The organism is Streptomyces sp. NPDC058401, from assembly GCF_042722885.1.
Taxonomy (GTDB): Bacteria; Actinomycetota; Actinomycetes; order Streptomycetales; family Streptomycetaceae; genus Streptomyces.
Window position 1 is genome coordinate 23,290 of sequence record NZ_JBHXKA010000038.1, and the last position, 40,949, is coordinate 64,238.

32 protein-coding genes, 1 tRNA gene and 1 rRNA gene are annotated in these 40,949 nt (G+C 72.8%); 12 read left to right on the forward strand and 22 right to left on the reverse strand.

Annotated features, from left to right (window positions below; all coding sequences use genetic code 11):
* Positions 1 to 194 precede the first annotated feature (194 nt).
* The 4 genes from ACFWNV_RS16590 to ACFWNV_RS16605 all read left to right on the forward strand — a co-directional run bounded on the left by ACFWNV_RS16590 (position 195) and on the right by ACFWNV_RS16605 (position 2,893).
* On the forward strand, positions 195 to 1,778 hold the full coding sequence (locus tag ACFWNV_RS16590) for an FAD-dependent oxidoreductase (RefSeq protein WP_383946818.1): 1,584 nt from the start codon (positions 195 to 197) through the stop codon (positions 1,776 to 1,778).
* Positions 1,779 to 1,810: 32 nt separating this feature from the next.
* A complete protein-coding gene (locus ACFWNV_RS16595) occupies positions 1,811 to 1,897 on the forward strand; it encodes a putative leader peptide (protein WP_311318651.1) in 87 nt (28 codons plus the stop codon).
* A gap of 73 nt (positions 1,898 to 1,970) precedes the next feature.
* The gene (locus ACFWNV_RS16600) at positions 1,971 to 2,522 is read left to right on the forward strand and encodes a cysteine dioxygenase (protein ID WP_383946821.1); all 552 of its coding nucleotides are present in this window, start codon (positions 1,971 to 1,973) and stop codon (positions 2,520 to 2,522) included.
* Positions 2,513 to 2,893, forward strand: a complete 381-nt coding sequence (locus ACFWNV_RS16605; protein WP_383946904.1) for a rhodanese-like domain-containing protein — start codon at positions 2,513 to 2,515, stop codon at positions 2,891 to 2,893. Before ACFWNV_RS16600 ends, ACFWNV_RS16605 begins: the two co-directional genes overlap by 10 nt.
* A 25-nt stretch (positions 2,894 to 2,918) precedes the next feature.
* Here the strand turns inward: ACFWNV_RS16605 and ACFWNV_RS16610 are convergent, their stop codons facing one another.
* The 5 genes from ACFWNV_RS16610 to recA all read right to left on the reverse strand — a co-directional run bounded on the left by ACFWNV_RS16610 (position 2,919) and on the right by recA (position 7,280).
* The gene (locus tag ACFWNV_RS16610) at positions 2,919 to 4,394 is read right to left on the reverse strand and encodes a sialidase family protein (RefSeq protein ID WP_383946825.1); all 1,476 of its coding nucleotides are present in this window, start codon (positions 4,392 to 4,394) and stop codon (positions 2,919 to 2,921) included.
* Between the two features lie 297 nt (positions 4,395 to 4,691).
* Positions 4,692 to 4,898 (reverse strand): hypothetical protein, encoded by a 207-nt coding sequence (locus ACFWNV_RS16615; protein ID WP_383946828.1) that lies wholly within the window; start codon positions 4,896 to 4,898, stop codon positions 4,692 to 4,694.
* A gap of 127 nt (positions 4,899 to 5,025) precedes the next feature.
* Positions 5,026 to 5,301: a hypothetical protein gene (locus ACFWNV_RS16620; RefSeq protein WP_383946831.1), complete on the reverse strand. Its 276-nt coding sequence runs from the start codon at positions 5,299 to 5,301 to the stop codon at positions 5,026 to 5,028.
* Positions 5,302 to 5,513: 212 nt separating this feature from the next.
* Positions 5,514 to 6,158, reverse strand: a complete 645-nt coding sequence (gene recX, locus ACFWNV_RS16625) for a recombination regulator RecX (protein ID WP_383946834.1) — start codon at positions 6,156 to 6,158, stop codon at positions 5,514 to 5,516.
* A 3-nt stretch (positions 6,159 to 6,161) separates the two neighbouring features.
* Positions 6,162 to 7,280 (reverse strand): recombinase RecA, encoded by a 1,119-nt coding sequence (gene recA, locus ACFWNV_RS16630; protein WP_383946836.1) that lies wholly within the window; start codon positions 7,278 to 7,280, stop codon positions 6,162 to 6,164.
* A 184-nt stretch (positions 7,281 to 7,464) separates the two neighbouring features.
* Between recA and ACFWNV_RS16635 the strand changes: the two genes are divergently transcribed.
* On the forward strand, positions 7,465 to 8,079 hold the full coding sequence (locus ACFWNV_RS16635; protein WP_383946839.1) for a 2'-5' RNA ligase family protein: 615 nt from the start codon (positions 7,465 to 7,467) through the stop codon (positions 8,077 to 8,079).
* Between the two features lie 47 nt (positions 8,080 to 8,126).
* A complete protein-coding gene (locus tag ACFWNV_RS16640) occupies positions 8,127 to 8,885 on the forward strand; it encodes a Clp protease N-terminal domain-containing protein (protein WP_383946842.1) in 759 nt (252 codons plus the stop codon).
* Here the strand turns inward: ACFWNV_RS16640 and ACFWNV_RS16645 are convergent.
* Both ACFWNV_RS16645 and ACFWNV_RS16650 read right to left on the reverse strand, forming a co-directional pair.
* Positions 8,839 to 9,936 carry an AI-2E family transporter gene (locus tag ACFWNV_RS16645; RefSeq protein WP_383946845.1) on the reverse strand — a complete coding sequence of 366 codons (1,098 nt, stop codon included), beginning with the start codon at positions 9,934 to 9,936 and terminating at the stop codon, positions 8,839 to 8,841. The two genes, ACFWNV_RS16640 and ACFWNV_RS16645, sit on opposite strands and share 47 nt — an antisense overlap.
* A gap of 251 nt (positions 9,937 to 10,187) precedes the next feature.
* Positions 10,188 to 10,382 carry a DUF3046 domain-containing protein gene (locus ACFWNV_RS16650; protein ID WP_214955542.1) on the reverse strand — a complete coding sequence of 65 codons (195 nt, stop codon included), beginning with the start codon at positions 10,380 to 10,382 and terminating at the stop codon, positions 10,188 to 10,190.
* Positions 10,383 to 10,463: 81 nt separating this feature from the next.
* Here ACFWNV_RS16650 and ACFWNV_RS16655 point away from each other — a divergent pair, with 81 nt between their 5' ends.
* The gene (locus ACFWNV_RS16655; protein WP_383946849.1) at positions 10,464 to 11,486 is read left to right on the forward strand and encodes a hypothetical protein; all 1,023 of its coding nucleotides are present in this window, start codon (positions 10,464 to 10,466) and stop codon (positions 11,484 to 11,486) included.
* On the opposite strand, the gene ACFWNV_RS16660 is transcribed toward ACFWNV_RS16655, so the two are convergent.
* Positions 11,455 to 11,763, reverse strand: coding sequence for an AzlD domain-containing protein (locus tag ACFWNV_RS16660; RefSeq protein ID WP_383946852.1), 309 nt, complete (start codon positions 11,761 to 11,763; stop codon positions 11,455 to 11,457). The two genes, ACFWNV_RS16655 and ACFWNV_RS16660, sit on opposite strands and share 32 nt — an antisense overlap.
* Positions 11,760 to 12,491 carry an AzlC family ABC transporter permease gene (locus tag ACFWNV_RS16665; protein WP_383946854.1) on the reverse strand — a complete coding sequence of 244 codons (732 nt, stop codon included), beginning with the start codon at positions 12,489 to 12,491 and terminating at the stop codon, positions 11,760 to 11,762. The genes ACFWNV_RS16660 and ACFWNV_RS16665 overlap by 4 nt, the downstream gene beginning before the upstream one ends.
* A gap of 66 nt (positions 12,492 to 12,557) precedes the next feature.
* Here ACFWNV_RS16665 and ACFWNV_RS16670 point away from each other — a divergent pair, with 66 nt between their 5' ends.
* Entirely contained in the window at positions 12,558 to 13,361 is an 804-nt protein-coding gene (locus ACFWNV_RS16670; protein WP_383946856.1) for a nucleotidyltransferase domain-containing protein, read from the forward strand.
* 67 nt (positions 13,362 to 13,428) lie between these two features.
* On the opposite strand, the gene ACFWNV_RS16675 is transcribed toward ACFWNV_RS16670, so the two are convergent.
* Positions 13,429 to 14,277: an AraC family transcriptional regulator gene (locus ACFWNV_RS16675; RefSeq protein ID WP_383946859.1), complete on the reverse strand. Its 849-nt coding sequence runs from the start codon at positions 14,275 to 14,277 to the stop codon at positions 13,429 to 13,431.
* A gap of 103 nt (positions 14,278 to 14,380) precedes the next feature.
* Between ACFWNV_RS16675 and ACFWNV_RS16680 the strand changes: the two genes are divergently transcribed.
* On the forward strand, positions 14,381 to 18,994 hold the full coding sequence (locus ACFWNV_RS16680) for an ATP-dependent helicase (RefSeq protein ID WP_383946863.1): 4,614 nt from the start codon (positions 14,381 to 14,383) through the stop codon (positions 18,992 to 18,994).
* Between the two features lie 15 nt (positions 18,995 to 19,009).
* Here the strand turns inward: ACFWNV_RS16680 and ACFWNV_RS16685 are convergent, their stop codons facing one another.
* Complete coding sequence (locus tag ACFWNV_RS16685; RefSeq protein ID WP_383946865.1) at positions 19,010 to 19,654, reverse strand: dihydrofolate reductase family protein; 645 nt, start codon at positions 19,652 to 19,654, stop codon at positions 19,010 to 19,012.
* 1,409 nt (positions 19,655 to 21,063) lie between these two features.
* Here ACFWNV_RS16685 and ACFWNV_RS16690 point away from each other — a divergent pair.
* On the forward strand, positions 21,064 to 21,951 hold the full coding sequence (locus ACFWNV_RS16690) for a DNA-formamidopyrimidine glycosylase family protein (protein WP_383946868.1): 888 nt from the start codon (positions 21,064 to 21,066) through the stop codon (positions 21,949 to 21,951).
* A gap of 36 nt (positions 21,952 to 21,987) precedes the next feature.
* Positions 21,988 to 22,755 (forward strand): SDR family NAD(P)-dependent oxidoreductase, encoded by a 768-nt coding sequence (locus tag ACFWNV_RS16695; protein ID WP_383946871.1) that lies wholly within the window; start codon positions 21,988 to 21,990, stop codon positions 22,753 to 22,755.
* A 667-nt stretch (positions 22,756 to 23,422) separates the two neighbouring features.
* Here the strand turns inward: ACFWNV_RS16695 and ACFWNV_RS16700 are convergent.
* The 8 genes from ACFWNV_RS16700 to ACFWNV_RS16735 form a co-directional block, all read right to left on the reverse strand.
* Positions 23,423 to 23,803 (reverse strand): helix-turn-helix domain-containing protein, encoded by a 381-nt coding sequence (locus ACFWNV_RS16700; protein ID WP_112451800.1) that lies wholly within the window; start codon positions 23,801 to 23,803, stop codon positions 23,423 to 23,425.
* Between the two features lie 109 nt (positions 23,804 to 23,912).
* Positions 23,913 to 24,452 (reverse strand): CinA family protein, encoded by a 540-nt coding sequence (locus ACFWNV_RS16705; RefSeq protein WP_383946907.1) that lies wholly within the window; start codon positions 24,450 to 24,452, stop codon positions 23,913 to 23,915.
* 62 nt (positions 24,453 to 24,514) lie between these two features.
* A complete protein-coding gene (pgsA, locus tag ACFWNV_RS16710) occupies positions 24,515 to 25,171 on the reverse strand; it encodes a CDP-diacylglycerol--glycerol-3-phosphate 3-phosphatidyltransferase (RefSeq protein WP_383946874.1) in 657 nt (218 codons plus the stop codon).
* Complete coding sequence (gene rimO / locus ACFWNV_RS16715) at positions 25,168 to 26,661, reverse strand: 30S ribosomal protein S12 methylthiotransferase RimO (protein WP_383946877.1); 1,494 nt, start codon at positions 26,659 to 26,661, stop codon at positions 25,168 to 25,170. Before rimO ends, pgsA begins: the two co-directional genes overlap by 4 nt.
* Before the next feature lie 126 nt (positions 26,662 to 26,787).
* Entirely contained in the window at positions 26,788 to 27,690 is a 903-nt protein-coding gene (locus ACFWNV_RS16720) for a helix-turn-helix domain-containing protein (protein WP_383946880.1), read from the reverse strand.
* Positions 27,691 to 27,941: 251 nt separating this feature from the next.
* Positions 27,942 to 30,743, reverse strand: a complete 2,802-nt coding sequence (locus ACFWNV_RS16725; protein ID WP_383946883.1) for a DNA translocase FtsK — start codon at positions 30,741 to 30,743, stop codon at positions 27,942 to 27,944.
* Positions 30,744 to 30,916: 173 nt separating this feature from the next.
* Positions 30,917 to 31,603 (reverse strand): two-component system response regulator, encoded by a 687-nt coding sequence (locus ACFWNV_RS16730; RefSeq protein WP_383946886.1) that lies wholly within the window; start codon positions 31,601 to 31,603, stop codon positions 30,917 to 30,919.
* A 240-nt stretch (positions 31,604 to 31,843) separates the two neighbouring features.
* Positions 31,844 to 37,354 (reverse strand): HAMP domain-containing protein, encoded by a 5,511-nt coding sequence (locus ACFWNV_RS16735; RefSeq protein WP_383946889.1) that lies wholly within the window; start codon positions 37,352 to 37,354, stop codon positions 31,844 to 31,846.
* A 288-nt stretch (positions 37,355 to 37,642) separates the two neighbouring features.
* On the opposite strand from ACFWNV_RS16735, the gene ACFWNV_RS16740 reads away from it, so the two are divergent.
* Positions 37,643 to 40,165 carry a SpoIIE family protein phosphatase gene (locus ACFWNV_RS16740; protein WP_383946893.1) on the forward strand — a complete coding sequence of 841 codons (2,523 nt, stop codon included), beginning with the start codon at positions 37,643 to 37,645 and terminating at the stop codon, positions 40,163 to 40,165.
* Positions 40,166 to 40,185: 20 nt separating this feature from the next.
* Here ACFWNV_RS16740 and ACFWNV_RS16745 read toward each other — a convergent pair whose 3' ends face one another.
* From ACFWNV_RS16745 to rrf, 3 genes are all read right to left on the reverse strand, one after another.
* Positions 40,186 to 40,392, reverse strand: coding sequence for a hypothetical protein (locus ACFWNV_RS16745; RefSeq protein WP_383946896.1), 207 nt, complete (start codon positions 40,390 to 40,392; stop codon positions 40,186 to 40,188).
* Between the two features lie 221 nt (positions 40,393 to 40,613).
* Positions 40,614 to 40,689 (reverse strand) — tRNA-Thr (locus tag ACFWNV_RS16750).
* 5 nt (positions 40,690 to 40,694) lie between these two features.
* Positions 40,695 to 40,812, reverse strand: a 5S ribosomal RNA gene (rrf, locus tag ACFWNV_RS16755).
* Between the last annotated feature and the right edge of the window lie 137 nt (positions 40,813 to 40,949).

Sequence of the window (40,949 nt, forward strand, 5' to 3'; positions counted from 1 at the left end):
AGCGAACTGGCGCGCGCCCGGGGGCCCGCCAGGGGCTCCGATAGTGTGTTCGCCCGGGGGGGGTACGGGGGGGGGGCGGCGCACCCCCCCCCCCCCACCACTCGGCATTGTCCGGCCCGGCGTCACTTGACGCAGGCACCTCCAGTGGGTTGCATACGTTCTGTGATCACATACCGGACACCGGGAGCCACATCATGGACCCGGTGATCGTCGTCGGCGCGGGGCCCGTCGGGCTGTCCCTGTCCCTCGCCCTGGCCGGCCAGGGCGTGCCCTGCGTCGTGCTCGACGAGGGATCCGGCAAGGACGAGCTCCGCCCCGCCCGCACCGTCGCCCTGCACGCCGACACCGCCGCCATGGTGCACCGGCTGGGCTGTACGACCCTGCGCGACGAGGGCGCCTACTTCACCGCCTGGCGCACCATGCGGCGCGGGCGCGAGTCCCAGCGGATCACCTTCGAGGACGGCCCGGCCCCGATCCACCTCCCCCAGCACGCCCTGACCCGCGGACTGCGCGACGCCGCCGCCGCGCATCCCCTGGTCCAGCTGATCACCGAGAGCAAACTCGACGCCCTGGAGCAGGACGGCCGCGGGGTCACCGCCCACACCCGGGGCGCGGAGACCACGTGGTGGCGCGGCAGCCACCTGGTCGGCTGCGACGGGGCCCGCTCCACCGTGCGCAAGCTGCTCGGCATCCGCTTCCCCGGCCGCACCGCCGTCGAACGGCACGCCGTGGCCGCCCTGCGCACCGAACTGCCCTGGCCGGGCGAGGCCTTGCTGCACCGCAGCCCGCCCGAGGAGATCACCGCCCGGCCGCTCGCCGACGGGGCGTACCGGCTGGACTGGCTGCTGCCCTCCGGCGGGGACCTCGTCACCCCCGATGCGCTGGTGACCCTCATCCGCGACAGCCTCGCCCTGTGGTGCGGGGGCACGACCCCCCCGTACGAGCTCCTCGACACCGGGGTCCACACGCTGCACCACCGGCTCGCCCGGCGCTGGCGCGACGGCCGCTGCTTCCTCGCCGGGGACGCGGCGCACCTGCTCGGCGCGCTCGGCACCCAGGGCGTGGAGGAAGGGCTCCGGGACGCCGAGAACCTCGCCTGGAAGCTCTCCCTGGCCTGGCACCAGGGGGCCTCGGAAGCCCTCCTCGACAGTTACGAGGCCGAGCGCCGCAGGGCGGTGGCCGCCCGGCTGCGCGCCGCCGACCAGGCCATGCCCGCGCTACGGGCCGGGGGCGGCCTGCGCACCTACCTCCCCGGGGCCTCGCGCACCGCCGAACTGCTGCTGACCGACGGCCACCTGGGCCGCGGCCCGCTCGGCGCGGAGCCGGTGTACGCCCCGCCCGTGGCCGTCCACGACGTGCCCACCGCCACCGAGCCGGGCGGGTCCGTGGAGAACGTCCCGGTGACCGCCCCCGACGGCTCCACGGTGCCGCTGCGCGACCAGCTGGGGCAGGGCCGGCTGCTCGTCGTCCTCGTCGCCCCGGGCACCGGGGTCTGGGACCGGCGGCACTGGGTGGGCGCCGGCCTGATGCCCCGCCTCGCGGCGGCGGTCGCCGCGCTGCCGGTCCGGGCGGAGCTGCTCGTCGCGGACGGCTACCCCGGGGCGGCGGCGCACACCGTGCTCCTCGTACGGCCGGACGGGCATCTCGCGGCCACCTTCGCCGGGGTCGACCCGCCCGGGCTGTACGAGGCCGCGGACGCCCTCCGGCACGGCGCTCCGGCCGCCGCACCGGCCCCGGCCCCCAAGGCCCTGCCCGCCCCCGCACCCGTGATCGATTGACCCTCCGGCCGAGTCGTGCTTCACTCGCGGACATGACCGGCAACGACGTACGCCTGTGGCGGAGGGTCCATATGGACCTGCTCCGCTACGCGGGCTGCGTATGTCGCCCTTCCTGCTGATTCGCCTTCCTCTCGCGCGCCCCCTTGCGGATGTGCCGCGCACTCTCGCGAACCCCCAGGACGGTCACCCTCCATGTCTGCACCCACGCACGCCCCTGCCCCGGCGTCGGCCGATGCTCCGGCTTCCGCCCCGGCCCTCTCGGCGGCGGACCTCCTCGCCTTCACCCGGCGCATCGCCTCCGACCCCGAGCTGATCGCCTCCCTCCCCCTCGATCCCGAGGGCCGGACGTGGATCCGGCTCAACGGCCCGGGCGGCAGCGAGGCCTGGCTGATCGGCTGGCCGCCCGGCACCGGCACCGGCTGGCACGACCACGCCGAGTCGCGGGGCGCGTTCACCACCGCGCGCGGGCAGCTCACCGAGCACTCCCTGGCGGTCCGCCTCCCCTCGGAGGGCTGGCAGTCCCTCTCCCTGGCCCCCGACGTGGACCGCACCCGTGCGCTGGGCGCGGGCACCGGGCGGGCCTTCGGCGAACACCACGTGCACGAGGTGCTCAACGAGTCCGCGACCGAGCACGCGATCTCCGTCCACGCGTACTACCCGCCGCTGCCCCTGATCCGCCGCTACAGCCGCACCGGCCCGGTGCTCACGCTGGAGCAGGTCGAGCGTCCGGCGGACTGGCAGTGAGCGGCATCGACGCCCTCATCGACCGGGTGCGGACCACGTACACCCGCGTGGACGCGGCCCGGGCGCACGCGGAGTCCCTGACCGGGGCCCTGCTGGTCGACATCAGGTACCAGGCCCTGCGCGAGCGGGACGGACTGATCCCGGGCGCCCTGGTGGTCGAGCGCAACGAACTGGAATGGCGCCTCGACCCCGAGGGCTCCCACCGCCTCCCGGAGGCGGTGGACCACGACATCCGCGTGATCGTCATCTGCAACGAGGGCTACGCCTCCACCCTCGCCGCGGCCTCCCTCCACGCCCTGGCCCTGCCCAACGCCACGGACCTCACGGGCGGCTTCCAGGCCTGGAAGTCCGCCGGCCTGCCCGTCGTCTGACGCCTCCCGGCGGTTTCCGCACCGGTCAGCGGGTGCGGAAACTGCCGGAGTACACGTCCGTACGGTTCTGGGGTGCGTCGGAGTTGGTCTCGGTGAGCACCGCCCGCACTCCCTTGCCGTCCGCGACCAGTCCTTGGTAGTCGCCGAGGAAGTACCCCCCGGCGAACGGCGCCTGGAGCCAGTCGAAGACCCGCGAGATCCGCCGTTCGGTCCGGAGCTGCGGGTTTCCGTGCGGCAGTGTGGCCAGCTGGTAGGCGGTGGGCAGGGTGGTGGTGTCGCCCGGCTTGAGGAAGCGCAGGTCGTAGTAGGTGAGCGCGACCGTGCCCCGCTCGTCGACCGCGATCGACGGGGAGAACGCCGGGACGTCCTCGGGGCTGATCAGCTCGGGGGTCCCCCAGGTGCGTCCGCCGTCGGTGGAGCGCACGAGCTGGACCGAGTCGAACGCGCCGCCGGAGAAGTCCGAGCCCTCGTACGCCATGTACAGCGCGCCCGACGTGGGGTCGACGGCCGGGCTGGGCAGGGTGGCCGCGGCGCGGAGCAGTGTGGAGGGGTCGTTCGGGTCGACTTCCGGTACGGAGGTGTCGCGGGCCACGACGGTCGGGGCGCTCCAGGTTTCCCCGGCGTCGGTGGAGGTGACCACCTCGTAGCGGGCTTCGATGACGGTGCTCAGGTCGTCGGAGGCGGTGATCCGGTCGTAGAAGTCGTACAGGGTGCCGGTGCGCCGGTCGACGACGATCACATGGCCGATGGTCTGGGTGTTGGGCACGGCCCCGGTGTCGACGAACCGCCGGGCCCCGCTCCAGGTGCGGCCGCCGTCGCGGGTGACGGAGATGTAGCCGGGACCGTCGAGGGAGCTGGGGCCGGGAGGGTCGTTGTCGAGGCGGTCCCAGACCTGGTAGGCGGTGCCTGCGCGGACCGGGTCGGCGGTGATGGAGGGCTTGTCGTTGAAGAACGGCTGCTCGTCGACGTGGGTGGTGGTGAGGTTCCGCCAGGTGCGGCCGCCGTCGTGGGACGTGGCCGCCAGGAGGGCGCTGCGCGTGCTCCTGGTGAAGTCGACGCCTTCCCCGCTCGCGTAGACGGTGCCGTCCGGGCCGGTGCTCACCCAGGGGTCGGAGGCCCGCTCGTAGTCCGCGCCGCCGGGGGCGCACAGGCTGAACGGCAGCGTGCTCCGGTGGAAGGTGTGGCCGTCGGTTGTCCAGGAGGCCGCCAGGCCGCGGGCGGCGCCGTCGTTCCAGCGGTCCTGCTGGAACACGGTGACCACGCGTTTCGGGTCGCGCGGATCGACGGACAGGTACGGCTCGACCTCGGTGCCGGGGTAGACGGTGCTCTCGGGGGAGATCGCGCCGATGCTGCAGTTCGCGTACGGGTCGCCGTGGGACACCTTGACCAGGGGCGTGCCGTCGGGGTTCCGGTCCGCCGCGGCGGCGGGGGCCGCACCGGCGACCGTGCCGAGCAGGAGCGCGGCGGTGGTGACGGCGGCCAGGGGCAGGAAGACGCGCATGCGGGATCTCCTCCGGGCCTGTCGGCCGGGGTACGGGACCGCCCTCGTCGGAGGCGGCCTGGGACGCGGAGGTGTACCGGAACGCGGGGGTGGGGGGCGACTCCGCTTGGTCCTCTTCGGCGTTGCGGCCGCTGCCCTTGATGGGCCGAACGACGGAGCGATCCCCGGGGCCGGGTCGTCGGAGCGCACGGAGGAGCCGACCGGCGGTGTGGCCTGCCGATCGGCTGTTTGGGCGTGCTGTTACGGACTAGTACGGGCTGCTACGGAATCGCGTGCCGCTGGCGGCGCCCCGGGCGGTCAATCGATCGCCGGCGAGGTCCCGTCGGGCAGCGCGCAGTGGTAGCCGGCGTAGGGGCGGGCAACGATCTGCCCGCCGGCGGCCGTGCAGTCGTCTCTGGAAATGTTCGGAGACGAGGCGGCCCCGGCACTGACAGCGCCGACGGCGCTCGCGCCGACAAGGGTGGCCGCGGCCAGGGCGAGGCCCAGAATTCTTCGTATGCGCATGAGTTCCTCCTCCTCCCAGGCGCCCTGTGTCGGGCCTTCGGGAAGGACAGGTCTCAAGACGACGGCGCCCTTCTTCTCAGCATGGGCGCTCCGCCCGAGGCCCGCGAGCCGGGGCTCGCGCGGTCCTCTATCGCGGTTCGTGGGCCGCCGCGCGGCAGGCACCGGTCGCGGCGCCGCCCGCCACTCCGGCTCCGGTCAGCCCGCTCACACAACTCTGCAGGTCTCCGACCACACCACGGCCGCAGGCCGCTGCGACGGAGTCGGAAGCGGTGGCACCGGCCAGTTCGGCCATCTGCGTGCAGGCGGGGATGTCCGCCCGGACCGCGGGAGCGGCGAGGACCGTGCCGCCGAGGGTGAGGCTCAGGCCGGCGAGCGCACCGGCAATACGGGTCGACGTGCGCATGGGACGCACCTGCCTTCCGGGGTGGGCTCACTTCCAGCGTCGCACCGTCCCGCCCGCCCGTCCTGCTCGCACCCGAGTGGCCCAACATGACGGGCCACGCCCTGGGCGAGAAGCTGGCTAGTGCCCCCAATAGAGGCGACTGACCCCCACAAGGCGCCCCGCAGCCACACGCCGCGGGGCGCTTCCGCGCGAACACGCCCAGCCCCCCGGTGTCACCCCGTCAGATCGTCGGCGTCTTCGCCCTCCGCCTCCAGCGCGCGGCGGACCACCCGCAGGGCCATGCCCTCGGGGTACCCCTTGCGGGCGAGCATTCCGGCGAGGCGCCGGATCCGCTTGTCCCGCTCCAGGCCCCGGGTCGCGCGGAGCTTGCGCTCCACCAGCTCCCGGGCGGTCTCCTCCTCCTGGTCGGAGTCCAGCTGTTCCAGGGCCTCCTGGACGAGGGTGGGGGCCACCCCCTTGGTACGGAGCTCCTGCGCGAGCGCCCGGCGGGCCAGTCCCCTGCCCCGGTGCCGGGACTCGACCCAGGCCCCGGCGAAGGCGGCGTCGTCGATCAGGCCCACCTCCTCGAACCGGGAGAGGACCTGCTCCGACACCTCCTCGGGGATGTCCCGCTTCGCCAGGGCGTCGGCGAGCTGCCGCCGGGTGCGCGGCATCCCGGTGAGCAGGCGCAGACAGATCGCCCGCGCCTGCTCCTCGGGACTCTGGGGCGGCAGCTCCGGACGGTCTTCACGCCCCTCGCGGCCCTCACGGCCCTCCGTGCGACGGCCTCCCCGGCCGCCGCCCTCGCGGCGGCCCCGGCGACTGCCCTCGCGGCGGTCCTCACCGCCGTCCGCGCCACCCCTTGCCTGCTCCCACACGGGTCAGCTCTTGGCGACCGCGGCCTTGACCGCGGTCTTGGCCTTCGACGCGGGGGCGGGCACGGCCGCGGTCTCGGCGGACGCGTCCGCGCCGGCCTCGGCCGTGGCGGGAGCCGCAGCGTCCTTGCGGATACCGACGCCCAGCTTCTCCTTGATCTTCCGCTCGATCTCGTCGGACAGGGCGGGGTTGTCGCAGAGGAACTTCCGCGCGTTCTCCTTGCCCTGGCCGAGCTGGTCGCCCTCGTACGTGTACCAGGCGCCGGCCTTGCGGACGAAGCCGTGCTCCACGCCCATGTCGATCAGGCCGCCCTCGCGGCTGATGCCGTGGCCGTAGAGGATGTCGAACTCGGCCTGCTTGAAGGGCGGGGCGACCTTGTTCTTGACGACCTTGACGCGGGTGCGGTTGCCGACCGCGTCCGTGCCGTCCTTGAGGGTCTCGATGCGCCGGATGTCGAGGCGCACGGAGGCGTAGAACTTCAGCGCGCGGCCACCGGTGGTGGTCTCCGGCGAGCCGAACATCACACCGATCTTCTCGCGGAGCTGGTTGATGAAGATCGCGGTGGTCTTCGACTGGCTGAGCGCACCGGTGATCTTCCGGAGGGCCTGGCTCATCAGACGGGCCTGGAGACCCACGTGCGAGTCGCCCATCTCGCCCTCGATCTCCGCGCGCGGCACGAGGGCCGCGACGGAGTCGATGACGATGAGGTCCAGCGCACCGGAGCGGACCAGCATGTCCACGATCTCCAGCGCCTGCTCACCGGTGTCCGGCTGGGACAGGATGAGGTTGTCGGTGTCGACGCCGAGGGCCTTGGCGTACTCGGGGTCGAGGGCGTGCTCGGCGTCGATGAAGGCGACGGTGCCGCCGGCCTTCTGCGCGTTGGCCACGGCGTGCAGCGTCAGGGTCGTCTTACCGGAGGACTCCGGCCCGTACACCTCGATCACGCGGCCGCGCGGCAGCCCGCCGACGCCGAGCGCGATGTCCAGCGCGGTCGATCCGGTGGGGATGACCTCGATGGGATCGTTCGGCTTGTCGCCGAGCCGCATCACGGCACCCTTGCCGAACTGCCGTTCAATCTGTGCGAGCGCGGCGTCTAGAGCCTTCTCGCGGTCGTTGCCTGCCATGGGTTCCACCCGATTTGCTTGAGTCGATCGCTTCACGCCATTGACGCTAACGCCTGCCACTGACAACGCGGTCCCACGTCCGGTTTGGCTGTGGATAACCAATAAGAATGCGTGTTCGATTTCCCTGTCAAGCGCGCCACGCCGGACCCCTCCGCCCCACCGGCGGCTGGCATGATCCACTCCCATGACGGACACCACGGACGACAGCGCGGACGGCACCACGGACGAAGCCGCGGACGACGCCGCGGGCGGCGCCCCCTCCAGCATGTTCCCCGCCGGCCGCACCGCGCTCATCGTGCGGATCCCCGAAGCGGAACCCGTCGTCGGGGACTGGCAGGCCCGGATCGACCCCGCGACCCGGGCCGGAGCCGGGGTGCCGGCGCACGTGAGCGTGCTCTACCCGTTCCTCCCGGAGAGCCTGATCGACGCCTCGGTCCACGCCGGGATCGCCGCGGCCCTGAGCCCCCACCACGCCTTCGACCTGCGCTTCGAGCGGACCGGCCGGTTCCCGGGGATGCTCTACCTCGCCCCGGAGCCGGACGCCCCGCTGCGCGGGCTGACCCGTGCGGTCACCGGGCGCTGGCCCGGGATCCACCCCTACGGCGGCCGCTATCCGGACCCGGTCCCGCACCTCACGGTCGCGCAGCGCGCACCCGAGGCGGACCTGGACGCCGCCGAGGCGGACCTGGCCGGACGGCTCCCCCTCACCGCCCGCGTCCGCGCCGTCGACCTGGTGGCGTACGACGGGACGGCCTGGCGGGAGCGTGCGCGGTTCCTGCTGCGGGAGCCCGGAAAGTGACAACCCAAGGTTGACACCTGCTCGACTGTCAACCTAGGGTTGCACCCATGACGAACCCTTCGGTGGAACCCGTTCGCATGACCAATCCGGTACGCCTCGACGACCTCATCGAGGCCATCAAGAAGGTCCACACCGACACCCTGGAGCAGCTCAGCGGCGCGGTCGTCGCCGCCGAGGCCCTCGGGGACGTCGCGGACCACCTCATCGGCCACTTCGTCGACCAGGCCCGCCGTTCCGGTGCCTCCTGGACCGACATCGGCCGCAGCATGGGCGTCACCCGCCAGGCCGCCCAGAAGCGCTTCGTCCCCAAGGCCGACAAGGCCGGGGAGGGCGCCGACGTCGACGCCGCACAGGGCTTCGGCCGGTTCACGCCCCGCGCCCGCAACGTCGTCGTCACCGCCCAGAACGAGGCCCGCGCGGCCGGCAACGCCGAGATCGTCGTCGCCCACCTGATCCTGGGGCTGCTCGCCGACACCGAATCCCTCGCCGCGCTCGTCCTGCGGGCGCAGGGCGCCTCCCCGGAGGAGCTGCGCGCCGCCGCGACCGCGACCCTGCCCGCGCCCGTCGCCGAGCTCCCCGCCCTGGTGCCCTTCGACGCCGCCGCGAAGAAGGCGCTCGAACTCACCTTCCGCGAGTCCCTGCGCCTGGGCCACAGCTACGTGGGCACGGAGCACATCCTGCTCGCGCTCCTCGAACTCGAGGACGGCGAAGGCGTGCTCTCCTCCCTCGGCATCGACAAGGCCGCCACCGAGGCGGCCGTCAGCGAAGCCCTGGAATCCGTACTCGGCGGCGCCGGCGCGGAGTAGCGCTCCCCCCGGAGGCGTCCTCCCCCGTCACCGCGTACCGCTTCACGTACGCCCCGAGGAAGGCCTGCATCGTGGCGACGGCCGGGATCGCGATGAGCGCCCCGACCGCGCCCAGCAGGGCGGTGCCCGCGATGACCGAGCCGAAGGCCACCGCCGGGTGGATGTCCACCGTCTTCGAGGTCAGCTTCGGCTGGAGCACGTAGTTCTCGAACTGCTGGTACACCACCACGAATCCGAGGACGTAGAGCGCGTACCAGGGGTTGACCGTGAAGGCGAGCAGCATCGGCAGCGCGCCCGCCAGGTAGGTGCCGATGGTGGGGATGAACTGCGACACCAGCCCCACCCACACCGCGAGCGCGGGCGCGTACGGCACGCCCAGCACCGCGAGGACGATGTAGTGCGCGATCCCGGAGATCAGCGCCATCAGGCTGCGCGAGTAGAGGTATCCGCCCGTCTTGGTGACGGCGATCTCCCACGCCCGCAGCACCTCGGCCTGCTTCGCGGGCGGCAGTACGGAGCACAGGGCGCGGCGCAGCCGTGGCCCGTCGGCGGCGAAATAGAAGGAGAACAGACCGATCGTCAGCAGCTTGAACAGTCCGCCGAGCACGGTGGCGGACACGTCGAGCACGCCGCTCGCGCTGTTCTGCACGTACTTCTGCAGCCAGTCCGAGTGCAGCAGGCTGTCCTGGATGTCCAGCCGGGACAGGTCCGTGTGGAAGGTGTCGTTGATCGAGCCGATCAGCGAGTCGAGATAGCCGGGGAAGCCTTCCACCAGGTCGACGATCTGTGCGGCGAGGACCGAGCCGAGCAGGACGAGGAACCCGGCGGCCGCGACGAACACCCCGAGGAACACCAGGAAGGTGGCGAGCCCGCGGCGCATGCCGCGGGCCGCCATCCGGGCCACGGCCGGTTCGATCGCGAGCGCGAGGAAGAACGCGATCAGGATGTTGACGAGCAGCCCGATGAGCTGGTGGAAGGCCCAGCTGCCGAGCTGGAAACAGGCCACCAGGGCCAGTACGAGCACCACGGCGCGCGGCAGCCAGCGCGGCATCCGGGCATCGGCCGCTGCCGCTGCCGCTGGCGGTTCCCCGGCGGAGCCGGTCGTCGGGGGACCGTCCGCGGCGGCACCCGGCCCCCCGGCGTCTCCCGTTACGGGGCCTGCGGCCGAAGCGCCCGCAGGGGCCCCGGGGCCCGCCGGCGGCGTGCTCCGGGGGTCTTCGGGCCGGTCGGTCGTCTCATCACTGGCTGCCACGCCGACCAGTCTGTCCCACCGGCGCCGCGAACCGCGAAGCGATCGCCGTGCTAGCGCAAGGAGGCCGGCACGTCGACGGCCGAACACACCGCGCGCCACACGTCCTTGGCCTCCCAGCCGGCGTCCAGCGCCTCGTGGACCGTCCGGCCGCCGAGCTCCGTCATGACGTGGTCCCGCGCGAAGGAGTCCGCGTAGCCCGCACCGAAGTGCTCTGCCATCCGCTCCCAGAAAATCGTCAACCGCATGCCTCCATTATCCCGCCCCGGAGAGTGCACCCTCCCCGTTCGTGCCACTTCGGCGCCGCCCCGGCCCCTACGGTTCCTGGCATGCCTGGAGACGAAGCGTCCGCCCCGGCGGCGACGACCGCGACGAGCCTGACGGCGGTGACGAGCGTGACGGCGGCCACGAGCGCGCTGGCCGGCGCCGAGCAGTTCATCTGGCTCACGGCCCGCGTGCTGGAGCAGCGGCGGTTCGCGTTCCACTTCCTCGGCGGGGAGGCCGACCCGGTCGATACCGCCCTCGGCGCCTACCTCGGCGGCGACGGCGGATACGGCCACGCCCTCGACCCGGACCTGCGCGGTCCGCTGAGCCACCCGCTGCACACCGCCCACGCCCTGCGCGTCCTGGACGGCCTGGGCCGCTGCGCCGGACAGCGCATCGAGCGGCTCTGCGCGCACCTGACCCGGGTCTCGACCGCGGACGGGGCGCTCCCGGCGACCGCTCCGGCCTCCGGCGGCTACCCGGCCGCCCCGTACCACCCGCTGCACGACGATCCGCCGGGCGACCTGCTGGCCACCGGCCCCGTCGTCGGGATCCTGCACCGCAACCGGGTCTGGCACGCGTGGCTGTTCCGGGCGACGGACTTCTGCTGGGACCGGGTGGAGAACCTGCGGCACTGGCACCCGTACGAGGTCCGCAGCGCGGTGGCCTTCCTGGACGGGGTGCCCGACCGGTCCCGGGCCGCGGCGGCCGCCGACCGGCTGGGGCGCCTGGTCCGCGAGCAGCGGCTCGTCGTACTGGACCCGGCGCGGCAGGACGGGAACCCGCCGGTGCCCGCCCGCGCGCCGGACGAGCACCTGTACCCGTACGACTTCGCCCACCGCCCGGAGTCCCTCGCCCGGAGCTGGTTCACGGACGCGGAGCTCTACGGCTCGCTGCGCTTCCTGGCCGGCCGGCAGCAGCCGGACGGCGGCTGGCCCGTGCAGCGCGGCGCGTGGGCGCCGGGCAGCTCCCTGGAGCGGCGCCCGATCGCCACGCTGGAGGCCCTGCTGACCCTGCGCGCGTACGGCCGCCTCTCCGGGGCCGCCGGGGGCATGTCTAGCCTCCCAGCGCCCGCAGCCCCGCGGTGACGGCGACGGCCGCCGCGACCACGACGAGGAACGGGGCCCGCAGCAGCAGCGCGACCCCGGCGGCCGCGAGCCCGGCGGCGCGGGCGTCGAGCACGAGCTGCTGCCCGGTGGCGAAGGTCTGCTGCGCGGTGAGCGCGGCGAGCAGTGCGACCGGCAGCAGCGCGGCGAGCTTGCGCACCGCGGGCCGCTCCAGGGCTCCGGCGGGGACGAGCAGCCCGGCGAGCTTCACGCCGTAGCAGCCGACGACGGTGAGACCGATGGCGATCCAGACGTTCACGAGCGGCGTCCCTTCATCCACAGCACGATCGGCGCGGCCAGCGCCGCGATCAGCACGGGCACCCCGGCGGGCAGGACGGGCAGCAGGCCCAGCCCGAGGACGAGGGCGAGCCCGGCGACGGCCCGCTCGGTGCCGGTCTTCAGCATCGGCGCGAGCAGCGCGAGGAACACGGCGGGCCCGGCGGCGTCCAGCCCCCACGCCCGGGTGTCCCCGATGGCCTCGGCGCCGAGCGCGCCGAGCAGGGTGGTGAGGTTCCACAGGACGTAGAGGGACAGTCCGGTGACGGTGAAGCCGAGCCGGGCCGATTTCCGGTCGGGCTGGGCCAGGGCCACGGCGGTGGTCTCGTCGATCACCCAGTGCGCGGCGAGCGGGCGCACGCCCTTGGGCAGCGCGAGCAGCTGGGACAGCCGCAGCCCGTAGAAGGCGTTGCGGGTCCCGAGGAAGAAGGCCCCGGCGGCGGCCGTGAACGGGTTCCCGCCGGCCGCCAGGGCTCCGACCAGCGCGAACTGCGAGGCCCCGGTGAACACCAGCAGGCTCAGCACGCACGCCTGGAGGGTGCTGACCCCGGACCCGGCGGCGGTCACCCCGAAGGCGAACCCGGACAGCCCGACCGCGACGCCGACGCCGAGCGCGTCCCGGACCACGGCGGCGCGCGGCTTGTCCCCCGCGGGCACCCCGCCGGGGGCCCCGCCGGGCGCCTCCCGGTCGGGTTCTTCTCGTATGACCATCTGCTGTTCTCCCACGCCCCGAAATTACGCGGGCCGCGCCCTGCGGGTCTTGTACGTTCTTGCACCATGCACGAAGTGATCAAGGACATGGCGGACCGGCTGGCCGAGGTCCCCGGGGTGCGCGCAGTCATGCTCGGCGGCAGCCGGGCCCGCGGCGAGCACCGCCCCGAATCGGACTGGGACCTCGGCGTCTACTATCGCGGCCCCCTCGACCTCGCCGCGCTGGGCGCGCTGGCCGGACCGGACGTGGAGGTGGCCGGCCCGGGAGGCTGGGGCCCCTGGGTCAACGGCGGGGCCTGGCTGCGCGTCGACGGCGTGGCGGTGGACTGGATCCTGCGCGACCTGGACCGGGTGGAGCGGGTGTGGCAGGAGTGCCGCGAGGGCCGCTACGAGGTGGGCGTGCAGCCGGGCCACCCGCTCGGCTTCTGGTCGCCCTGCTACCCGGGCGAGGTGGCCCTGGGCCAGGTCCTGGCGGACCCGACGGGCGAGCTGACCGCCCTGCGCACCACGGTCTCCTCCTACCCGGAGCCGCTCCGGGACGCCCTGCTGGCCGCGGCCTGGGAGGCCGAGTTCCTCGCCGCGGGCGCCGCGAAGGGCGCGGCCCGCGCGGACGCCCTGTACGTCTCCCTGTGCCTGTCGAAGGCCTTCGGCATCCTCGTCCAGGCCCTGTACGCGGCGGACCGCCGCTGGTGCCTCAACGAGAAGGGCGCCCTGGCCACGGCCGAACTCCTGCCCTCGGCCCCCACCGGTTTCGGCGAACGCGTCCGCACCCTCCTGGGCGCACCGGGCACGACGCCCGAATCCCTGACGGCCACGGTCACCGAGGCCCGAACCCTGATCGAGGAGACCCGCGCGGGCCTGGCCGCCTAGGCCGTCCCTTCCGGATCTTGTCGGCCGAGCCCGCAGGCCGGCTCCGGCCCGTCCGCGAGCCGGCCCCTCACCCGGCCCCCCGCCCCCGCCGGTACGCCCCCGGCGGGACCCCCACGATGCGGGTGAAGTGCCGGTTCAGGTGGGGCTGGTCGGTGAAGCCGACGGTGACGGCCGCTTCCGCAGGTGGGATTCCGGCGTCCAGGAGCCGGCGCGCACGCCGGACCCGGGCGTCGGTCAGCCAGGTGTGCGGGGGCATGCCGTACCGGTCCCGGAAGGCGCGCAGCAGGGCGAAGGGGCTCGTGCCCAGTTCCGCCGCGAGCTGCTCCAGGGACGGCGGCTCCTCCATCCGCTCCTCCAGCACGGCCCGGGCCCGCTCCGCGTCGGCGGCGCCCGCGCGGCCCGCCGTGCGGGCGGGCAGCGGCCCGGCGTGCCGGGTCAGCATCCGGGCCACCACCCCGCGCAGCAGGGTGTCGGCGGCCAGTGCGTTGCCGGCCTCGGCGGCCCGGTGGACCTCGGTGATGGCCCGCGAGGCCTGCGGGTCGGCGACCATGTCCGCGGTGAAGCCGGGGGTTCCGCGCAGGGTTCCGATCTCGGTGGCGACCTCGGCGATCAGCGCCCGGGAGGGGTAGAGGGTGGCGTAGGCCCAGCCCTCGGGGACCCCGGCGCGGGCGGTGTGCGGTACCTCGGGGTTGATCAGGACCACGCTGCCGGGCCCGGCGCGCAGGGTGTCCCCGGGCAGGCCGATCTCCTCGACTCCGCCGGTGACGGCCGCGATGACGTACCCGTCGTGGGCGTGGCGCGGGAAGGTGTGGCGCACGTAGTGGGCGCGCAGCAGGTCCAGCCCGGGCAGTTCCGCGTACTGCCAGTGCCGCGCCCACTCCCGGCGGCCCTCGTCCGCTCCGGTCCCCGTCCCCATCCCCCCATTCTGCGCCCGGTCCGGCCGGGGTGTTTCCACAGGTCGGGACGGGGTGTTTCCACAGGTCCGGCCCGTTGTCGGTGGGCGGGTGCACGATGGGGGCATGTCCGGTAATGCGCTCGACTCGTTCTCCCCCGCGACCCGTTCCTGGTTCACGGGGGCCTTCGTCTCGCCCACCTCCGCCCAGGAGGGCGCCTGGCGGGCCATCGGGGCGGGCTCGGACGTGCTGGTGGTGGCCCCCACCGGCTCCGGCAAGACCCTGGCCGCCTTCCTCGCCGCCCTCGACCAGCTCGCCTCGACCCCGCCCCCGGCGGAGCCGAAGAAGCGCTGCCGGGTCCTCTACATCTCGCCCCTGAAGGCCTTGGCGGTGGACGTGGAGCGCAATCTCCGCAGCCCGCTGACCGGCATCCGGCAGGAATCGGTGCGCCTGGGCCTGCCCGAGCCCGAGATCCGGGTGGGGATCCGCTCCGGCGACACCCCGCCGGCCGAGCGGCGCGCACTGGTGACCCGGCCGCCGGACATCCTGATCACCACGCCCGAATCGCTGTTCCTGATGCTGACCTCGGCGGCCCGCGAGGCGCTGGCCGGGATCGAGACGGTGATCCTGGACGAGGTGCACGCGGTCGCCGGGACCAAGCGCGGCGCCCATCTCGCGCTGTCGCTGGAGCGGTTGGACGAGCTGCTGCCCCGCCCCGCGCGCCGGATCGGCCTGTCCGCGACGGTCCGCCCGGTGGAAGAGGTGGCCCGCTACCTCGCCCCGCGCGGCAAGGTGGAGATCGTCCAGCCGCCCTCCACCAAGGAGTTCGACCTGTCGGTGGTCGTCCCGGTCGAGGACATGGGCGAGTTGGGGGGCTCCCCCGCCACCGAGGGCAAGGAGGGCGGCGACAAGCCCTCCATCTGGCCGCACGTGGAGGAGCGGATCGCCGATCTGGTCCAGGCCCACCGGTCCACCATCGTGTTCGCCAACTCCCGCCGCCTCGCCGAGCGCCTGTGCAACCGGCTCAACGAGATCGCGTACGAGCGGGCCACCGGCGGCCCGCTGCCCGAGGGCCCGCCCCCGGCCGAGATCATGGCCCAGTCGGGCGCCGCCCAGGGCGCTCCGCCGCTGCTGGCCCGGGCCCACCACGGCTCGGTCTCCAAGGAGCAGCGGGCGCTGGTGGAGGAGGACCTGAAGGCGGGCCGGCTGCCCGCCGTGGTCGCCACCTCCAGTCTGGAGCTCGGCATCGACATGGGCGCGGTCGATCTGGTCATCCAGGTGGAGTCCCCGCCGTCGGTGGCCTCCGGGCTCCAGCGGGTGGGCCGGGCCGGACACCAGGTGGGCGCGGTCTCCACCGGGGTGGTCTTCCCCAAGTACCGGGGCGACCTCGTCCAGGCGGCCGTGGTCACCGAGCGGATGCGGACGGGCTCGATCGAGTCCCTGCGGATCCCCTCCAACCCGCTCGACGTCCTCGCCCAGCAGCTCGTCGCGATGACCGCGATGGACACCTGGCAGCTGGACGACCTGCTCGCCCTGGTCCGCCGGGCGGCCCCCTTCGCGGCGCTGCCCGACTCGGCCTTCACGGCGGTGCTGGACATGCTGGCCGGCCGCTACCCCTCGGACGCGTTCGCCGAGCTCCGGCCCCGGGTGGTGTGGGACCGCGTCGCCGGTACGATCACCGGCCGGCCCGGCGCCCAGCGGCTCGCCGTCACCTCCGGCGGGACCATCCCGGACCGCGGGCTCTTCGGCGTCTTCCTGGCCGGCTCCGACCCGAAGAAGGGCGGCGGCCGGGTCGGCGAGCTCGACGAGGAGATGGTCTACGAGTCCCGCGTCGGCGACGTCTTCACCCTCGGCACCACCTCCTGGCGGATCGTGGACATCACCCGCGACCGCGTCCTGGTCACCCCCGCCCCCGGCGTCCCGGGCCGCCTCCCGTTCTGGAAGGGCGACCAGCTGGGCCGCCCGCTGGAGCTGGGCCGCGCGGTCGGCGCGTTCCTCCGCGAGCTCGGCGCCCTCACCGCCGAGGACGCCCGCCTGCGCCTGCTCGCGGCGGGCCTGGACGCCTGGGCCGCCGAGAACGTCCTGTCCTACCTCGCCGAACAGCGCGAGGCCTGCGGCCACGTACCGGACGACCGGACCATCGTCGTCGAGCGGTTCCGCGACGAGCTCGGCGACTGGCGGGTCGTCGTCCACTCCCCCTTCGGCGCCCAGGTGCACGCCCCCTGGGCGCTGGCGCTCGGCGCCCGCCTCTCCGAGCGGTACGGGATGGACGCGCAGGTCATGCACGCCGACGACGGCATCGTGCTGCGCCTCCCGGACGCGGACCTGCTGAGCATGGACCTGGACCTGCTGGACCACGACCCGGCGGGCAAGGGCGCGGCAGCCTCTTCAGCCGCCTTCGACTTCGACGACGAGAAGCCCCCGCTGGGCGCGGCGGACGTGACCTTCGACCACGGGGACGTCCAGCAGATCGTCACCGACCAGGTGGGCGGCTCCGCCCTGTTCGCCTCCCGTTTCCGCGAGTGCGCGGCCCGCGCCCTGCTGCTCCCGCGCCGCAATCCCGGCAAGCGCACCCCCCTGTGGCAGCAGCGCCAGCGCGCCTCGCAGCTGCTCCAGGTGGCCTCCGAGTTCGGTTCGTTCCCGATCGTGCTGGAAGCCGTACGGGAATGCCTGCAGGACGTGTTCGACGTGCCGGGCCTGACCGAGCTGATGGGGGACATCGAGGCCCGCCGGGTCCGGCTCGTCGAGGTCACGACGCCCGAGCCCTCGCCCTTCGCCCGCTCCCTCCTCTTCGGCTACGTCGCCCAGTTCCTCTACGAGGGCGACTCACCGCTCGCCGAGCGCAGGGCGGCCGCGCTGTCGCTGGACTCCCGGCTGCTGGCCGAGCTGCTCGGCCAGGCCGAGCTCCGCGAACTGCTCGACGCGGAGGTGCTGACGGAGCTGGAGCGGGAGCTCCAGTGGCTGACCGAGGACCGGCGGGCCAAGGACGCCGAGTCGGTGGCCGACCTGCTGCGCCTGCTGGGCCCGCTCACCCCGGCGGAGCTGGCCGAGCGGGGCGCGCAGGCCGAGTGGGCCCCGTCCCTCGCCGCCTCCCGCCGGGCGATCCGGGTCCGGATCGGCGGCGAGGACCACTGGTCGGCCATCGAGGACGCAGGCCGGCTGCGCGACGCGCTGGGCACGGCGCTCCCGGTGGGCGTCCCGGAGGCGTTCACCGAGCCGGTGAAGGACCCCCTCGGCGATCTCCTGGCCCGGTACGCCCGCACCCACGGCCCGTTCACCACGGTCACCGCGGCCGCCCGCTTCGGGCTGGGCACGGCCGTGACGGACGGCGCGCTGCACCGGCTCGCGGCGGCCGGGCGGGTGGTCCAGGGCGAGTTCCACCCGGCCGGCATCGGCCAGGAGTGGTGCGACGCCACCGTCCTGCGAAGGCTGCGGCGCCGCTCCCTCGCGGCCCTGCGCCAGGAACTGGAGCCCGTCCCGCCCGCTTCGCTGGCCACCTTCCTCCCCCAGTGGCAGCACCTGGGCGGAGCCCTGCGCGGCATCGACGGCCTGGCCCGCGCGATCGAACAGCTCCAGGGCGCCGCGGTCCCCGCCTCCGCCCTCGAACGCCTGATCCTCCCGTCCCGCGTGGCGGACTACTCCCCCACCCTCCTGGACGAGCTCACCACCACCGGCGAGGTCGTCTGGGCCGGGGCGGGCGCCCTCCCCGGCAAGGACGGCTGGGTCTCCCTCTACCTCGCCGAGGCGGCCCCCCTCCTCCTCCCTCCGCCCCACCCCCTGGAGCTCAGCCCGCTCCACGAAGCGGTCCTCTCCGCCCTCTCCGGCGGCTACGGCCTGTTCTTCCGCCAGCTCACGGACCGGGCCCGCGCCCTGCACCCGGACGCCTCGGACGCGGACCTGTCCGCCGCCGTCTGGGACCTGGCGTGGTCGGGCCGCCTGACCAACGACACCCTGGCCCCCCTGCGCTCCCTCCTCGGCTCGGGCCGCACGGCGGGCGCCACCGCCCACCGCGCCCGCCGCACGATCCCCCGCGGCCGCTACGGCACCCTCAGCGCCCCTTCCTCCCGTACGGGCCCGCCCACGGTGTCGGGCCGCTGGTCCCTGCTCCCGGTCCACGCCCCGGACCCGACCCACCGCGCACACGCCCTGGCCCGCACCCTGCTGGACCGGCACGGGGTGGTGACCCGGGGCGCGGTGGCCGCCGAAGGCGTGGAAGGCGGCTTCAGCGCCGTCTACCGCATCCTGTCCGCCTTCGAGGACAGCGGCCAGGCCCGCAGGGGGTACGTGGTCGAAGGCCTGGGCGCGGCCCAGTTCGCCATGGACGGCGCCGTCGACCGGCTCCGCGCCGCCGAGCGGACCCCGCCCCCGCTGGCGGCGGTGGTCCTGGCGGCCGCCGACCCGGCGAACGCCTACGGCGCCGCCCTGCCCTGGCCGGAGCCCCCGTCCGGCGCCACCCACAAGCCGGGCCGCAAGGCGGGCTCCCTGGTGGTCCTGGTCGACGGGGAACTCACCCTCTACCTGGAGCGCGGCGGCAAGACCCTCCTCGCCTGGCCCGACCCGGACGACCCCCGCCTCACGGCCGCCCTGACGGCCCTCACCACGGCCTCCCGCCAGGGCACCCTGCCCGCCCTCACCGTGGTACGCATCAACGCCGCCCCCTCCCTCACCTCCCCCTACGCCCCGCCCGTGGAAGCCACCGGCTTCCACGCCACCCCCCAGGGCCTGCGCCTGCGCCACTGACCGAGGGGGGCCGGCTCACTTCCGCCAGAACAGGTGGTGCGTCACCCCGCTCGGGCTGGGCACGACCTCCAGGTGGAAGCGGTCGCGCAGCTCGTCGGGGGACTCCCAGAGCCGCAGTCCGGACCCGAGCTTCACCGGCGAGACCGCCACGTGCAGGGTGTCGACGAGGTCGGCGTCGAGGAACTGCCTGATGGTGGTGACCCCGCCGCCCAGCCGCACGTCCTTCCCCCGCGCCGCCTCCCGCGCCCGGGCGAGGACGTCGGCCGGCTCACCGCCGACGAAGTGAAACGTGGTGTCGGACAACGTGATCGAAGGCCGCTCGTGGTGGGTCATGACGAACACCGGGGTGTGGAACGGAGGCTCGTCACCCCACCACCCCTGCCACGTGTGGTCCTGCCAGGGCCCCCGCTGGGGCCCGAACTTGTTACGCCCCATGATCTCGGCACCAATGTTGTGGGAAAAGTCCCTGGCGAAGTAGTCGTCGAGCCCCCGGCTCCCACCGGGCTCGGTCCGATTGGGCCAACTCGCCGTGGCCCCCGCCCAGGCGAACAGCCGCGCAGGATCCGCATCCCCGAACGGCCTCTCGAGCGTCTGCTCCTCCCCGGCACCGATGCCATCACTCGAGACGCTGAAGTTCTGCACCCTCACCAACTGAGCCACGTCTTCCTCCTCAAACGCCGACAACGATGAAGAGACTCCCCACCCCGCCCAAACTCATCGCCCGAACAACAAACACTCCCCCCGATCAGCCCCCAGCCACCCCTCCGGCTCCCACCCCGCGAACAGCACCCAAGCCCCACCCCCGAGCACAGAACCGGTGCCACACCCCAAGAACGAAACCGGCTCCACGTCCCAAGAACGGGACCCGAGGCCCAACCCAGCGCCGGGCCCCAGCCCCGGGGCACAGCCCGGGCACACAACCCAGCCACGGTGCCCGGGGCACAGCCCGGAGACAGGGCCCGAGGCCCGGCCGGGACACGGTGCCCAGGGCGCCGACCCGGGAACCGGGAATCCGAGGCACACCCCGAAACCGGACCCGAGGCACACCCCGAGAACAGAACCCGGCCCCCACCCCAGCCACGGTGTCTTCGGCGCAGCCCCGCGGCCGGGAAACCGGTCCCGGGCCACAGCCCCACGAACAGGACCCGACACACAGCCCAGCCGCGGTGATCAATGCACCGCCCCGGGAAACCCGTGTCCGGGGACAGCCCCGAGAACAGGACCCGGAGCGCAGCCCCACGAACAGGCCCGGCACACAACCCAGCCACGGTGCCCGAGGCACAGCCCGGAGAACAGGGGCCCGAGGCCCGGCCGGGACACGGTGCCCAGGGCGCCGACCCGGGAACCGGGAATCCGAGGCGCAGCCCGGAAACCGGGCCCGAGGCACACCCCGAGAACAGGGCCCGGCACACAACCCAGCCACGGCGATCGGGGCGCCGACCCGGAGAACGGGGATCCGCGGCGCAGCCCGAAACCGGACCCGGGGTGCAGCGCCGAGAACACGGCCCGGAGCTCAGCCCGGAAACCGTCCCCAAGGCACAACCCCGGAACAGACCCCGGCACACACCCCAGCCACGGTGTCCCGGGCGCAGCCCTGGGGACGGGACCCGAGGCACGACCAGGAAACCGGACCCGGGGCGCAGCCCGGGAGCACAGCCGAGCCACGGTGCCCGAGACACAGCCCCCTGGGAACAGGGCCCCCCGGGCACAACCCAAACCGGGGCCGAGGGGCGCAGCCCCACGAACAGGGCCCGAGGCGTACCCCGAGCAACGAGGCCCGGGGCGCAGCCCCACGAACGAGGCCCGGGGCGCAGCCCCGCGAGTGGGGTCCGGGGCCGCGCCCCGGGGAACGGAGGAAGGGCGGGGCGGGGAGCACGCCCCGCGCAGCGGCGCCCCCGGCCGCACCCGCCAACCCCGACCCCGACCCCGGCTCCGCCCCGGACCCCGACCCCGGGTCCGACCCAACCCCGACCCCGGGCCCGACCCCGCCCCCACCCCCGGCTCCGGCTCCGACTCCGGCTCCGACTCCGACTCCGACTCCGACTCCGACTCCGCAGGAGAATGAACGTATGCCCGAAGGCGACAGCGTCTACCGCACAGCGGCCCGGCTCCGCGCAGCCCTCGCGGGCAAGGAGCTCACCCGCTCAGACCTCCGCGTCCCCCGCTTCGCCACCGCCGACCTCACCGGCCTCACCACCCTCGAAGTCGTCCCCCGGGGCAAGCACCTCCTCATGCGCTTCGGCCACCCGGAACCCGACACCGCGGCAGAACCCGGCCCCCACCCGGGAGCCACCCCCCACACCCCCCAGACCCGCCTCACCCTGCACACCCACCTCCGCATGGACGGCACCTGGCGCATCCTCCCCACCGCGACCCCGGCGACCACCACACCGGGCGCCCCAAGCGCCCCCCGCGGCCCCCGCGGCCCCGCCCACGAGATCCGCGTCATCCTCGCCACCGCCGACCACACCGCCGTCGGCTACCGCCTCCCCGTCGTCGAACTGCTCCGCACCGCCGACGAGCACCGCGCCGTCGGCCATCTCGGTCCCGATCTCCTCGGTCCCGACTGGGACGAGGAGACCGCCGCCGCGAACCTCCTCGCCGCCCCCGCACGCGCCCTCGGCGAAGCCCTCCTCGACCAGCGCAACCTGGCCGGCATCGGCAACATCTACAAGGCCGAGCTCTGCTTCCTCGCCCAGGTCACCCCTTGGACCCCGGTGGGCGACCTCCCGCCGCGCATCCTCCCCCGCCTCGCCGCCGCCGCACACCGGCTCCTCGACGCGAACAAGGCCCGCCGCCGCAACACCACGGGCAGCCGCCGCCCCGGCCAGGACCTGTTCGTGTACGGCCGAGTCCACCGCCCCTGCCTGCGCTGCGGCACCCCCGTCCGCGAGGCGCCCCAGGACGGCCGCCCCACCTACTGGTGCCCCCGTTGCCAATCCGGCCCGACGCCTTAGTTGACGCCCCGTCAGATCCGGTCGTACCGTCCCCGCATGCCTACACCCAGCGCGTACGAACTCACCGGCCGCACCGCTCTGATCACCGGCGCCGCCAGCGGCATCGGCCGGGCCACCGCCGTGCTCCTCGCCGAGGCCGGAGCCGCCGTGCACTGCGCGGACCGCGATGCCCAGGGCCTGGAGGAGACCGTCGCCCTCGTCACGAAGGCCGGCGGCCGGGCCACCGCCCACCCCCTCGACGTGACCGACCGCGCCGCGATCAGGGCGGCGATCGCGCAGGCCGGCCCGCTCGACATCACCGCCGCGATCGCCGGGATCATGCACACCAGCAGCGTCCTGGAGACGTCCGACGAGGACCTGGACCGGGTCCTGGACATCAACTTCAAGGGGGTGCTGCGCACCTGCCAGGAGGCGGCCCGCGCCATGATCGCGGCCGGCCGGCCCGGTTCGATCATCACCATGGCCTCCGGCGCCGTGGACGCCGCCCAGCCCGGTCTGCTCTGCTACAGCGCCGCCAAGGCCGCCGTCGTCCAGCTGACCAAGACCCTCGCCACCGAGGCCGGCCCGCACGGCATCCGCGTGAACGCCGTAGCGCCCGGCTGGATCCGCACGCCCATGACCGGCCGGCACAGCCCCGAGGTCCAGGAGCAGACCGAGGCGGTGATGACGCGGATGTCCCCGCTGCGCCGTGTGGGCGAGCCCGAGGACATAGCCCAGGCCGTGCTCTACCTCGCCTCGGACGCCTCGTCCTTCATGACGGGCCAGATCCTTCGCCCGAACGGTGGAGTCGCGATGCCCTGGTGACCGCTCACCCGCCACCCGCTCACCCGCCGGCCCCCGACCCGCCATCCGGCGGCCAGCCACCCGACGGCCCGTCCCCCGGCGCCCCACCCATCACAGACCCGCCCATCACCGACCCGGCAGCAGCCCGCTCCCCACCGTCGCCCGGAACGCCATCGCCCGAAACACCGCCACCCGGAACGCCGCCACCCCCGTCACCCCGGCCACCCGCCGCCCCGCGGCGCCGACGGCCGCCCACGGGCCCCGGTATGCAGTGCACCGGCAGCAGCCCCAGCCCCCACCCCCCGACGGCGACCGCACCCTCCACCGGCCCGGCATCGGCCGGTGCCAGCACGAGCCGCAGCACGGCCCACCACCACAGGACGCCCACCGACAGCGCGAGGGCCAGACCCACGGGTATACCCAGCAACCGCCGCACGGCCACCTCCAGGGGCCGGAGACCCGAACGGGCCCATCCTCCCGCACCCCGCCCGCACCCGCACCCCCTCGCGCCGGGAGCCGGAACGGCACCCGCACCGGAGCCACCCCGCGCCCAGACCGGAGCCACCCACCCCCGGAACGGCAAGGAGCCCCGGCCGGCACCCAAGGGCACCGGCCGGGGCTCCGGCCACACTCATACGCTCAGCACGCACGCACGTCCCACGTGCACGCGCAGACGCTCACGCACGCATCACGCGGCTACGACATTCACCGCTTCCACGGGCGCCTTGATGGTCACCCGTTCCGGGCCACCCGTGACCGAGGCCACGGATACCGAATTGAGCATCGGGCGGACCGGTGCGGACACCGGTTCGCTCGCCGCGGCGGACTGGGCCAGCTCGGCGAGCGAAAGCTCGTCGCTGACTTCCCGCATCAGCTCTGACATCCGTACGTCAAGCGCGTCGCAGATCGCGGAGAGCAGCTCGGAAGATGCCTCCTTCTGCCCCCGCTCCACCTCGGAGAGATAGCCGAGCGAAACTCGGGCGGACGAGGAGACTTCGCGCAGAGTACGGCCCTGGCGCTGGCGCTGCCGACGCAGCACGTCACCCAGCAGGCGACGGAGCAGAATCATCGGTGGCTCCCTCCTCTGACCGTGTAGCCGTAACCTTCACGCCCCACCGTACCGCCTCGCGCGGCGGCCGTGCGGGGAGCGATGTCGTGTTCACTCAGGGCTGCAAACATCAAATCCCCCCGTCCTGTTCCGTATCCTGCCCCCGCAGATTCTCGCGGAGTTCGCTCGCGAGCAGCTCGAGCACTGTCCGTGCACTCTCCCTACGGATTTCCTCACGGGAGCCTTTCAACCGCAGCCGGGCCGTTTTCCTGCCCGCGGGACCCGCCACGGCGATGAAAACGGTGCCCACCGGCTGCCCGTCCTGCGGGTCGGGACCGGCCACCCCGGTGGTCGCGATGCCCCAGGAGGCGCCGAGCACGCGCCGCACTCCGACCGCCATCTCCTCCGCGACCTGCGGGTTCACCGCGCCTTCGGCCTCGAGCAACCCGGCGTCCACGCCCAGCACCCGGTGCTTCAGCTCGGTCGCGTACGCCGTGACGGACCCGCGGAAGGACCGGGAGGCTCCCGGGACGGCCGTGAGTTCCGCGGCGACCATGCCGCCGGTCAGCGACTCCGCAACCGCAACCGTACCGTTACTCTCCGCGAGGAGTCGCAGCACATCGGCCGCAACCGCCCCGGTGTCACCAGCGGCCGCCGCGGCATTCCGCACCGCTTCACCGACCACGGAAGAACCGCCCGTCTCTTGCAGCACCGCGCCATCCCCGGGCAGGTTCACCGCGCGGCACGCTCCGCGGCGAGCCCCTTGCGCCGGAGCACGACGGCCTGCCGGATGTAGTCCAGGCCGGTGACGACGGTCAGGACGACGGCGACCGCCATCACCCAGAACCGCAGGGTGGCCAGCGGCCCGGTCAGCGCGAGCACGTACATGCCCACGGCCGTGCCCTGGGCCAGGGTCTTCAGCTTCCCGCCCCGGCTCGCGGGAATCACTCCGTACCGGATGACCCAGAAACGCAGGAGCGTGATCCCGAGTTCCCGGCCGAGGATCACCCCGGTGACCCACCAGGGCAGGTCGCCGAGCCACGACAGACACACCAATGCCGACCCCATGATCGCCTTGTCGGCGATGGGGTCGGCGATCTTCCCGAAATCCGTGACCAGGTTGTACGTACGGGCCAGATGCCCGTCGAAGATGTCGGTGATCATGGCGACGGCGAACGCCGCCCACGCCAGCGCCCGCCACTGGGGGTCGTAACCCCCGTCGGCGAGCAGCAGCATCACGAAACCCGGCACCAGGACCAGCCGGATCATCGTCAGGATGTTGGCGATGTTCCACAGGCTGGCCTGATTGACCGCCGCGGCGCCCAGCTTCGCGCCGGGCGCGGGCCGGCGGCCGGTCCCGCCCGCCGCAGATGCCGGGGCTCCGGTCATCCGGCCGCCTCCTCAAGATCCAGGCCCAGGGGCTCCGCCACGAGGTCCACACCCAGGGTGCCGACCACCTTCGCGGTGACGATACGCCCCGGGACCAGGCCCGCGCCGTCCGTGAAGACGACCTGGCCGTCGGTCTCGGGCGCCTGGTGGGCGGCGCGCCCGTAGGCTCCCTCGCCGTCCTCCGCCTCGTCGATCGGGACGACCGTCTCGACGAGCACCTCCAGCGTCTCCCCGATCCGCTCCTCCGCGCGCTGCGAGGTGAGCTCCTCGGCGAGGCGCTGCATGTGGGCGAGGCGCTCGGCGATGGTGTCGGCGTCCAGCTTGTTCTCGTACGTGACGGCCTCGGTGCCGTCCTCGTCGGAGTAGCCGAAGACGCCGATGGCGTCGAGGCGCGCGCTGGTCAGGAAGCGCTCCAGCTCGGCGAAGTCGGATTCCTTCTCGCCGGGGAAGCCGACGATGAAGTTGGAGCGGACGCCGGCCGTCGGGGCCTTGCTGCGGATGGTGTCCAGCAGCTCCAGGAAGCGGTCGGTGTCACCGAAGCGGCGCATGGCGCGCAGCACGTCGGGGGCCGAGTGCTGGAAGGAGAGGTCGAAGTACGGGACGACCTTGGGGGTCGAGGTGAGTACGTCGATCAGGCCGGGCCGCATCTCGGCGGGCTGGAGGTAGCTGACGCGGACGCGCTCGATGCCGTCCACCTCGGCCAGCTCGGGCAGCAGGGTCTCCAGCAGGCGGATGTCGCCCAGGTCCTTGCCGTACGAGGTGTTGTTCTCGGAGACCAGCATGATCTCCTTGACGCCCTGCTCCGCGAGCCAGCGCGTCTCGCCCAGCACGTCGCTGGGGCGGCGGGAGATGAAGGAGCCGCGGAAGGACGGGATGGCGCAGAAGGAGCAGCGGCGGTCGCAGCCGGAGGCGAGCTTGACCGAGGCGACCGGGCTCTTGTCCAGGCGGCGGCGCAGCGGTGCACGCGGACCGGAGGCGGGCGCGACGCCCTCCGGAAGGTCCGCGGGGGCCGCTTCGGGCTCCTGGGCGTGGCCGGGCAGGGCCACGTCGGCGTCCTGGCGCTGGGCCGGGCTGATCGGCAGCAGCTTGCGCCGGTCGCGCGGGGTGTGGGAGGCGTGGACGCCGCCGTTGAGGATGGTCTGGAGACGGTCGGAGATGTCGGCGTAGTCGTCGAAGCCGAGTACTCCGTCGGCCTCGGGGAGCGCTTCGGCAAGTTCCTTGCCGTAGCGCTCGGCCATACAGCCGACGGCTACGACGGCCTGCGTGCGGCCGTGATCCTTGAGATCGTTGGCCTCCAGCAGGGCGTCTACGGAGTCCTTCTTGGCGGCTTCGACGAAGCCGCAGGTGTTGACGACGGCTACGTCCGCATCGGCGGCGTCCTCGACGAGCTCCCAGCCATCCGCCGCCAAGCGGCCTGCGAGCTCCTCCGAGTCCACCTCGTTACGGGCGCAGCCAAGAGTGACAAGGGCGACGGTACGGCGTTCGGGCATGGACTCAAGACTACTTCGTCCCGGCACCGGCCCCCGCCTCCCGTCCCGGACGGCAAGATCCCCGGGATGCGGCGCGGCACCCCGGGGATCCGGAACGTTCTATTCCCTGCTGGTCAGCCCTATGGGTCAGCCCGCCTGGGCCTGGCCCTGACGCGGGTCGTCCTTGGTGTATGTGAGACGTTCCACCTGTCCGGGCTGGAACTCGTCCTTGATCTCCTTGCCGTTCACGAAGAGCTTCACGACCCCGGCGTCGCCGAGCACCAGATCGATGGACTCCTTGTCCGTGAACGTCTTCGACTGACCCTGTTGGAGGGTGCCGTCGAACAGGAGCCGGCCACTGTGGTCCTTGGCCGAGATCCAGCTCTCCCCGTCGTTGGCCGTCAGGACGACCGTGACGAGGTCCTTGGGCGCGGCGGCGAGGGCACTGTCGGAGGGCTCCGGCTTGGGGGCCGTGGGCGCCGGCGGCGCCTGGACCGAGGGCTTGGCGGCGTTCGGGGAGGCGGTGGGTGCGGGCTTGGGCGCGGCGGAACCTTCCGCCACCGGCCGCTTGGTCTTGTCGTCGGCGCCGCCGAAGGCCGTGAAGCCGACGAAGCCGATCACGGCGACGATGGCGGCGACCATGGCGGCGGTCCAGTTGGGCCGCTGCCGTTCGGGGCGGATCCGCTCGGCTTCGAACATCGGCGCGGCGGGGGTGGGTGCCGGCCGGCCGCCGTGGGCCGCGTCGTACGACTCGATCAGGGGTTCCGGATCGAGGCCTACGGCACGGGCGAGCGTACGGATGTGGCCGCGGGCGTACACATCGCCGCCGCAGCGCGAGAAATCGTCGGATTCGATGGCGTGCACGATCGGAATGCGCACGCGGGTGGTGGAACTGACCTCGTCGACAGTCAGCCCGGCGGCGATCCGGGCCTTCTTGAGGGCCGTCCCGATCGACGGCTCTTCGACGGAACGTTCGACGAGGCGGTCCTCGGACCGGTCGTCGGTCGAAGGCCGCTCATCTTCGGGGGAGTTGGCGTTGCCGATGGACACGAGGGCGCCTTTCGAGCGTGTAGCCACCTGCTGGAAGTCCAGTCTAGGGGGGTGACGAAAGGGTGGAGCAACCGGAGGGGCGCCTCCCTACGCCATACGAATGGCCAGGGGGCTCCCGCCCGGTGCGGCGCCCCGGAACGGACCGCCACCTCCCTCAACTAGACACGCGACCGGGGGAAACGGTTGCCCCCGATCCTGTGCCCGTTGCTCGGGGGTCTCCCTGCCCGTTACCCGGGAGTCTCCCCCGCCCGTCACTCCGGAGTCTCCCCGCGGATCACCGCGAGCACTCCGTCCAGCTCGTCGGCCTTCAGCAGCACGTCGCGGGCCTTCGATCCCTCGCTCGGTCCGACGATCCCCCGGGACTCCATCAGGTCCATGAGCCGCCCGGCCTTCGCGAAGCCGACGCGCAGCTTGCGCTGGAGCATCGAGGTGGACCCGAACTGGGTGGAGACGACCAGCTCGGCCGCCTGGCACAGCAGGTCGAGGTCGTCGCCGATCTCCTCGTCGATCTCCTTCCTCTGCTTCTGCCCGACGGTGACGTCGTTGCGGAAGACGGGCGCCATCTGGTCCTTGCAGTGCTGCACGATCCCGGCGATCTCGTCCTCGGTGACGAAGGCGCCCTGGAGCCGCACCGGCTTGTTCGCGCCCATCGGCAGGAACAGCCCGTCGCCCTTGCCGATGAGCTTCTCGGCACCCGGCTGGTCGAGGATGACCCGGCTGTCGGCGAGCGAGGAGGTGGCGAAGGCGAGGCGCGAGGGCACGTTCGCCTTGATCAGACCGGTGACCACGTCCACCGAGGGCCGCTGGGTGGCGAGCACCAGGTGGATGCCGGCCGCGCGGGCCAGCTGGGTGATGCGGACGATGGAGTCCTCCACGTCGCGCGGGGCCACCATCATCAGGTCGGCGAGCTCGTCGACGATCACCAGCAGGTACGGGTACGGGCTGAGCTCCCGCTCGCTGCCCGGCGGCAGTTTGATCTTGCCGTCGCGGATCGCCTTGTTGAAGTCGTCGATGTGCCGGTACCCGAAGGCCGCCAGGTCGTCGTAGCGCAGGTCCATCTCGCGCACGACCCACTGGAGCGCCTCGGCGGCCCGCTTGGGGTTGGTGATGATCGGCGTGATGAGGTGCGGGATCCCCTCGTACGCCGTCAGCTCCACCCGCTTGGGGTCCACGAGCACCATCCGGACGTCCTCCGGGGTGGCCCGCACCATCACCGAGGTGATCAGGCAGTTGATGCAGGAGGACTTTCCGGAACCGGTGGCTCCGGCGACCAGGACGTGCGGCATCTTCGCCAGGTTGGCCATGACGTAGCCGCCCTCGACGTCCTTGCCGAGCGCCACCAGCATCGGGTGGTCGTCCTCGGCGGCGTCCGCCAGCCGCAGGACGTCGCCCAGGTTGACCATCTCGCGGTCGGTGTTCGGGATCTCGATGCCGACCGCCGACTTGCCCGGGATCGGGCTGATGATGCGCACGTCGGGCGAGGCCACGGCGTAGGCGATGTTCTTCGCCAGCGCCGTGATCCGCTCGACCTTCACGGCCGGGCCGAGCTCCACCTCGTAGCGGGTCACCGTCGGGCCCCGGGTGAAACCGGTGACCTTCGCGTCGACCTTGAACTCCATGAACACGTTCGTCAGCGAGGCCACGACCGCGTCGTTCGCGGCGCTGCGGGTCTTGCCCGGGCCGCCCTTCTCCAGCAGGTCCAGCGAGGGCAGGGAGTACGTGATGTCCCCGCGCAGCTGGAGCTGCTCCGCGCGGGGCGGCAGCGCCTGGGTCTGGGGCGGGGTCTTGGTCAGGTCGGGCACGGACAGCGTCCCGGAGGCCGCCGCGGTGGTGTCGTGCGGCGCGGCCGCGGCCGGCCTGTCCTCCGGGGCGGGCTTCTCCCCGCGGGCGGGTCCCTCCTCCCGGGCCGGCGGAACCGGGGCGGTGATCTCCGCGCCCCCGCGCTCCACCGAGATGCCCTGGGTGAGGTCGGCGACCAGCGGGGAGGGCGGCATCCCGCCGTACACCACCCCGTCCAGTGCCGCGGCGGCCGCCGCGGCCACGTCCACGGCGTCCATCCCGCGGTCCATGGCCGGCCGGCCCGCGGCCCGCCGGGGGCGCCGTCGCCGGGCGAGCGCCTCCTCCTCGGCGGTCTCCACCGGGTCTCCCGGCCCCGCGGCGCCGGAGCGGGCCCGCCACTGCTCGGCATCGTGCCGGTCCGCGGCGGCCGAGGCCGCGCCCGCGGCGTCCCCGTGCTCCGCGTACTCCTCGTCGTAGGCGTTCGGAGCGATGACCCCGAGCCGGATCCCCGCGCTCCGCAGCCGCTGCGGGATCGCGTTGACCGGGGTGGCGGTGACCACGAGCAGCCCGAACACGGTGAGCAGGACCAGCATCGGCACGGCCAGCGGCGCGCCCATGGTGAAGATCAGCGGCTTCGAGGCGCCCCAGCCGATCAGCCCGCCGGCGTTCTGCATGGCGGTGGTGCCCTCGTCGCGCCCGGGGGCTCCGCAGGCGATGTGCACGAGTCCCAGGACTCCGATGACCAGCGCCGAGAGCCCGATGCCGATGCGCCCGTTGGCGTCGGCCTGTTCGGGATGGCGGATGAAACGTACCGCCATGACGCCGAGCAGGACCGGCACGAGCAGGTCGAGCCGCCCGAAGGCGCCGGTGACCAGCATGGTCACCAGGTCCCCGACGGGCCCGCTCAGGTTCGACCAGGTCCCGGCGGCGACGATCAGCGCGAGCGCGAGCAGCAGCAGGGCGAGGCCGTCCTTGCGGTGGGCCGGGTCGAGGTTCTTCGCGCCCTGGCCGATGCCGCGGAAGATCGCACCGACCGCGTGCGCGATGCCGAGCCAGAAGGCGCGCACCAGCCGCAGCACTCCCCCGGTGGGGGACGGTGCGGGCTTCGGCGCCACCTTCCTGACGGGGCCGCGCTTGGCGGCGGGCGCCGGCTTCTTCGCGGGCGGCTTGCGGGCTGGGGCAGCCTTCTTCGCCGGCGCCGCCGTACGGCCGGTGCGGCCCTTCGCGGTGCCCGCCGTGCTCTGGGAACCCTTACCGGACGTACTTGAGGCCATGCGCCCGAGGTTACCGGTGCGCGCGCCGGTGGACACGCGTGCCCACCCCTTCACCCGTTCGTGTCGTTCCGGGTCTCAGGTGGGAGACGCCCGCGCCCTCGGCCCGTACCGGCGGCCCGCCCTGACGCTCCGCCAGACCTGACGGGCCGCCAAGCGGGCCGGCTGTGGGTGGGCTAGCTGTGCGCGGGCAGTACGGGAGCCCCGCCGCCGGTCCCCGGCTCCAGCGCGTCGAGCGCCCGCCGCAGCCCGGTGAGCTTGCGCTCCAGGTGCGCGGCGGTGGCCACCACCGAGGGATCGGCCGCTTCCTCGCCGAGCTGCTTGGTCAGCGCCTCCGCCTGCTCCTCCACCGCGGCGAGCCGCGCGGAGAGCTCGGCCAGCAGGCCGGCCGTCTCCTTGGAGCCGTCCACCGCGCCGTTGGAGCCGCCGCCCTCCAGCTGGAGCCTCAGCAGCGCCGCCTGCTCGCGCAGTTGGCAGTTCTTCGTATACAGCTCGACGAACACCGAGACCTTGGCCCGCAGCACCCACGGGTCGAAGGGCTTGGAGATGTAGTCCACCGCGCCCGCCGCGTACCCGCGGAAGGTGTGGTGCGGACCGTGGTTGATCGCCGTGAGGAAGATGATCGGGATGTCCCGGGTCCGCTCACGCCGCTTGATGTGCGCGGCCGTCTCGAACCCGTCCATGCCCGGCATCTGCACGTCGAGCAGGATGACCGCGAAGTCGTCCGTCAGCAGCGCCTTGAGCGCTTCCTCCCCCGACGACGCCCGGACCAGTGTCTGATCGAGCGCGGAGAGGATGGCCTCCAGCGCCAGCAGATTCTCCGGCCGGTCGTCGACCAGGAGGATCTTGGCCTTCTGCACCATGCCCTGTCCTCCTCGCCCCGGCATGGGGCCTCCCCGGCTCCTGGCTCCGGCCTGTGCGCCGGGCCCCGCCCCAGAGGACGGCATCCTTGCGCCGTCCGTCCTTGTGCCGGTCATCGTAGCCCCAGTCCCGAGATCGCCACACCCTGTCACCAAGATGTCACAGCGCACGAAGCGGAAACGTGCCGGACGGGCAGAAGGTTCCCCGGGGAGTCCCCCAAGAGTCCCCCTCCGCCCGCCCGGTCACGCCCCGGCCCCGCGCATGTGCCCTTCCATGACCGACAGGAGGTAGTCGGGCTCGACCGGCTTGGTCACGTAGTCCGAGGCACCGGACTCGATCGCCTTCTCCCGGTCCCCCTTCATCGCCTTCGCCGTCAGGGCGATGATCGGCAGCCCCTCGAACTGGGGCATCCGCCGGATCGCCGAGGTCGTCGCGTACCCGTCCATCTCCGGCATCATGATGTCCATCAGCACGAGCGCCACGTCGTCGTGCTGTTCCAGGACCTCGATGCCCTCCCGGCCGTTCTCCGCGTACAGCACCGCCAGCCCGTGCTGCTCCAGCACGCTGGTCAGCGCGAAGACGTTGCGCACGTCGTCGTCCACGATCAGCACCCGCTCCCCGTGGAAGTCGTACGTCCGCGGCGTCGAGGGCAGCGGCTCCTCGACGGCCCAGGCCTCCGCGTCCCCCTGCCCGGGCACCTCAGCCCGCAGCGGCGGCTCGGCCATCGCCTTGCGGCGCCGCCGGAACAGCGCCGACGAGCCCTGCCCGGCCTGTTCCCCGGCCCGCGGCAGCGCCATCGGCGACACGGGTCCTACGGGGCCCTGCGCCACCGGCGCCGCCGGCAGTTCGGGCCGCGCCTCCTCGGCGGCCGGGCGGCGGTACAGCTCCCCGCGCGCCCCGCCGGGCGTCGGCGGCGCGTACCCCTGCGGCGGCAGCTCGCTCGGGTGCAGCGGCAGGTACAGCGTGAAGGTCGACCCGCGGCCGGGCTCGCTCGCCGCATGGATCTCCCCGCCCAGGAGCCGGGCGATCTCCCGGCTGATGGACAGACCCAGGCCGGTGCCGCCGTACTTGCGGCTGGTCGTCCCGTCGGCCTGCTTGAACGCCTCGAAGATCACCAGCATCTTGCTCGCGGCGATCCCGATCCCGGTGTCGGTCACCGAGAAGGCGATCAGATCGGCGTCGGCCTCCCGCAGTGAACCGGCCTCCAGGAGCTGCTCCCGGATCGCGATGGGCACATCCGCCCCGGCGGGCCGGATCACCAGCTCCACCGCCCCGGTGTCGGTGAACTTCACCGCGTTCGACAGGAGGTTGCGCAGCACCTGGAGCAGCCGCTGCTCGTCGGTGTGCAGGGTGGCCGGGAGCTCCGGGGAGACCCGCACCGAGAAGTCGAGCCCCTTCTCCGCGGTCAGCGGCCGGAAGGTGGCCTCCACGTAGTCGACGAGCTGGACCAGCGCGATCCGCGTCGGGGAGACGTCCATCTTCCCGGCCTCGACCTTCGACAGGTCGAGGATGTCGTTGATCAGCTGGAGCAGGTCGGAGCCGGCCCCGTGGATGGTCTCGGCGAACTCCACCTGCTTGGGCGAGAGGTTCTCGTCCGCGTTGTCGGCGAGCAGCTTGGCCAGGATCAGCAGGGAGTTGAGCGGGGTCCGCAGCTCGTGGGACATGTTCGCCAGGAACTCGCTCTTGTACCGCATCGAGACCGCGAGCTGCTCGGCGCGCTCCTCCAGGACCTGCCGGGCCTCCTCGATCTCGGTGTTCTTCACCTCGATGTCCCGGTTCTGCTGGGCCAGCAGCTCGGCCTTCTCCTCCAGCTCGGCGTTGGCGGCCTGGAGGGCCTTCTGCCGGTTCTCCAGCTCGTCGGAACGCTCGCGCAGCTGCTCGGTCATCTCCTGCGACTGCTTGAGCAGCATCTCCGTCTTGGAGTTGACGGAGATGGTGTTGACGCTCGTACCGATCATCTCGGCGATCTGGCTGAGGAAGTCCTTCTGGATCTGCGTGAAGGGCTGGAAGGAGGCCAGCTCGATGACGCCGAGCACCTTCCCCTCGAAGAGCACCGGCAGCACGATCACGTGCGCGGGCGGGGCCTCGCCGAGCCCGGAGGAGATCTTCAGGTAGCCGGGCGGGGTGTTCTCGATGAGCACCATCCGCTTCTCCTCGGCGACCATCCCGATCAGTCCCTCCCCCGGCCGGAAGGAGATGGGCATCTGCCCGCCGGCGTACGCGTAACTCCCGCGCATCCGCAGCTCGTACGAGCCGTCCGCGCCCCCGTCGGTCCCGATCTCGGTGGTGCCCCCGGTCGGCAGCGCCAGGAAGAACGCCCCGTGCTGCGCGGAGACCACCGGGGTCAGCTCGCTCATGATCAGCGAGGCCACGTCGTCCAGCTCGCGGCGGCCCTGCATCAGGGCGGAGATGCGGGCGAGGTTGCCCTTGAGCCAGTCCTGCTCCTTGTTGGCCAAGGTGGTGTCGCGCAGGTTGGCGATCATCGTGTTGATGTTGTCCTGGAGGACCTGGATCTCGCCGGCGGCGTCCACGTCGATCTTCAGGTTGAGGTCGCCGCGGGTCACCGCGGTGGCCACGGCCGCGATGGCGCGCACCTGCCGGGTGAGGTTCCCGGCCATCTCGTTCACGGACTCGGTCAGGTCCCGCCAGGTGCCGTCCACGTCCCGCACCCGCGCCTGGCCGCCGAGGATGCCCTCCGTACCCACCTCGCGGGCGACCCGGGTCACCTGGTCGGCGAAGGAGGAGAGCTGGTCGACCATCGTGTTGATCGTGGTCTTGAGCTCCAGGATCTCCCCGCGCGCATCGATGTCGATCTTCTTGGTCATGTCGCCCTTGGCGATGGCGGTCGTGACCATGGCGATCTGCCGCACCTGGCCGGTGAGGTTGGAGGCCATGAAGTTCACCGAGTCGGTGAGGTCCTTCCAGGTCCCGGAGACCCCGGGCACGTGCGCCTGGCCGCCGAGGCGGCCCTCCGTACCCACTTCGCGGGCCACGCGCGTGACCTCGTCGGCGAAGGAGGACAGGGTCTTGACCATGGTGTTGACGGTGTCGGCGAGCTGCGCGACCTCGCCGCGCGCCTCGACGGTGACCGTCTTGGTCAGGTCGCCGTTGGCCACCGCGGTCGACACCTGCGCGATCCCGCGCACCTGGGCCGTCAGATTGCCGGCCATGGTGTTGACGTTGTCGCTGAGGTCCTTCCAGATGCCGGTGACCCCGCGCACCCGGGCCTGGCCGCCGAGGATGCCCTCGGTACCCACCTCGCGGGCCACCCTCGTCACCTGCTCGGCGAAGGAGGAGAGCTGGTCCACCATCGTGTTCACGGTGGTGACGAGCTCCAGGATCTCGCCCTTGGCATCGACGGTGATCTTCTTGGAGAGGTCGCCCATGGCGACCGCCGTGGTCACCTCGGCGATGTTGCGGACCTGCGAGGTCAGGTTGTTCGCCATGAAGTTGACGGACTGGGTGAGGTCCTTCCAGGTGCCGGAGACCCCCTTCACCTCCGCCTGGCCGCCCAGGATGCCCTCGGTGCCCACCTCCCGGGCCACCCGGGTCACCTGCTCCGCGAAGTTCGAGAGCTGGTCGACCATCGTGTTGAGGGTGTTCTTCAGCTCCAGGATCTCGCCCCGGGCGTCGACCTCGATCTTCTGCGACAGGTCGCCGCGGGCCACCGCGGTGGCGACCTGCGCGATGTTGCGGACCTGCGAGGTCAGGTTCCCGGCCATGCCGTTCACCGAGTCGGTCAGATCGCGCCACACGCCGGCCACACCGGGCACCTGCGCCTGACCGCCGAGCCGGCCCTCCGTACCCACGTCCCGGGCCACCCGGGTCACCTGCTCCGCGAAGGCCGAGAGCTGGTCGACCATCGTGTTGATGGTGTTCTTCAGCTCCAGGATCTCGCCCCGGGCGTCCACGTCGATCTTCTGGGAGAGGTCGCCGCGCGCCACCGCCGTGGTCACCTGGGCGATCTGGCGCACCTGGGAGGTCAGGTTCCCGGCCATGAAGTTGACGGAGTCGGTGAGCTCCTTCCAGGTGCCGGACACCCCCTCGACCCGCGCCTGGCCGCCGAGCCGGCCCTCCGTGCCCACGTCCCGCGCCATCCGCGTGACCTGGTCGGCGAAGGAGGACAGCTGGTCCACCATCGTGTTCACGGTGTTCTTGAGCTGGAGCATCTCGCCGGAGACGTCGACCGTGACCTTCTGCGACAGGTCGCCGTTGGCCACCGCCGTCGTCACCTGGGCGATGTTGCGGACCTGCCCGGTGAGATTGCGGAAGGCGGTGTTCACCGAGTCGGTGAGGTCCTTCCAGGTCCCGGCCGCGCCGGGCACCTGCGCCTGCCCGCCCAGTTCACCCTCGACGCCGACCTCACGGGCCACCCGCGTCACTTCCGCGCCGAAGGACTGGAGCTGGTCCACCATCGTGTTGACGGTGTTCTTCAGCTCCAGCATCTCGCCGGCCACGTTCACGGTGACCTTCTGCGACAGGTCGCCGTTGGCCACCGCCGTCGTCACCTGCGCGATGTCGCGCACCTGCGTGGTCAGGTTGCGGAAGACCGTGTTCACCGAATCGGTGAGGTCCTTCCACGTCCCGGCCGCACCGGGCACCTGCGCCTGCCCGCCCAGCAGACCCTTGGCACCGACCTCGCTGGCCACGCGCGTGACCTCGTCCGCGAAGGTCCGCAGCGTCTCGGTCATCTGGTTGATCGTTTCGGCCAGCTGCGCGACCTCGCCGCGCGCACTGACCCGGACCTTCTGCGACAGGTCTCCGTTGGCCACGGCCGTGGTCACCTGCGCGATGCCGCGCACCTGGGCCGTCAGGTTGCCCGCCATCGTGTTGACGGAGTCGGTCAGGTCCTTCCACACGCCCGCGACCCCGGGCACCTTCGCCTGGCCGCCGAGCTCACCCTCCGTACCCACCTCGCGGGCCACGCGGGTCACCTCGGAGGAGAACGAGGAGAGCTGGTCCACCATCGTGTTGACGGTGTTCTTCAGCTGGAGCATCTCGCCGGCCACGTGCACCGTGACCTTGCGCGACAGATCGCCCTTGGCCACCGCCGTCGTCACGAGAGCGATGTCACGCACCTGGGCGGTGAGCCGGTACGCCATCGTGTTGACGGAGTCGGTCAGATCCTTCCAGGATCCGGACATTCCGCGCACTTGTGCCTGGCCGCCGAGCTTGCCCTCGGTACCCACCTCCAGCGCCACCCGCGTCACCTCGTCGGTGAACGCGGAGAGCTGGTCGACCAGGTTGTTGACCGTCCGCCCGACCTTCAGGAACTCCCCGCGCAGCGGGTGCCCGGCACCCTCCGCGGCCTGGGTCCGCAGGTCCATGCGCTGGTCGAGATCACCCTCCGCGACCGCCGACAGCACCCGGCCCACCTCGGACACCGGCCGGGCCAGGTCGTCGACCAGCTGGTTCGAGGCGTCGATCGCGGCCGCCCAGGAGCCCTCGCAGGCACCTGTTTCCAGCCGTTCGCTGAGCTTGCCCTCGCGGCCGACCATCCGGCGCACACGGGACAGCTCCCCGGTCAGGTGGAGATTGCGGTCGGCGACCTCGTTGTAGACGGCCGCGATCTCAGCCATCACCCCGTCGCCGGACACCGTCAGCCGCTTGCGGAAGTTACCGTCCCGCATCGACACCAGGGCCGTGAGCAGCCTGTTCAGGGCCGCGGTATCGACTTCCGTCGTCACGCCCCGCCGGGAGCGACCTCCCTTCGGGCGCGTTCCCGTACGCCGCACCGCCGCGCCAGCCTCCACCGTGTCCCTCCCGAAAGGGTCGACCACTGTTCCACCGGGCATCTTGTTCATCAGACTGCGTCCACTTACGCCGTGCCCATCTACGCCGTGCCCATCTATGCCGTGTCCATCCACTACGGCCTGACTCGAAGCCTGCCCAGTGTTTCACCCCGGCCCAACCCGGCCATAACACTCCGGCACCATCGCACACCGGCCGCACCCTGCGGGTGGATTCCCAGACGACGGCACCATGGCGAGCGCGAAGGTAAGTAACCTGGCATCCGTTGTCCACCGCGTCGAAGGAGACTTGTGATCACGGCACGGGCCGCTGCCAGTTTCGATCCACAGGGGCGTTCAGTCGCTGCTGCCCGCGCATTCGTCCGCGACACCCTCCAGGGCTGGGGATTCGCGGACATCGTCGACGACGCGGTGGTCCTCACCAGCGAGCTCGTCACCAACGCCGTGGTCCACGCGGGAACCCGCGCCGAGGTGCTGTGCCTGCGCACCGGCGACGGCGTACGGGTCGAGGTCGCCGACCGCTACCCGGAGCGCGAGCTCCCCCTCCAGCACCCCGGCGACCGCCCCTACGCGGACCCCGACCGCGAGAACGGCCGCGGGCTCATGCTCTGCGCCGCCCTCGCCACCCGCTGGGGCGTCGAGTACACGTCCGCGCACAAGCACGTGTGGTTCCGGCTCGACCTGCCGGACCGTCCGGTCGGTACCCGCTCCGCGGGGCCCGTCGTCCCCGACCAGCTCCTTCCCCTGGCCGACAGCCGGGTCCGCGTAGCCGTCCTGCAGATCGACTCCGCCGGCACCGTCTCCGCCTGGAACGAGGACGCCGAGATCATCTTCGGCCACCTCGCCTCGAAGGCGGTCGGCCGCCCGCTCGCCGAGCTCGCCGCCTGGCCGCAGACCCCCGGCACCGGCACCGGCATCGCCGAGGCCCTGCGCCTGTCCCGCTGGGAGGGCAGCTACGGCATCCGCGGCGCCGACGGCCGCGTCATCCCCGTCTACGCCTCCCACCTGCGGGTCCGCGATGCCCACGGCGAGCCCTCCATCGTCTGCCTACTCGTGCACGACGACGAGCGCGCCCTGCTGCAAAGCCCCGCACGGGTCCCCCTGGACGGTGGCCAGCTGACCGAGACCCGCCCCACGGACCCCTTCGAGATCTTCATCGGCTCCCCCGCCCCCGACGACCTCGACGGCCTCCTCCAGCGCACCGTGGAACGCGCCCGCGACCTCCTCGACGCCGACTCCGCCTTCCTCCTCCTCGCCACCGACGACGAGACCGAGCTCGAAGTCCGCGCCACCACCGGCCTGCCCTCCACCCGCCAGCGCTTCGCCCGCGTCCCCGTCGAAGCCGGCACCAACCGGTACGGCAGCGCCCGCATGCCCGCCGTCCACGAGGACCTCGTCGTCGTCCCCGGCGCGGTGCCCCTCCTCGAAGCCACCGGCATGCGCTCGGCCATCACCGTCCCCCTCAAGGTCGAAGGCCGCCTCACCGGCTCCCTCGGGGTGGCCACCGAAATGCCCGGCCGCTATTCCAACGACGACGCCCTGCGCCTGCAGTTCGCCGCGGACCGCATCGCCCTCGCCGTGGAATCGGCCCGCCTCGGCGAGCTCGAACGACTGCGCCGCGGCTCCCTCTCCTTCCTCGTCGAGGCCTCCGACCTGCTCGCCGGCACCCTCGACCGGGACCAGACGCTGGCCCTCATGGCCCAGATGACCGTCCCCACCCTGGCCACCTGGTGCGCCGTCTACACCATCGCCGACCAGGCCTCCGACCCGTTCCTCTCCTACGTGCTGCACGAGGACGAGGAACGCATCGACGGACTGAAGGCCCTGCTGGCCCAGGTCAGCCCGCCCGAGCCGGTCCGCGAGTCCGGCGCCCGTCCCTGGCCCGAAACCTCCCTGGCGGTCGGCGGCGAGACCGTGGTCCTCCCGCTCCTCGCCCGCAACCGCGTCATCGGCATGCTGACCCTCGGCAAGCCCTCCGAGGAGCACTTCCGGCAGGAGATCCTCGAACTCGCCGAGGACCTCTCCCGCCGCGCCGCCCTGGCCCTGGACAACGCCCGCCTGTACTCCGAGCGCACCGCCATCAGCCGCTCGCTCCAGCGGAGCCTGCTGCCGCCCGGCTCCCCCACCATCCCCGGCATCGAGGTCGAGGTCATCTACCGCGCGGCCGGCGAGGGCAACGAGGTGGGCGGCGACTTCTACGACGTCTTCCCGATCCGCCCCGGCGTGTACGGGTTCGCCATCGGCGACGTCTGCGGCACCGGCCCGGAGGCGGCCGCCGTCACCGGCCTGGCCCGCCACGCCCTGCGCCTCCTGGCCCGCGAGGGCCTCGGCGGCCCGGCCGTACTGGAACGCCTGAACGCCGCGATCCTCGACGAGGGCGACCGCAGCCGCTTCCTCACCCTCCTGTACGGCGAGCTGCACCCGCAGCCCGACGGCGGCGCCCACATGAAGGTCGTCTGCGCGGGCCACCCGCTGCCGCTGCGCCTGCGCCCGAACGGCGAGGTCACCTCGGCCGCCGACCCGCAGCCCCTGCTCGGCGTCCTCGACGACCTGGACCTCTACGAGCAGACCCTCACCCTGGACCCCGGCGACGTCCTGCTCTGTGTCACGGACGGCGTCACCGAACGCCGCGAGGGCACCCGCATGCTCGGCGACGACGGCCTCGCCGAGGTCCTCACCACCTGTACGGGCCTCACCGCCGGCGCCGTCGCCTCCCGCGTCCTGCGCGCGGTGGAACGCTTCGCCGCCGAACCGGCCTCCGACGACATGGCCATCCTCGCCTTCCGCATCCCGCGGCAGCGCGACGGCGACTGAGCACCGTCGCGCCGCCCGCCCTACCGGCGGGGCCCCGCCACCAGGATCATGAAGGACGGGGCGGCCATCTCCCCGGCCCAGGGCGCACTGCCCGTCTCCACGGCCGCGTCACGGCCGGTATCGAAGCGCGAAGAAGACAGGGACGAGGACGAGGACGGGGAGGCGCCGTCGCCGGCCAGAGCCGCCCTGACCGTGTGGGCGAGGTGTCGAATCCGTTCGTTGCTCATGAGGTTCCTCCCGTGGATCGAGGGCCTTGGAACTCCTGCTGATCCCATTGCGCCCCGAACCCCACCCCCGGTCACGGCCCGAAGATTCGGGGCTTGACGAGGAGCCCCGCACCCCCCTCACGCGCAAAGGGCCCCCGCCACAGAGCGGAGGCCCTTCAACACCCCATGCCCATGGGGGAAACGCAAAAAGGCCCCCGCCAATGGCGGGGGCCTTCTCGTTTTGGAGCCCTTTAACGGAATCGAACCGTTGACCTTCTCCTTACCATGGAGACGCTCTACCGACTGAGCTAAAAGGGCGGGTTGTTCGGCGGCGTCCTACTCTCCCACAGGGTCCCCCCTGCAGTACCATCGGCGCTGAAAGGCTTAGCTTCCGGGTTCGGAATGTAAACCGGGCGTTTCCCTAACGCTATGACCACCGAAACACTATGAAGTTAACCAACCGGATATGAACACAGTTCGTTACTTCAGAACTAACACAGTGGACGCGAGCAACTGAGGACAAGCCCTCGGCCTATTAGTACCAGTCAGCTCCACCCGTTACCGGGCTTCCACATCTG

Excerpts from the sequence above, each read along its gene's own strand:
- ACFWNV_RS16595 (WP_311318651.1), top strand. The coding sequence starts at position 1,811 with ATGACCGGCAACGACGTACGCCTGTGGCGGAGGGTCCATATGGACCTG.
- ACFWNV_RS16590 (WP_383946818.1), top strand. The coding sequence starts at position 195 with ATGGACCCGGTGATCGTCGTCGGCGCGGGGCCCGTCGGGCTGTCCCTG.
- ACFWNV_RS16680 (WP_383946863.1), top strand. The coding sequence starts at position 14,381 with ATGTCCGGTAATGCGCTCGACTCGTTCTCCCCCGCGACCCGTTCCTGG.
- ACFWNV_RS16610 (WP_383946825.1), bottom strand. The coding sequence starts at position 4,394 with ATGCGCGTCTTCCTGCCCCTGGCCGCCGTCACCACCGCCGCGCTCCTG.
- ACFWNV_RS16670 (WP_383946856.1), top strand. The coding sequence starts at position 12,558 with ATGCACGAAGTGATCAAGGACATGGCGGACCGGCTGGCCGAGGTCCCC.
- ACFWNV_RS16675 (WP_383946859.1), bottom strand. The coding sequence starts at position 14,277 with ATGGGGACGGGGACCGGAGCGGACGAGGGCCGCCGGGAGTGGGCGCGG.
- ACFWNV_RS16600 (WP_383946821.1), top strand. The coding sequence starts at position 1,971 with ATGTCTGCACCCACGCACGCCCCTGCCCCGGCGTCGGCCGATGCTCCG.
- ACFWNV_RS16615 (WP_383946828.1), bottom strand. The coding sequence starts at position 4,898 with ATGCGCATACGAAGAATTCTGGGCCTCGCCCTGGCCGCGGCCACCCTT.
- ACFWNV_RS16725 (WP_383946883.1), bottom strand. The coding sequence starts at position 30,743 with ATGGCCTCAAGTACGTCCGGTAAGGGTTCCCAGAGCACGGCGGGCACC.
- ACFWNV_RS16645 (WP_383946845.1), bottom strand. The coding sequence starts at position 9,936 with ATGCCGCGCTGGCTGCCGCGCGCCGTGGTGCTCGTACTGGCCCTGGTG.
- ACFWNV_RS16700 (WP_112451800.1), bottom strand. The coding sequence starts at position 23,803 with ATGATTCTGCTCCGTCGCCTGCTGGGTGACGTGCTGCGTCGGCAGCGC.
- ACFWNV_RS16640 (WP_383946842.1), top strand. The coding sequence starts at position 8,127 with ATGACGAACCCTTCGGTGGAACCCGTTCGCATGACCAATCCGGTACGC.
- recA (WP_383946836.1), bottom strand. The coding sequence starts at position 7,280 with ATGGCAGGCAACGACCGCGAGAAGGCTCTAGACGCCGCGCTCGCACAG.
- ACFWNV_RS16635 (WP_383946839.1), top strand. The coding sequence starts at position 7,465 with ATGACGGACACCACGGACGACAGCGCGGACGGCACCACGGACGAAGCC.
- ACFWNV_RS16730 (WP_383946886.1), bottom strand. The coding sequence starts at position 31,603 with ATGGTGCAGAAGGCCAAGATCCTCCTGGTCGACGACCGGCCGGAGAAT.
- ACFWNV_RS16695 (WP_383946871.1), top strand. The coding sequence starts at position 21,988 with ATGCCTACACCCAGCGCGTACGAACTCACCGGCCGCACCGCTCTGATC.
- ACFWNV_RS16745 (WP_383946896.1), bottom strand. The coding sequence starts at position 40,392 with ATGAGCAACGAACGGATTCGACACCTCGCCCACACGGTCAGGGCGGCT.
- rimO (WP_383946877.1), bottom strand. The coding sequence starts at position 26,661 with ATGCCCGAACGCCGTACCGTCGCCCTTGTCACTCTTGGCTGCGCCCGT.
- ACFWNV_RS16655 (WP_383946849.1), top strand. The coding sequence starts at position 10,464 with ATGCCTGGAGACGAAGCGTCCGCCCCGGCGGCGACGACCGCGACGAGC.
- ACFWNV_RS16620 (WP_383946831.1), bottom strand. The coding sequence starts at position 5,301 with ATGCGCACGTCGACCCGTATTGCCGGTGCGCTCGCCGGCCTGAGCCTC.
- ACFWNV_RS16665 (WP_383946854.1), bottom strand. The coding sequence starts at position 12,491 with ATGGTCATACGAGAAGAACCCGACCGGGAGGCGCCCGGCGGGGCCCCC.
- pgsA (WP_383946874.1), bottom strand. The coding sequence starts at position 25,171 with ATGACCGGAGCCCCGGCATCTGCGGCGGGCGGGACCGGCCGCCGGCCC.
- ACFWNV_RS16650 (WP_214955542.1), bottom strand. The coding sequence starts at position 10,382 with ATGCGGTTGACGATTTTCTGGGAGCGGATGGCAGAGCACTTCGGTGCG.
- ACFWNV_RS16690 (WP_383946868.1), top strand. The coding sequence starts at position 21,064 with ATGCCCGAAGGCGACAGCGTCTACCGCACAGCGGCCCGGCTCCGCGCA.